General features: G+C 69.8%; 54 protein-coding genes (1 of these 54 cut by a window edge). 24 read left to right on the forward strand and 30 right to left on the reverse strand.

The window, feature by feature from the left end:
• A partial coding sequence (locus tag ACIBB8_RS12605; RefSeq protein WP_398951221.1) for a hypothetical protein occupies positions 1-185 on the forward strand: 185 nt, incomplete at its 5' end.
• A 229-nt stretch (positions 186-414) separates the two neighbouring features.
• Here the strand turns inward: ACIBB8_RS12605 and ACIBB8_RS12610 are convergent.
• The 4 genes from ACIBB8_RS12610 to ACIBB8_RS12625 all read right to left on the reverse strand — a co-directional run bounded on the left by ACIBB8_RS12610 (position 415) and on the right by ACIBB8_RS12625 (position 5,111).
• Positions 415-1,299 (reverse strand): ABC transporter permease, encoded by an 885-nt coding sequence (locus ACIBB8_RS12610; protein ID WP_398951223.1) that lies wholly within the window; start codon positions 1,297-1,299, stop codon positions 415-417.
• On the reverse strand, positions 1,286-2,272 hold the full coding sequence (locus ACIBB8_RS12615; protein WP_398951225.1) for an ATP-binding cassette domain-containing protein: 987 nt from the start codon (positions 2,270-2,272) through the stop codon (positions 1,286-1,288). The genes ACIBB8_RS12610 and ACIBB8_RS12615 overlap by 14 nt, the downstream gene beginning before the upstream one ends.
• Positions 2,273-2,364: 92 nt before the next feature.
• Positions 2,365-3,615 (reverse strand): outer membrane lipoprotein carrier protein LolA, encoded by a 1,251-nt coding sequence (locus ACIBB8_RS12620; protein ID WP_398951227.1) that lies wholly within the window; start codon positions 3,613-3,615, stop codon positions 2,365-2,367.
• A gap of 485 nt (positions 3,616-4,100) precedes the next feature.
• On the reverse strand, positions 4,101-5,111 hold the full coding sequence (locus ACIBB8_RS12625) for a polyprenyl synthetase family protein (RefSeq protein ID WP_398951229.1): 1,011 nt from the start codon (positions 5,109-5,111) through the stop codon (positions 4,101-4,103).
• 434 nt (positions 5,112-5,545) lie between these two features.
• On the opposite strand from ACIBB8_RS12625, the gene ACIBB8_RS12630 reads away from it, so the two are divergent.
• From ACIBB8_RS12630 to ACIBB8_RS12645, 4 genes are all read left to right on the forward strand, one after another.
• Positions 5,546-7,540, forward strand: a complete 1,995-nt coding sequence (locus tag ACIBB8_RS12630; RefSeq protein WP_398951231.1) for a CocE/NonD family hydrolase — start codon at positions 5,546-5,548, stop codon at positions 7,538-7,540.
• A 137-nt stretch (positions 7,541-7,677) separates the two neighbouring features.
• A complete protein-coding gene (gene fahA / locus ACIBB8_RS12635) occupies positions 7,678-8,907 on the forward strand; it encodes a fumarylacetoacetase (protein ID WP_398951233.1) in 1,230 nt (409 codons plus the stop codon).
• Entirely contained in the window at positions 8,904-9,587 is a 684-nt protein-coding gene (locus ACIBB8_RS12640) for a GPP34 family phosphoprotein (protein ID WP_398951235.1), read from the forward strand. The genes fahA and ACIBB8_RS12640 overlap by 4 nt, the downstream gene beginning before the upstream one ends.
• A gap of 147 nt (positions 9,588-9,734) precedes the next feature.
• On the forward strand, positions 9,735-10,343 hold the full coding sequence (locus ACIBB8_RS12645) for a Uma2 family endonuclease (RefSeq protein WP_398951237.1): 609 nt from the start codon (positions 9,735-9,737) through the stop codon (positions 10,341-10,343).
• Between the two features lie 21 nt (positions 10,344-10,364).
• Here the strand turns inward: ACIBB8_RS12645 and recQ are convergent, their stop codons facing one another.
• From recQ to ACIBB8_RS12720, 15 genes are all read right to left on the reverse strand, one after another.
• On the reverse strand, positions 10,365-12,389 hold the full coding sequence (gene recQ / locus ACIBB8_RS12650; RefSeq protein ID WP_398951239.1) for a DNA helicase RecQ: 2,025 nt from the start codon (positions 12,387-12,389) through the stop codon (positions 10,365-10,367).
• A 349-nt stretch (positions 12,390-12,738) separates the two neighbouring features.
• A complete protein-coding gene (gene nuoN, locus ACIBB8_RS12655; protein ID WP_398951241.1) occupies positions 12,739-14,403 on the reverse strand; it encodes an NADH-quinone oxidoreductase subunit NuoN in 1,665 nt (554 codons plus the stop codon).
• Positions 14,400-15,971 (reverse strand): NADH-quinone oxidoreductase subunit M, encoded by a 1,572-nt coding sequence (locus tag ACIBB8_RS12660; protein ID WP_398951243.1) that lies wholly within the window; start codon positions 15,969-15,971, stop codon positions 14,400-14,402. The genes nuoN and ACIBB8_RS12660 overlap by 4 nt, the downstream gene beginning before the upstream one ends.
• 5 nt (positions 15,972-15,976) lie before the next feature.
• Positions 15,977-17,896, reverse strand: coding sequence for an NADH-quinone oxidoreductase subunit L (gene nuoL / locus ACIBB8_RS12665; RefSeq protein WP_398951245.1), 1,920 nt, complete (start codon positions 17,894-17,896; stop codon positions 15,977-15,979).
• Positions 17,897-17,910: 14 nt separating this feature from the next.
• On the reverse strand, positions 17,911-18,210 hold the full coding sequence (gene nuoK / locus ACIBB8_RS12670) for an NADH-quinone oxidoreductase subunit NuoK (RefSeq protein ID WP_037693122.1): 300 nt from the start codon (positions 18,208-18,210) through the stop codon (positions 17,911-17,913).
• Positions 18,207-19,034, reverse strand: coding sequence for an NADH-quinone oxidoreductase subunit J (locus ACIBB8_RS12675; protein ID WP_398951247.1), 828 nt, complete (start codon positions 19,032-19,034; stop codon positions 18,207-18,209). The genes nuoK and ACIBB8_RS12675 overlap by 4 nt, the downstream gene beginning before the upstream one ends.
• Positions 19,031-19,645: an NADH-quinone oxidoreductase subunit NuoI gene (nuoI, locus tag ACIBB8_RS12680; RefSeq protein ID WP_398951248.1), complete on the reverse strand. Its 615-nt coding sequence runs from the start codon at positions 19,643-19,645 to the stop codon at positions 19,031-19,033. Before nuoI ends, ACIBB8_RS12675 begins: the two co-directional genes overlap by 4 nt.
• Complete coding sequence (nuoH, locus tag ACIBB8_RS12685) at positions 19,638-21,074, reverse strand: NADH-quinone oxidoreductase subunit NuoH (RefSeq protein ID WP_398951250.1); 1,437 nt, start codon at positions 21,072-21,074, stop codon at positions 19,638-19,640. The genes nuoI and nuoH overlap by 8 nt, the downstream gene beginning before the upstream one ends.
• A complete protein-coding gene (locus ACIBB8_RS12690; RefSeq protein WP_398951252.1) occupies positions 21,071-23,602 on the reverse strand; it encodes an NADH-quinone oxidoreductase subunit G in 2,532 nt (843 codons plus the stop codon). Before ACIBB8_RS12690 ends, nuoH begins: the two co-directional genes overlap by 4 nt.
• The gene (gene nuoF, locus ACIBB8_RS12695) at positions 23,599-24,975 is read right to left on the reverse strand and encodes an NADH-quinone oxidoreductase subunit NuoF (RefSeq protein ID WP_398951254.1); all 1,377 of its coding nucleotides are present in this window, start codon (positions 24,973-24,975) and stop codon (positions 23,599-23,601) included. The genes ACIBB8_RS12690 and nuoF overlap by 4 nt, the downstream gene beginning before the upstream one ends.
• Positions 24,972-25,733, reverse strand: coding sequence for an NADH-quinone oxidoreductase subunit NuoE (gene nuoE, locus ACIBB8_RS12700; RefSeq protein ID WP_398951578.1), 762 nt, complete (start codon positions 25,731-25,733; stop codon positions 24,972-24,974). The genes nuoF and nuoE overlap by 4 nt, the downstream gene beginning before the upstream one ends.
• A gap of 29 nt (positions 25,734-25,762) precedes the next feature.
• Complete coding sequence (locus tag ACIBB8_RS12705; RefSeq protein ID WP_366690928.1) at positions 25,763-27,085, reverse strand: NADH-quinone oxidoreductase subunit D; 1,323 nt, start codon at positions 27,083-27,085, stop codon at positions 25,763-25,765.
• Positions 27,085-27,795, reverse strand: a complete 711-nt coding sequence (locus ACIBB8_RS12710; protein ID WP_398951256.1) for an NADH-quinone oxidoreductase subunit C — start codon at positions 27,793-27,795, stop codon at positions 27,085-27,087. The genes ACIBB8_RS12705 and ACIBB8_RS12710 overlap by 1 nt, the downstream gene beginning before the upstream one ends.
• On the reverse strand, positions 27,792-28,346 hold the full coding sequence (locus tag ACIBB8_RS12715; protein ID WP_030926341.1) for an NADH-quinone oxidoreductase subunit B family protein: 555 nt from the start codon (positions 28,344-28,346) through the stop codon (positions 27,792-27,794). Before ACIBB8_RS12715 ends, ACIBB8_RS12710 begins: the two co-directional genes overlap by 4 nt.
• Before the next feature lie 18 nt (positions 28,347-28,364).
• A complete protein-coding gene (locus tag ACIBB8_RS12720; protein WP_003992243.1) occupies positions 28,365-28,724 on the reverse strand; it encodes an NADH-quinone oxidoreductase subunit A in 360 nt (119 codons plus the stop codon).
• A 770-nt stretch (positions 28,725-29,494) separates the two neighbouring features.
• Here ACIBB8_RS12720 and ACIBB8_RS12725 point away from each other — a divergent pair.
• From ACIBB8_RS12725 to ACIBB8_RS12740, 4 genes are all read left to right on the forward strand, one after another.
• Positions 29,495-30,313, forward strand: coding sequence for a C40 family peptidase (locus ACIBB8_RS12725; RefSeq protein WP_398951259.1), 819 nt, complete (start codon positions 29,495-29,497; stop codon positions 30,311-30,313).
• A 371-nt stretch (positions 30,314-30,684) separates the two neighbouring features.
• Positions 30,685-30,927, forward strand: a complete 243-nt coding sequence (locus ACIBB8_RS12730) for a hypothetical protein (RefSeq protein ID WP_398951261.1) — start codon at positions 30,685-30,687, stop codon at positions 30,925-30,927.
• Positions 30,924-31,370 carry a DNA-binding protein gene (locus ACIBB8_RS12735; protein ID WP_398951263.1) on the forward strand — a complete coding sequence of 149 codons (447 nt, stop codon included), beginning with the start codon at positions 30,924-30,926 and terminating at the stop codon, positions 31,368-31,370. Before ACIBB8_RS12730 ends, ACIBB8_RS12735 begins: the two co-directional genes overlap by 4 nt.
• A 13-nt stretch (positions 31,371-31,383) precedes the next feature.
• Complete coding sequence (locus tag ACIBB8_RS12740) at positions 31,384-31,860, forward strand: DUF4265 domain-containing protein (protein ID WP_398951264.1); 477 nt, start codon at positions 31,384-31,386, stop codon at positions 31,858-31,860.
• A gap of 117 nt (positions 31,861-31,977) precedes the next feature.
• Here the strand turns inward: ACIBB8_RS12740 and ACIBB8_RS12745 are convergent, their stop codons facing one another.
• Both ACIBB8_RS12745 and ACIBB8_RS12750 read right to left on the reverse strand, forming a co-directional pair.
• Entirely contained in the window at positions 31,978-33,261 is a 1,284-nt protein-coding gene (locus tag ACIBB8_RS12745; RefSeq protein ID WP_398951266.1) for a geranylgeranyl reductase family protein, read from the reverse strand.
• Between the two features lie 97 nt (positions 33,262-33,358).
• Positions 33,359-34,051 carry a demethylmenaquinone methyltransferase gene (locus ACIBB8_RS12750; RefSeq protein ID WP_398951268.1) on the reverse strand — a complete coding sequence of 231 codons (693 nt, stop codon included), beginning with the start codon at positions 34,049-34,051 and terminating at the stop codon, positions 33,359-33,361.
• A gap of 148 nt (positions 34,052-34,199) precedes the next feature.
• On the opposite strand from ACIBB8_RS12750, the gene ACIBB8_RS12755 reads away from it, so the two are divergent.
• The 3 genes from ACIBB8_RS12755 to ACIBB8_RS12765 are packed head-to-tail and all read left to right on the forward strand — an operon-like array spanning position 34,200 to position 36,560.
• Positions 34,200-34,709, forward strand: coding sequence for a SigE family RNA polymerase sigma factor (locus ACIBB8_RS12755; RefSeq protein ID WP_398951271.1), 510 nt, complete (start codon positions 34,200-34,202; stop codon positions 34,707-34,709).
• Positions 34,710-34,720: 11 nt separating this feature from the next.
• Positions 34,721-35,662, forward strand: a complete 942-nt coding sequence (locus ACIBB8_RS12760) for a hypothetical protein (protein ID WP_398951273.1) — start codon at positions 34,721-34,723, stop codon at positions 35,660-35,662.
• Positions 35,652-36,560, forward strand: coding sequence for a DUF3152 domain-containing protein (locus tag ACIBB8_RS12765; RefSeq protein ID WP_398951275.1), 909 nt, complete (start codon positions 35,652-35,654; stop codon positions 36,558-36,560). The genes ACIBB8_RS12760 and ACIBB8_RS12765 overlap by 11 nt, the downstream gene beginning before the upstream one ends.
• 185 nt (positions 36,561-36,745) lie before the next feature.
• Here the strand turns inward: ACIBB8_RS12765 and ACIBB8_RS12770 are convergent, their stop codons facing one another.
• From ACIBB8_RS12770 to ACIBB8_RS12785, 4 genes are all read right to left on the reverse strand, one after another.
• Entirely contained in the window at positions 36,746-37,399 is a 654-nt protein-coding gene (locus tag ACIBB8_RS12770) for an imidazolonepropionase-like domain-containing protein (RefSeq protein ID WP_398951277.1), read from the reverse strand.
• A gap of 168 nt (positions 37,400-37,567) precedes the next feature.
• A complete protein-coding gene (gene mqnC, locus ACIBB8_RS12775) occupies positions 37,568-38,767 on the reverse strand; it encodes a cyclic dehypoxanthinyl futalosine synthase (protein WP_359106458.1) in 1,200 nt (399 codons plus the stop codon).
• A gap of 72 nt (positions 38,768-38,839) precedes the next feature.
• Positions 38,840-40,561, reverse strand: a complete 1,722-nt coding sequence (locus ACIBB8_RS12780; RefSeq protein WP_398951279.1) for a serine/threonine-protein kinase — start codon at positions 40,559-40,561, stop codon at positions 38,840-38,842.
• A gap of 280 nt (positions 40,562-40,841) precedes the next feature.
• A complete protein-coding gene (locus ACIBB8_RS12785) occupies positions 40,842-41,315 on the reverse strand; it encodes a MarR family winged helix-turn-helix transcriptional regulator (protein WP_398951281.1) in 474 nt (157 codons plus the stop codon).
• Between the two features lie 209 nt (positions 41,316-41,524).
• On the opposite strand from ACIBB8_RS12785, the gene ACIBB8_RS12790 reads away from it, so the two are divergent.
• On the forward strand, positions 41,525-42,085 hold the full coding sequence (locus ACIBB8_RS12790) for an NADPH-dependent FMN reductase (protein ID WP_398951283.1): 561 nt from the start codon (positions 41,525-41,527) through the stop codon (positions 42,083-42,085).
• Between the two features lie 37 nt (positions 42,086-42,122).
• Positions 42,123-42,686, forward strand: coding sequence for an ester cyclase (locus ACIBB8_RS12795; protein WP_398951285.1), 564 nt, complete (start codon positions 42,123-42,125; stop codon positions 42,684-42,686).
• A 614-nt stretch (positions 42,687-43,300) separates the two neighbouring features.
• Here the strand turns inward: ACIBB8_RS12795 and ACIBB8_RS12800 are convergent.
• Entirely contained in the window at positions 43,301-44,179 is an 879-nt protein-coding gene (locus ACIBB8_RS12800) for a menaquinone biosynthetic enzyme MqnA/MqnD family protein (protein WP_398951287.1), read from the reverse strand.
• A gap of 402 nt (positions 44,180-44,581) precedes the next feature.
• On the opposite strand from ACIBB8_RS12800, the gene ACIBB8_RS12805 reads away from it, so the two are divergent.
• The gene (locus ACIBB8_RS12805) at positions 44,582-44,785 is read left to right on the forward strand and encodes a cold-shock protein (protein ID WP_037693088.1); all 204 of its coding nucleotides are present in this window, start codon (positions 44,582-44,584) and stop codon (positions 44,783-44,785) included.
• A 162-nt stretch (positions 44,786-44,947) separates the two neighbouring features.
• A complete protein-coding gene (locus ACIBB8_RS12810; protein ID WP_398951290.1) occupies positions 44,948-45,775 on the forward strand; it encodes a MerR family transcriptional regulator in 828 nt (275 codons plus the stop codon).
• Positions 45,776-45,872: 97 nt separating this feature from the next.
• On the opposite strand, the gene ACIBB8_RS12815 is transcribed toward ACIBB8_RS12810, so the two are convergent.
• Complete coding sequence (locus tag ACIBB8_RS12815) at positions 45,873-47,099, reverse strand: amidohydrolase family protein (RefSeq protein ID WP_398951292.1); 1,227 nt, start codon at positions 47,097-47,099, stop codon at positions 45,873-45,875.
• 262 nt (positions 47,100-47,361) lie between these two features.
• On the opposite strand from ACIBB8_RS12815, the gene ACIBB8_RS12820 reads away from it, so the two are divergent.
• The 3 genes from ACIBB8_RS12820 to ACIBB8_RS12830 all read left to right on the forward strand — a co-directional run bounded on the left by ACIBB8_RS12820 (position 47,362) and on the right by ACIBB8_RS12830 (position 51,119).
• Positions 47,362-50,328 carry a BTAD domain-containing putative transcriptional regulator gene (locus ACIBB8_RS12820; RefSeq protein ID WP_398951294.1) on the forward strand — a complete coding sequence of 989 codons (2,967 nt, stop codon included), beginning with the start codon at positions 47,362-47,364 and terminating at the stop codon, positions 50,326-50,328.
• 209 nt (positions 50,329-50,537) lie between these two features.
• Entirely contained in the window at positions 50,538-50,729 is a 192-nt protein-coding gene (locus ACIBB8_RS12825) for a hypothetical protein (RefSeq protein WP_398951296.1), read from the forward strand.
• Between the two features lie 201 nt (positions 50,730-50,930).
• Positions 50,931-51,119 carry a hypothetical protein gene (locus tag ACIBB8_RS12830; RefSeq protein ID WP_398951298.1) on the forward strand — a complete coding sequence of 63 codons (189 nt, stop codon included), beginning with the start codon at positions 50,931-50,933 and terminating at the stop codon, positions 51,117-51,119.
• 71 nt (positions 51,120-51,190) lie between these two features.
• Here ACIBB8_RS12830 and ACIBB8_RS12835 read toward each other — a convergent pair whose 3' ends face one another.
• On the reverse strand, positions 51,191-51,586 hold the full coding sequence (locus ACIBB8_RS12835) for a PIN domain-containing protein (RefSeq protein WP_393306307.1): 396 nt from the start codon (positions 51,584-51,586) through the stop codon (positions 51,191-51,193).
• Entirely contained in the window at positions 51,586-51,861 is a 276-nt protein-coding gene (locus ACIBB8_RS12840; RefSeq protein ID WP_393306305.1) for a hypothetical protein, read from the reverse strand. Before ACIBB8_RS12840 ends, ACIBB8_RS12835 begins: the two co-directional genes overlap by 1 nt.
• A gap of 121 nt (positions 51,862-51,982) precedes the next feature.
• Here ACIBB8_RS12840 and ACIBB8_RS12845 point away from each other — a divergent pair, with 121 nt between their 5' ends.
• The 4 genes from ACIBB8_RS12845 (at position 51,983) to ACIBB8_RS12860 (ending at position 53,534) form a co-directional block, all read left to right on the forward strand.
• Positions 51,983-52,342: a hypothetical protein gene (locus tag ACIBB8_RS12845; protein WP_398951299.1), complete on the forward strand. Its 360-nt coding sequence runs from the start codon at positions 51,983-51,985 to the stop codon at positions 52,340-52,342.
• The gene (locus ACIBB8_RS12850) at positions 52,335-52,607 is read left to right on the forward strand and encodes a hypothetical protein (RefSeq protein ID WP_398951300.1); all 273 of its coding nucleotides are present in this window, start codon (positions 52,335-52,337) and stop codon (positions 52,605-52,607) included. The genes ACIBB8_RS12845 and ACIBB8_RS12850 overlap by 8 nt, the downstream gene beginning before the upstream one ends.
• A gap of 187 nt (positions 52,608-52,794) precedes the next feature.
• Positions 52,795-53,121, forward strand: a complete 327-nt coding sequence (locus ACIBB8_RS12855) for a type II toxin-antitoxin system Phd/YefM family antitoxin (protein ID WP_398951302.1) — start codon at positions 52,795-52,797, stop codon at positions 53,119-53,121.
• The gene (locus tag ACIBB8_RS12860; RefSeq protein ID WP_398951304.1) at positions 53,121-53,534 is read left to right on the forward strand and encodes a type II toxin-antitoxin system VapC family toxin; all 414 of its coding nucleotides are present in this window, start codon (positions 53,121-53,123) and stop codon (positions 53,532-53,534) included. The genes ACIBB8_RS12855 and ACIBB8_RS12860 overlap by 1 nt, the downstream gene beginning before the upstream one ends.
• 4 nt (positions 53,535-53,538) lie before the next feature.
• Here ACIBB8_RS12860 and ACIBB8_RS12865 read toward each other — a convergent pair whose 3' ends face one another.
• Entirely contained in the window at positions 53,539-55,101 is a 1,563-nt protein-coding gene (locus ACIBB8_RS12865; RefSeq protein ID WP_398951306.1) for a FadD3 family acyl-CoA ligase, read from the reverse strand.
• Positions 55,102-55,198: 97 nt separating this feature from the next.
• Here ACIBB8_RS12865 and ACIBB8_RS12870 point away from each other — a divergent pair, with 97 nt between their 5' ends.
• A protein-coding gene (locus tag ACIBB8_RS12870) for a lipid-transfer protein (RefSeq protein ID WP_398951308.1) crosses the window boundary here: on the forward strand, positions 55,199-56,041 show its 5' portion. It continues 306 nt past the right edge of the window; only the first 843 of its 1,149 coding nucleotides appear in the window; its start codon is at positions 55,199-55,201; its stop codon lies off the right edge, out of view.

Genomic DNA, 56,041 nt, shown 5'->3' on the forward strand with positions numbered 1-56,041 from the left:
CACACCACGTGATCATTCCGGGGCCTTCGCCATGCCCGGCACCCACAGGCACCAATCACGCACCGCTTACGATCAGCCACCCGACAGGCTCTCAGACGCGTGCAGTCGATGCGCGCAAAAACCGGCCCGGTGACGTACTGAACGACACGGCCGCCGCCACCCGCGCCAAGACCTTCCTCGGCTGACCCCGGGGAGTCGACGATGTGATCATTCGGTGAGCATGGGCGCGTTTGCCCTGATCCTTGTTGACAGTCCGTCACATGAAGTCGAACAATGTTCAGGCGGAAATGGACCGTGCCATGTCGTGCCGTTCCAGTTGTTCGCACCGTTCGTGCCGTACGTGCCGCGACGAGCCGATCGGGGGACGGCTCGCCCGGCCGACGGCGCGGGCGGATCCGGCGAAGGCCCGCCCGCTCAGGCCGTGATGTCCTTCGCCGTGAAGCGCGCCCAGGCCGCCGAGCCGAACACCGCCGCGTACAGCCCCTGCAGCTCCAGGTTCTTGACGATCTCGTCCCAGTAGACGGGGTCGCGCAGCAGGTCCGCGAAGGACATCCAGTAGTGGGGGAAGAGATACGGATGGATGCCGCTCAACTGCGGGACCGTGTCCAGGATCTGTACGGTGATCAGCACCCCGACCGTCGCGGCCATCGCCGCGATCCCGCTGCCGGCGAGCGTCGAGACGAACAGCCCGAGCGCCGCGAACCCGATGAGTGACGCCGCCACCGTCACCGCGATCAGGCCGGCCCGCAGCAGCCCCGCGCCGACGCCGATCCGGGTCCCGGAGATCGTCGTGACCTCCCCGACCGGGAAGAGCAGCGCCCCGACGGCGAGCGCCGACACCGCCACGACAAGGGTCGCGATCAGGCAGAACGCGAGGGTGGCGGTGTACTTGGTGAGCAGCAGCCGGGTCCGGCCCGCGGGTGCGACCAGCAGATAGCGCAGGGTGCCCGCACCGGCCTCGCCCGCGATCGCGTCGCCCGCGACGACGCCGACGGTCAGCGGCAGGAAGACCGGAAGCGTCACCGCGAGCGCGGCGAACACCAGGAACAGGCCGTTGTTGGTCACCTGGGAGAGGAACGCCGGTCCCCCGCCGTCGCGCGGCCCGGCGGGCGAGCCGTCGCTCGTCTGGATCCTCACCGCGATCCCGATCAGTACGGGGACGGCGGCGAGCACCCCGAGCAGCGCCAGCGTGCGCCCGCGGCGCAGGGTCGTGGCCAGTTCGGAGCGGAGGATCCCGAACGTCCACAGGGGGTTGCGGGAGCGGCCCGCCCGTACGGGTGCGACTTCAGCCTGCGACATCGAAACTCTCTCCGGTGAGTGCGACGAAGGCGTCCTCCAGCGAGGCCCGCTCGACGCCGAAGGACCGTACGCGTACACCGCCGTGGACCAGTGCCCCGCTCAGGTCGGCGAGCTCGACCTCGCGCGGCGGGGGTTCGGCGGTGACCCGGTCGCCCTCGACGGTGACGCCGGTGACGCCGTGTTCCTTGAGGATGCGGGCGGCGTCGGCGGGGTCGGGGGTGGTGACGGCGAGCCGGCCTCGGGCGCCGGCCGCGAGGTCGGCGACCGGCCCCTGGGTGATCAGCCGCCCCCGGGCCATGACCGCGGCGTGCGTGCAGACCTGTTCGATCTCGTCGAGGAGGTGGGAGGAGAGGAAGACGGTGGTGCCGTCGGCCGCCAGTTCCCGGACCAGGGTGCGGATCTCGCGCATGCCCTGCGGGTCGAGTCCGTTGGTCGGCTCGTCCAGGACGAGGAGGCGGCGCGGCTGCAGCAGGGCGGCGGCGAGCCCGAGGCGCTGCTTCATGCCCAGCGAGTACGCCTTCGCCTTCTTGCCCGCGGCGGCGGCGAGCCCCACCCGGTCCAGGGCGGCGGCGACCCGGGCGCGACGGGTGCGCGGATCAGCGGCCGGGTCGGCGGAGTCGTACCGTACGAGGTTGTCCCGGCCGGTCAGGAACGCGTACAGCGCGGGCCCTTCGATCAGCGTGCCGACCTGCGGGAGTACGGTGCGGGCGGCGCCCGGCATGGGGTCGCCGAGGACCCGGGCGCTGCCGGACGTCGGGGCGATCAGCCCCATCAGTATCCGGATCGTGGTGGTCTTCCCGGAACCGTTGGGCCCGAGGAAACCGAAGACGCTGCCTTCGGGGACGCTGAGGTCGAGTCCGTCGACGGCGAGTTGGCCGCCGCGATACCGCTTGGTGAGACCCCGGGTCTCGATCACGGCCGTTCCGGTCCAGGGCATCACCGACGAATCGGTCACGGCACCGGGCTCTGTCATGCGCAACTCTCCCCCATGGTCCGGGTAACGGAACGCCCCGCCGTACGGAGGATACGGCGGGGCGGTGGTGCGATGCGGGAAGGACGGGAACGTCAGTGGGCGGCGCTGTCAGCTGCCTTGACGAGCGCGTCCTTGGTGACCGCACCGACGTAGACCTTGCCGTCGTCCGTCATCAGGGCGTTGACCAAGCGGGTCTTGAAGACCGTGCCGGAGCCGAACTTTCCGGTGACCTTGTCGCCGAACGAGTCCAGGAACTGCTGGGCCGCGGGCGGAACATCCGCGTTCTTCTCCGCAGCGGGGAGTCCCTTGGCGCCGGGTGACTCGATCACGTGGATCGTGCCCCAGCCCTCGCCGATGACCTTCGCGCCTCCGCCGCCGGCGAACCCGTCCAGACCGGTCAGGCCCTCCGGCCCCTGCCCGACGTTCTTCTCCGCCTGCTTCCCCGCCTTCGCCTCGTCCGCCTCGGTCACCTTGGTGCCCTTGGGCGGGGTGAACGTGAACGAGGACGCCGCGGGCCTCGCGAAGTCGACGCTGGTGAACCCGGCGTCGATCACCGCCTTGCCGCCGCCGCTCGGGGAGAGGGTGAACTTCAGCGGCACGCCGTTCTTCGCATCGACCGCGACGGTGATCGCGCCGATCGTCGAGCCACCCTGCTTGGGCTTGATGACCAGCTTGTACGCATCACGCCCGGCGACCTGCGCCGTGCCGTCGACGGTGACGGAGGTGGTGGAATCCGCCGCCTTCAGCGCCTGCTCGGCCAGTGCCTTCGGTGTGGTCGGCACGCCCTCCGGGGTGGTGCGCCCCTCGTGCTTCTCGGCGTCCGGGGCCTTGTCGGTGGTCGCGTGGTACGCCTCGTCGGAGCTGCTGTCGTACGCCCAGAGCTGGTCCCCGTTGCGGATCACGCTGTACTCGGCGGCGCTGTCCAGAATGGAGATGCGCTGCTTGTCGGGGCCGTCGGCGGCCACCCGCAGCGTGTGCGTGCCGGAGGCGAGTTCCGTCAGCCTGTCCTTCGGAGCGGCGCTCGAACCGCCCTGCTCGCCGCCGTCGCTCCGGGCGAACGACTCGGCCAGGCCGCCCAGCGACGGGATGCCGAGGTCAGTGCTGACCCGCACCGTGCCGGAGAGCTGCTGGGTGTCCGAGGCCGCGATCTTCTCGATGAGCTGCTGTGCGCTGATCTTCGGCAGTTGCGGGTCACCGGAGTCCGCGAGCGCCGGGACCAGACCGATCGTCGCGGCCGCCACCCCCGCCACCGCGACCGGGACAATGTAGCGGGCCGCCTTTCTGCGGGCGGCCGTGGTGCTCGTGGCGCTGCCGGTGGTCTCTGCGCTGTCGTTCGGTGCCATGTGTGCCCTACCTCCGTGGTCGGCGGCTTCCGTCCGGATGCACTCGTCCACTCCGTGCCGCCGTTCTCACTCGATGTGGTCAGGAGTGGTTGTTCTCCATCTGACCAAATTCACCGGGCGGAATCATCAACCCGCGGACGCAACCGCGCATACCTCTTCGGTATGACACGACACGGTCGCCCCTCCCCCGACCCGTAGGGGTAGGGCCGGCGAACGACGGGGCAGTGCTTGCCGGGAGGGGCACCGGGGCGTATTCCGGAAGGAGCCTCCTCCGCCCGTAGGGCGGGCCAGGCGGGATTTCGAACGCCCTAGGGCCTGTTCTGAGTTCCCCGCCTGCGCCCCGACGCCCGGCACGCACGCTCGCCGCACCGCGCCGCAGGACAGGTGGCTCCGCCACATGACCTGCGACACCGCACGCCGATCGCACGCACCGACCACCGCTGCGCCCGCGCTTCGCGCGGACGACGGGGAACTCAGAACAGGCCTTAGCCGGCGCGGTGCACCACGGCGTCGCACAGCTCTTCCAGTGCGGCCTTCGCGTAGCACTCGGGAAGCGGCTTCAGGGCCGCCCGCGCCTCCTCCGCGTACCGGACCGTGTCGTGCCGGGCCTGCTCCAGCGCCGGGTGCGCCCGCAGCCGGCAGAGCGCCTCGGCCAGCCGGTCGTCGTCGCTCAGGTCGCCGTCCAGCAGCTCAAGGATCTCCAGGTCGTCCGGCTTGCCGCCGGCCGCCGCCTGCGCCCGCAGGTGCAGGACGGGAAGCGTCGGGATTCCTTCCCGCAGATCGGTGCCGGGGGTCTTGCCGGACTCGTGGCTGTCGGAGGCGATGTCGAGCAGGTCGTCGGCGAGTTGGAACGCGACGCCGAGCCGTTCCCCGTACTGGGTGAGGATGTCCACGGCGGACTCGTCGGCGCCGGCCATCATCGCGCCGAACCGGCAGGCCACGGCGATCAGCGAGCCGGTCTTGCCGCGCATCACGTCGAGGTAGTGCTCGACCGGGTCGCGGCCGTCGCGCGGGCCCGCGGTCTCCAGGATCTGTCCGGTGACCAGGCGTTCGAACGCCTCGGCCTGGACACGTACGGCCTCCGGGCCGAGGTCGGCCAGGATGTGCGAGGCGCGCGCGAAGAGGAAGTCGCCGGTCAGCACGGCCACCGAGTTGCCCCAGCGGGTGTTGGCGCTGTCGACGCCGCGGCGTACCTCCGCCTCGTCCATCACGTCGTCGTGGTAGAGCGTCGCGAGATGCGTCAGCTCGACGACCACGGCGGACGGCACGACACCCGGCGCGTCCGCGTCACCGAACTGGGACGCCAGCATCGTCAGCAGCGGCCGGAAACGCTTGCCCCCGGCCCGTACGAGATGCTGCGCGGCCTCTGTGATGAACGGGACTTCGCTCTTGGTGGCATCCAGCAGCCCCGCCTCGACAGCGGCCAAACCGGTCTGGACATCGGCCTCAAGAGCCTGGTCCCGCACGCTCAGTCCGAACGGCCCGACGACGGTCACGAGGGGATCTCCTGTCTGCTGACGATCACACGGAATGTCGATGTGTCGCTGTCATCACTCAAGTCAGCGTATCCGGTCCCGTTTGGATCACCGTGGGCGCCTTCCCGCCACCGCCGGTATGTTCGTGATCAGCTCATACGATCAGGAGTAGCCCCTTTGTCCCACAGCACTGCCGCCCGCGACCTGACAGAGCCGCCATCCGCCGATGACCACGCCTTTTCCGGCCGGCCACGGGGCTGACCCCCCTGTCCGGCCCGGAGGTCCGGAGCGGTTCTCGTTCCTCGGCACACAGACCGTCCCGGTCCTCCATTTCGCCGAAACGGCGGCGAACCGACACCGTGGCGAACGGCGCCGCGACGCCGGCCGGTGCGGCCGGTATCGCGGCCGGCCCCTGGCCGAGGCGTACCACGCACCCCTCCCACCGAGGTACCGCCATGCACATCCGGACCAGGTTCCCGTACGACACCACCCATGAGGACGTCCGCATCCCGCTGCCGGACGGCACACGGCTGTACGCGCGGATCTGGAGGCCGGTCACCGACGACCCCGTGCCGGCGCTCCTGGAGTACCTGCCGTACCGGCTGAGCGACTGGACGGCGCCGCGCGACTGGCAGCGCCACCCCTGGTATGCGGGCCACGGCTACGCCTCCGTACGCGTGGACGTCCGCGGGCACGGCAACAGCGAGGGGATGCCGGGCGACGCGTACGACGCGACCGAGCTCGCCGACGGGGTCGCCGTCATCCACTGGCTGGCCGAGCAGGAGTGGTGCTCCGGCCGGGTCGGCATGTTCGGCATCTCCTGGGGCGGCTTCAACTCCCTCCAGATCGCCGCGCTCGCCCCGGAGCCGCTGAAGGCGATCGTCACCGTCTGCTCGACCGACGACCGCTACGACAACGACGTGCACTACATGGGCGGCTCGGTCCTCGCCGTCGACATGCACGCCTGGGCGGCCACCATGCTCGCCTTCGTCTGCCGCCCGCCGGACCCGGCGCAGGTCGGCGAGGAGTGGAAGGACATGTGGCGCAACCGGCTCGAAGCGGTCGAGCCGTTCATCCACACCTGGCTGACGCACCAGACCCGCGACGACTACTGGAAGCACGGCAGCGTCCGCGAGAACTACTCCGCCATCCGGGCGAACGTGCTCGCGGTCGGCGGCTGGCACGACCCGTACCGCGACACCGTGCTGCGGCTCGTCGAGCACCTCGACCCGGCGAAGGTGCGCGGGCTGATCGGCCCGTGGTCGCACCAGTACCCGGACCGCGGCCTGCCGCCCGGCCCTTCGATCGGCTTCCTCCAGGAGACGCTGCGCTGGTGGGACCAGCACCTGAAGGACCGGGACACCGGCGTCATGTCCGAGCCGCTGCTGCGGTCCTGGATCAGCGAGTCGCACCGGCCCGCGACGGTGTACGAGACGCTGCCCGGACGGTGGGTCGGTGACACCGGCTGGCCTTCGGAGAACGTCGCGCCGCTCACCTACGCCCTCCAGGGCGGGCCGCAGACCGTCGATTCGCCGCAGTACACCGGGCTGGACGCCGGACGGTTCCTCCCGTTCGGCAACGACGCCGATCTGCCGCCCGACCAGCGCGACGAGGACGCCAAGTCCGTCTCCTTCGAATTCCCGGTCGAGGACTCCCCCGTCGAGATCCTGGGCCACCCCAGGGTGAAGCTCCGGATCCGGATGGACGTGCCGCGCGGCCAGGCGATCGCCCGGCTCTGCGACGTCGCCCCGGACGGCTCGTCCACGCTCGTCACCCGCGGCGTCCTCAACCTGTCGGCCCGGCACGGTCGCGACCGGTCCGACGACTGGCCGGCCGGTGCGACCGAGGACGTCGCCTTCGAGCTGAACGGCATCGGGCACATCTTCCCGCCCGGCCACCGGATCAGGCTCGCCGTCTCCTCCTCCTACTGGCCGTGGATCTGGCCGCAGGCCGGTTCGGCGGGCTTCACGCTGGACGCGGACGGCAGCTTCGTCGAACTGCCGGTGCGCCGCCACACCGAGGATCCCTCGATCAGGTTCGAGCAGGCGGAGCAGTCGGAGCCGCTCGGCGTCGTCCTCCCGGTGACGCTCGACGAGCCCCGCCCCGAGCGGCTGGTGGTCCGCGATGTCGCCAAGGGCGAATGGCGGCTGGAGGTCGACCCGCGCCACGGCGGTACCCGCGTCCACCCGGACGGCCTCGAATTCACCGAGGACGCAGTGGAGACGTACACGATCCAGGAGAACGACCCGCTGTCGGCGCGCACCCGCTCCGACTGGACGATCCGGCTGCACCGGCCTGAGATGGCCTGGGACACGCGGATCGAGACGCGGTCCGAGATCAGTGCGGACGAGACCGGCTTCATCATGTCCGACGAGGTGGTGTGCAAGGACGGCGACGAGATCGTCTTCCACCGGACCTGGGAGAAGCGGATCCCGCGCACAGCGGGCTGAAAGGACCGCCGTACCCCTCCTCACGTGGGGATATGACGGAACTTTCCGGTCATTGCGCGTAGTTGCGACACTGCCGCGGGGTAACGACACCGACGTAACGTGTCCCCCAAGCGACCTGGAAAGCGAGGCAGCAACAGATGCCCGAGCAGAGCAGCCCGCTCGATCTGGCCGAGGGCGACCCCTTCGGTCCGCACAACCTTCCGTACGGGGTGTTCTCCACCCACGACCACCCCGAGAACCGCCGGGTCGGCGTCCGCATCGGCAACCACGTGCTGGACGCCGGAGCCGCGGCGCACGCGCTCGGCTCGCCCTACACCCAGCTTCTCGCCCAGCCGGATCTGACCGCGCTGCTGTCGGCGGGCCGCACGGCGTGGCGGGACGTCCGGCGGGCGTTGACCGCGTGGGTGACGGTCCCGGCACACCGCCCGGACATCGAGCCACTGCTGCACCCGGTCGGGTCGGTGACGCTCCATATGCCGTACGCGGTCGCGGACTACGTCGACTTCTACGCCAGCGAGAACCACGCCACCAACGTCGGAAAGATCTTCCGGCCGGACGGCGCCGCGCTGACGCCGAACTGGAAGCACCTCCCGATCGGCTACCACGGCCGGTCCGGCACCGTCGTCGTCTCCGGCACTGATGTGGTGCGCCCCTGCGGCCAGCGCAAGGCGCCGTCCGACGCCGCCCCGGTCTTCGGCCCCTCGGTCAAGCTGGACATCGAGGCCGAGGTCGGCTTCGTGGTGGGCGTCCCCTCGGGGCACGGACGGCCGGTCCCGCTCGGCAGGTTCCGCGACCATGTCTTCGGACTCTCGCTGCTCAACGACTGGTCGGCGCGGGACATCCAGGCGTGGGAGTACGTCCCGCTGGGCCCGTTCCTCGGCAAGTCCTTCGCCACGTCCGTATCGGCGTGGGTGACGCCGCTCGAAGCCCTGGAGGCGGCCCGGATCGCGCCGCCCGCCCGGGACTTCCCGCTGCTTCCGTACCTCGACGACACGGGCGAGGAGGAGCCCGGCGGCCTCGACCTGCGGATCTCGGTCGCGATCAACGGACATCTGGTCGCCGAGCCGCCGTTCGCCACCATGTACTGGACGGCCGCCCAGATGCTGGCCCACATGACGGTGAACGGCGCCTCGCTGCGCACCGGCGACCTGTACGGATCCGGCACGGTCAGCGGCGCCGAGCCCGGTCAGCGCGGCTCGCTCCTGGAGCTCACCTGGAACGGCAGCGAACCCCTGGAACTCCCCGAGGGCAAGCGGACCTTCCTGGAGGACGGCGACACGGTGACGATGACCGCCTGGGCGCCGGGACCGCACGGCACGAGGGTCGGCCTCGGCGAAGTCACGGGACGGATCGTGCCCGCGTCGTGACCACGGACTCACCGGGGCTCACGCTCCCCGAGGAACTGCTGCTGCTCGCGCTGGACCCGCAGCGCGGCAAGCCGTACTGCCGCACCCGTTTCCTGGAGTACGGGATGGCGGGTGCGGTCCTCGCGGAGCTGGAGCTCCAGGGCCGGATCGCCGAACGGCTCGGCCGGGTACGGGTGATCAGCCCGCTGGCTCCCCAGGACCCGCTGCTCGCGCAGGTCCTCGGGAGCCTGCCTGCCCCGGACGAGGGCAGGCTCGCGGGCGGCGTCAGCGCGAAGCCCTGGATACGGCGGACCGGCCGGTACGTCGAGGAGCTGTGCCTGGACCACCTGGTCGGCCGCTCGGTCCTGCGCAGGGAGACCCACCGGTTCCTCGGCCTGTTGCCGTACCACCGCCACCCAGTGGCTGACCCGGCTCTGTCGGCCGGCGTCCGGGAGCGTTTCGCGGCCGCCGAGACGGCGGGGTTCCCCGGCCCGCGCGGCCGGGTCCTGGCTGCGCTGGTCTCGGCGATCGGTCTCTCGCACGAGGTGGCGCGGGGCGGCCTGCGGAGCCGTTGGGCGATGCGCGATCTGGTACACGACGAGTGGACCGCCCATGCGGTGCACCGGAACGTACGCCAGGACAAGTCGAACAGGATCGGCGGGAACATCGGCGGCACTGGCGGCGGGAGCAACGGGGACTGACGGGGGACGGGGCTGACCGGGGCCGGCCGAGAAAGAGGCTGAGGCGGTCAGCCGTGCGTGGGTCGTTCACACATTTGGGGGAGCCGTGCCCCGTTCCCGGCCGATACGCTGGAATCTCCCGCGAGACTCTGCGTCATGGGAGCACTGATGAGCGTCGAACCCGAGGCCCCCGAGCCGCGGTGGGCGGTTCCGCCCGTCGGCGGCTGGACCGCCGATGACCTGGACACACTCCCGAATCTGCCTCCGCACACGGAGCTGATCGACGGGAGCCTTGTTTTCGTGAGTCCGCAGACCCTGTTCCATTCACGGGCGGTCGACTTCTTCAACTGGCAGCTGCAGTCGCTGGCGCCGGCCGACTTGGAGGTCGTGCGCGAGTTCACCATCGACATCGACCGCTACAACCGGCCCGAACCCGATGTGATCGTCGTGGACGGCGACATCGTCCAGGACCCGAACCAGACCCGCTTCCCTGCCGAGTCCGTACAGCTGGCCATCGAGGTCGTCTCCCCGGAATCACGGTCGCGAGACCGGGAGACCAAGCCCGTGAAGTACGCCCGGGTCAAGATCCCGCACTTCTGGCGGGTGGAGAACCAGGACGGCCGCGCCGTGGTCTACGTCTTCGAGCTGGAGCCGGCCACCGGCGCCTACACCTCCACCGGCATCTTCCACGACCGGATGAAGGTCTCCGTTCCCTTCCCCGTCGATCTGGATCTCACCGCGATCACCGCCCGTCGCCGGGCGACCGACCCGGAGTAGTCGGGCCCCGGCGCCCGGCACTCACTCGTACTCGGGCGGTTCCTCGTCCCAGCCGAACTCCGGGTCTGCGTCCGGGGCCACCGGCGGTCCCGGAACCGGGGCCGGGTTCGGGTTCGGGGCCGGAACGTGGTGCGGGGCCGGTGCGGGTTCCGCGTCCGGCGCCTCGGGCCCTGCGTCCCCGAACGACGCCAGCACGTCCAGCACCCCCTCCCCGTAGGTCGCCAGCTTCTTCTCGCCCAGGCCGCCGACGCCACTCAGCTCGGCCAGGGAAGCCGGCCGCACCGTCGCGATCTCGCGCAGCGTCGCGTCGTGGAAGATGACGTACGCCGGGACGCCCTGCTCCTTCGCCCGGGCGCCGCGCCAGGCCCGCAGCGCCTCGAAGACCGGTACGGCCTCCGGGGCCAGTTCGGCGACAGCCGCCGAGGTCTTCGCCTTGCGTTCGCCCTTCGAGGAGCGCGAAGCGGGCTTCGCCGCCTCCTTGCGCAGCCGTACCTCGCGCTCGCGGCCGAGCACCGAGCCGCTGTCCTGCGTCAGCACCAGCGTGCCGTACTCGCCCTCGACCTCCAGCAGGCCCTGGGCCAGCAACTGCCTGACCACGCCCCGCCATTCCGCCTCGGACAGCTCCTCGCCGATGCCGAAGACCGACAGCTGGTCGTGGTCGAACTGGATGACCTTCGCGGTCTTGCGCCCCAGCAGGATGTCGACGATCTGGCCGGCGCCGAACTTCTGGCCGCGCTCCCGCTTCAGCCGGACCACGGTGGACAGCAGTTTCTGCGCGGCCACCGTGCCGTCCCAGGTCTCGGGCGGGGTGAGGCAGGTGTCGCAGTTGCCGCAGGCCGCGGTCTGCGGCTCCTGGCCGAAGTATGTGAGCAGCCGGGCGCGGCGGCAGTCGGCGGTCTCGCACAGGGCGAGCATCGCGTCGAGGTGGGTGGCCGCGCGGCGGCGGAACGCCTCGTCGCCCTCGCCGCCCTGGATCAGCTTGCGCTGCTGGACGACGTCCTGGAGGCCGTACGCCATCCACGCCGTGGACGGCAGCCCGTCGCGGCCCGCGCGGCCGGTCTCCTGGTAGTAGCCCTCGACCGACTTGGGCAGGTCGAGGTGGGCGACGAATCGCACGTCCGGCTTGTCGATGCCCATGCCGAACGCGATCGTCGCCACGACGACCAGACCGTCCTCGCGCAGGAACCGCGCCTGGTGGCGCGCACGCGTCCCGGCGTCCAGACCCGCGTGGTACGGAACCGCCTCGATGCCGTTGCGGCAGAGATACTCGGCGGTCTTCTCCGTCGAGTTGCGCGACAGGCAGTAGACGATGCCGACGTCCCCGGCGTGCTCCTCCTTCAGGAAGGAGAGCAGCTGCTTCTTCGGGTCGGACTTCGGCACGATCCGGTACTGGATGTTGGGCCGGTCGAAGCTGGCGACGAAGTGCTTCGCGTCGGGCATGCCCAGACGCTGGGTGATCTCCTGGTGCGTGGCGTTCGTCGCCGTGGCCGTCAGGGCGATCCGGGGCACGTCGGGCCAGCGCTCGCCGAGCACCGACAGCGCCAGGTAGTCCGGCCGGAAGTCGTGGCCCCACTGGGCGACGCAGTGCGCCTCGTCGATGGCGAAGACGGAGATCTTTCCGCGGGCGAGCAGCTGGAGGGTGGAGTCCAGGCGGAGCCGCTCCGGCGCCAGGTACAGCAGGTCGAGCTCACCGGCGAGGAATTCCGCCTCCATGACCCGGCGCTCGTCGAAGTCCTGCGTGGAGTTGATGAACCCGGCACGCACACCGAGCGCCCGCAGCGCGTCGACCTGGTCCTGCATGAGCGCGATCAGTGGTGAGACGACAACGCCCGTACCAGGTCTGACCAGGGCCGGGATCTGGTAGCAGAGGGACTTTCCGCCACCGGTGGGCATGAGGACGACGGCGTCACCGCCCGCCACCACGTGGTCGACGACCGCTTCCTGTTCGCCGCGGAACGTCTCGTACCCGAACACCCGGTGCAGCGTCTGCTGCGCTTCGCTCTCGGCGCTCTCGGTCACATCCATGGTCCCGCCCGTCCCGCTCATCACTCTGTCCCCCGGGGTCCGTCCCGTTCTGTCCTGCGCCGTCCCCTGCCACGATAAGCGCCGCCGGTGACAACGCCCGCCACGGCGGGCAGACCACACTGCCCGCCGGTCCCGGAAAGCCGGTCGCCGGGGGGGGGGGGGGGCGGCCCCCCCCCCCCCCCCCGGGCGCGGCCCCCCCCCCCCCCCCCCCCCGCCACCCAACCGCCCCCCGGTTACAACCCCCCCCCCGCGGGGACACCCCACCCTCCCCCCCGGCCCCCCACCGGGGGGGGGGGGGGGGCCACCCCCCCCCCCCCCCCCCGCGACCGGGAGCAGAACGGCAACCGGGACACCGGTCGGCCGCTCCGCGTCACCTCACGAACACTCCCGCCTGGCTCGCCAGGTCGAGGAAGTACTGCGGGGCCAGGCCCAGCACCAGCGTGACGGCGACGCCGACCGCGATCGTCGTCATCGTCAGCGGGGACGGGACGGCGACTGCCGGGCCGTCCGCCTTCGGCTCGCTGAAGAACATGAGCACGATGACCCGGATGTAGAAGAACGCGGCAATGGCGGACGAAATCACACCGACCACGACCAGGCCGCCCGCGCCGCCCTCCGCCGCCGCCTTGAAGACCGCGAACTTTCCGGCGAAGCCGGAGGTCAGCGGGATACCGGCGAAGGCGAGCAGATACACCGCGAAGACCGCGGCGACCAGCGGCGAGCGCCGGCCCAGCCCGGCCCACTTCGACAGGTGGGTCGCCTCGCCGCCCGCGTCGCGCACCAGCGTGACGACGGCGAACGCGCCGACCGTCACGAAGGAGTACGCACCCAGGTAGAAGAGCACCGAGGAGATGCCGCTCGGGGTCGTCGCGATGACACCGGCGAGGATGAAGCCGGCGTGCGCGATGGACGAGTAGGCCAGCAGCCGCTTGATGTCGGTCTGGGTGATGGCGACGATCGCACCGCCCAGCATCGTGACGATCGCGACGGCCCACAAGACCGGCCGCCAGTCCCAGGTGAGGCCCGGCAGCACCACGTACAGCAGGCGCAGCAGCGCACCGAACGCGGCGACCTTCGTGGCCGCGGCCATGAAGCCGGTGACCGGGGTCGGGGCGCCCTGGTAGACGTCCGGGGTCCACATGTGGAACGGGACGGCGCCGACCTTGAAGAGCAGCCCGGTCAGGATCATCGCGCCGCCGATCAGCAGCAGCACGTCGTTGCCCATGGTGGCGGCGAGCGCCGGGTCGATCTGGGTGACGGAGCCGTCGACCACGTTGGCGATGGCCGCGTAGGAGACGGAGCCCGCGTACCCGTACAGCAGGGCGATCCCGAAGAGGAGGAACGCCGACGAGAAGGCGCCGAGCAGGAAGTACTTCACCGCCGCCTCCTGCGACATCAGCCGCTTGCGGCGGGCGACGGCGCACAGCAGGTAGAGCGGGAGGGAGAAGACTTCCAGGGCCACGAAGAGCGTCAGCAGATCGTTGGCCGCCGGGAAGACCAGCATGCCCGCCACCGAGAAGAGGACCAGCGGGAAGACCTCGGTGGTGGTGAAGCCCGCCTTGACCGCGGCCTGCTCGCTCTCGCTGCCGGGCACCGAAGCGGCCTGTGCGGCGAACGAGTCGACGCGGTTGCCGTGCGACTCGGGGTCGAGCCGCCGCTCGGCGAAGGTGAAGACGGCGACCAGCGACGTCAGCAGGATGGTGCCCTGCAGAAACAGGGCGGGTCCGTCGACGGCGATGGCGCCCATCGCGGCGATGTGCGCCTTCGTCGTGCCGTACCCCCCGGCCGCGAGACCGATGACCGCGGCGAACGCGGCGGCGAGGGCGACGACGGTCAGGAAGACCTGTGTGTAGTAGCGGGCCCGGCGCGGTACGAAGGCCTCGACGAGTACGCCGACGACCGCGACACCGATCACAATGAGGACCGGGGCCAGCTGGGCGTACTCGATGACCGGCGCCTTGAACTTCTCGTGCGGGGCGGCCGATGTCACCCCGCCCGCCATTGTCCACAGGCTGTGGACAGCTGTTGCGCTCACTTGGCGGCCTCCACCTCAGGCTGGGGGTCCTTCTTGTGTACGTCCGACATGGTGTGCTGCACCGCCGGGTTGACGATCTCGGTGAGCGGCTTCGGATAGACGCCCAGGAAGACCAGCAGCGCGACGAGCGGGAGGACCACCACCAACTCCCGGACCTTCAGGTCGGGCATGCCCCGGACCTCGGCCTTCACCGGGCCCGTCATCGTCCGCTGGTAGAGGACGAGGACATAGAGCGCGGCGAGCACGATGCCGGTGGTGGCGATGATGCCGGCCGCCGGGTATGCGCTGAACGTGCCGACCAGGACCAGGAATTCGCTGACGAACGGGGAGAGGCCGGGGAGCGACAGGGTGGCGAGCCCGCCGATCAGGAACGTGCCGGCCAGGACCGGCGCCACCTTCTGCACCCCGCCGTAGTCGGCGATGAGCCGCGAACCGCGCCGGGTGATCAGGAAGCCGGCCACCAGCATCAGCGCCGCCGTCGAGATGCCGTGGTTGACCATGTAGAGCGTGGCACCCGACTGACCCTGGCTGGTCATCGCGAAGATGCCCAGGATGATGAAGCCGAAGTGGGAGATCGACGCGTAGGCGATCAGGCGCTTGATGTCGCGCTGGCCGACAGCGAGCAGCGCCCCGTACACGATGCTGATCAGCGCGAGGACCAGGATCACCGGCGTCGCCCACTTGCTGGCCTCCGGGAACAGCTGGAGGCAGAAGCGGAGCATCGCGAAGGTGCCGACCTTGTCGACAACCGCGGTGATCAGGACGGCGACCGGGGAGGTCGCCTCCCCCATGGCGTTGGGCAGCCAGGTGTGCAGCGGCCAGAGCGGGGCCTTCACCGCGAAGGCGAAGAAGAACCCGAGGAACAGCCAGCGTTCGGTGCTGGTCGCCATGGAGAGCGAGCCGCCCGCGCGGGCCTCCGCGATCTCGGAGAGCGAGAAGGTGCCCGCGACGACGTACAGGCCGATGACGGCTGCCAGCATGATGAGCCCGCCGGCCAGGTTGTAGAGGAGGAACTTGACCGCGGCGTACGAGCGTTGCGCCGCGGCGTTCTCGTCACTGCCGGAGTGTGCCCGGTCCCCGAAGCCGCCGATGAGGAAGTACATCGGGATGAGCATGGCTTCGAAGAGGATGTAGAAGAGGAAGACGTCGGTGGCCTCGAAAGAGAGGATCACCATCGCTTCGACCATCAGGATCAGGGCGAAGAAGCCCTGGGTGGGACGCCAGCGCGAGGACTTCGTCTCCAGGGGATCGGCGTCGTGCCAGCCGGCCAGCATGACGAACGGGATCAGCAGGGCGGTGAGCGCCAGAAGCGCCACCCCGATGCCGTCCACACCCAGTTCGTACCGGACGCCGAAGTCCTTGATCCAGGCATGTGATTCGGTGAGCTGGTAGCGGGCGCCTCCGGGCTCGAAGCGGGCAAGCACGATGCCCGCCAGCACGAGGGTGGCCAGCGAGAAGAGCAGCGCCAGCCATTTGGCGGCGGTGCGCCGGGCGGCCGGAACGGCGGCGGTGGCGATCGCGCCGATCGCCGGGAGCGCCGCCGTCGCTGTCAGGAGGGGAAAGGACATGGTGATCAGACCGCCCTCATCAGCAGGGTCGCGGCGATGACGATCGCCGTACCGCCGAACATCGAGACCGCGTAGGAGCGGGCGTAGCCGTTCTGCAGCTTGCGCAGCCGGCCGGAGAGACCGCCCATCGATGCGGCCGTGCCGTTGACCACGCCGTCGACCAGAGTGTGGTCGACGTACACCAGGGAGCGGGTGAGGTGCTCGCCGCCGCGGACCAGGACCACGTGGTTGAAGTCGTCCTGGAGGAGATCGCGGCGGGCGGCCCGGGTGAGCAGCGAGCCGCGCGGGGCGACGACCGGGACCGGACCGCGCCCGTACATCGCCCAGGCGATGGCGACGCCGATGACGAGCACCACCATGGTGGCGGCGGTGACCGTCATGGCGCTGACGGGCGAGTCGCCATGGCTGTGCCCGGTGACCGGCTCCAGCCAGTTCAGGAAGCGGTCACCGATGGAGAAGAAGCCTCCGGCGAAGACCGAACCGAACGCCAGGACGATCATGGGGATGGTCATCGACTTCGGGGACTCGTGCGGGTGCGGAAGGTGGCCCTCGCCCGCGGCGGAGCCGTTGTCAGACGCTGTGGGCTGCCAGCGCTTCTCGCCGAAGAACGTCAGCAGCATCACGCGCGTCATGTAGAACGCGGTGATCGCGGCGCCGAGCAGCGTGACAGCGCCGAGGATCCAGCCCTCGGTGCCGCCCTTGGCGAACGCCGCCTCGATGATCTTGTCCTTGGAGAAGAAGCCGGAAAGACCGGGGAAGCCGATGATCGCCAGATAGCCGAGGCCGAAGGTGACGAAGGTGACCGGCATGTACGTCCGCAGGCCGCCGAACTTCCGCATGTCGACCTCGTCGTTCATGCCGTGCATGACCGAACCGGCGCCGAGGAAGAGCCCGGCCTTGAAGAAGCCGTGCGTCACCAGGTGCATGATCGCGAAGACATAGCCGATCGGGCCGAGCCCGGCGGCCAGGATCATGTAGCCGATCTGCGACATCGTCGACCCGGCGAGGGCCTTCTTGATGTCGTCCTTCGCGCAACCGACGATCGCACCGAACAGCAGCGTGACCCCACCGACGACCACGACGACCAGCTGCGCGTCCGGGGCGGCGTTGAAGATCGCGCCGGAGCGGACGATCAGGTAGACGCCCGCGGTCACCATGGTGGCGGCGTGGATGAGGGCCGAGACCGGGGTCGGACCCTCCATCGCGTCACCGAGCCAGGACTGCAGCGGCACCTGGGCCGACTTGCCGCAGGCGGCGAGCAGCAGCATCAGACCGATCGCCGTCAGCTTGCCCTCGCCGGTCTCCCCGGTCGAGGCCAGTACGCGGCCGAAGGCGAACGTGCCGAACGTGGTGAACATCAGCATGATCGCGATCGACAGGCCCATGTCGCCGACCCGGTTGACCAGGAACGCCTTCTTGGCGGCGGTGGCCGCGCTGGGCTTGTGCTGCCAGAAGCCGATCAGCAGGTACGACGCCAGACCGACGCCCTCCCACCCGACATACAGCAACAGGTAGTTGTCGGCGAGGACCAGCAGGAGCATCGCCGCGAGGAACAGGTTCAGGTACCCGAAGAAGCGGCGCCGGCGCTCGTCGTGCTCCATGTAGCCGATCGAGTAGAGGTGGATCAGGGTGCCCACACCGGTGATCAGCAGCACGAACGTCATCGACAACTGGTCGAGCTGGAAGGCCACGTCGGCCCGGAAGCTCTCGACCGGGATCCAGCTGAACAGGTGCTGGTGCAGCGTCCGGTGATCAGCGCCCTTCCCCAGCATGTCGGTGAAGAGCACCGCCCCGATGACGAACGAGGCGGCGGCGAGCAGGGTGCCGAGCCAGTGGCCGGAGCGGTCCAGCCGTCGGCCGCCGCAGAGCAGCACGGCCGCTCCGAGCAGGGGCGCCGCGATGAGCAGCGCAATGAGGTTGTCCACGATTCAGCGTCCCCTTACAGCTTCATCAGGCTGGCGTCGTCGACCGAGGCCGAGTGGCGGGAACGGAACAGCGACACGATGATCGCGAGCCCGACCACGACCTCGGCGGCGGCGACGACCATCGTGAAGAAGGCGATGATCTGGCCGTCGAGGTTGCCGTGCATCCGGGAGAAGGTGACGAACGCGAGGTTGCAGGCGTTGAGCATCAGCTCCACGCACATGAACACCACGATCGCGTTCCGCCTGATCAGCACCCCGGACGCGCCAATGGTGAACAACAGGGCGGAGAGATAGAGGTAGTTGACCGGATTCACTTGGTGACCTCCTCTTCGTCCTGGTCACGGCCGAGCCGCTCCTCGGAGCGCTGCTCCAGCGCCTTGAGGTCGGCCAGCGACTCGTTCGACACGTCACGGATCTGGCCGCGCCGCCGCAGCGTCTGCATGACGGTGAGCTCGGACGCGGTGCCGTCCGGGAGCAGACCGGCGATGTCCACGGCGTTGTGCCGGGCGTAGACACCGGGGGCGGGCAGCGGCGGCAGGTGCTTGCCGCGTACCCGCTCCTCCGACATCTCCCGCTGGGTCCTGGCCCGTTCGGTGCGCTCCCGGTGGGTGAGCACCATCGCGCCGACCGTCGCCGTGATCAGCAGGGCGCCGGTGATCTCGAAGGCGAAGACGTACTTCGTGAAGATGAGGCTGGCCAGCCCCTCGACGTTTCCGCCGTGCGCGGCGTTCGCCGTGCCGAGGCCGTTGAAGCTGTTCAGCGAGGCGTGGCCGATGCCTGCGATCAGCAAAACGCCGAAGCCGATCCCGCATCCCGCGGCCAGCCAGCGCTGGCCCTTGAGGGTCTCCTTCAACGAGTCCGCCGCCGTGACACCGACGAGCATGACCACGAAGAGGAACAGCATCATGATCGCGCCGGTGTAGACGACGATCTGGACGACGCCGAGGAAGTAGGCGCCGTTGGCCAGGTAGAACACCGCCAGGACGATCATGGTCCCGGCGAGGCTCAGCGCGCTGTGCACGGCTTTCTTCATCAGTACGGTGGACAGCGCGCCGATCACGGCGACCGTGCCGAGCACCCAGAACTGGACGGCCTCGCCGATGGATGTGGTGGAGGCCGCTGCGGCCAGGCCGGTCATGCGTCCACCTCCTCGTCCTTGGCCGGCTGCTCCTTGGACTCGCCCTTGGAGAGCGCGACCTGACGCTCCGTGCCGGGCGCCGCCTCGGTGACCAGCCCCCGGTAGTAGTCCTGCTCGTCCATGCCCGGGAAGATCGCGTGCGGAGTGTCGACCATGCCCTCCTCCAAGCCCGCGAGCAGCTCGTCCTTGGTGTAGATGAGGCTTTCGCGGGTGGTGTTGGCGAGCTCGAACTCATTGGTCATCGTGAGCGCCCGGGTCGGGCACGCCTCGATGCACAGTCCGCAGAGAATGCAGCGCGCGTAGTTGATCTGGTAGACGCGCCCGTAGCGCTCACCCGGGGAGTAGCGCTCCTCGTCGGTGTTGTCCGCGCCCTCCACATAGATGGCATCGGCGGGACAGGCCCAGGCGCACAGCTCGCAGCCGACGCATTTCTCCAGGCCGTCCGGGTGACGGTTGAGCTGGTGCCTGCCGTGGAAGCGCGGCGCCGTCACCTTCTGCTGTTCGGGGTACTGCTCGGTCAGCCGCTTCTTGAACATGGCCTTGAAGGTCACGCCGAAGCCGGCCACAGGATTCTGGAACTTGTCCCCAGTGGACTCCGATGGCTCAGACACCGTCAGCCTCCTTTCCGTCACTCGGACTTTCACCAATCTGACTGCCGTCACTCCGAGTGTCCGGCCCGCCACTGACAACGAGCTTCCGCTCGTGCCGTGGCCTGCGGCGCGGTACCGGCGGCAGGGTCTGTCCGGGCAGCGGCGGCACCGGGAATCCGCCCGCCATCGGGTCGAACTCCGGCCCGGGTCCGGCTTCCGCCCCGGTCTCCCCGGCCGTCTTTGCAGCCTTGGCCGAGCGGTCCCGGAAGATGTCGGCGACGAAGGAGATGAGCAGGATCGCGATCACGGCCCCGGCCACGTACAGCACGATCTTCGAGAAGTCGTAGCCCTCGTTGCGCAGCGCCCGCACCGTCGCGACCAGCATCAGCCAAACCACGGAGACCGGGATCAGGACCTTCCAGCCGAGCTTCATCAGCTGGTCGTAGCGGACGCGGGGCAGCGTGCCGCGCAGCCAGATGAAGAAGAACAGCAGCAGCTGGACCTTGAGGACGAACCAGAGCATCGGCCACCAGCCGTGGTTCGCGCCCTCCCAGAAGGTGCTGATCGGCCACGGGGCTCGCCAGCCGCCCAGGAACAGGGTCGTGGAGACGGCGGAGACGGTGACCATGTTGACGTACTCGGCGAGCATGAACATCGCGAACTTGATCGACGAGTACTCGGTGTTGAAGCCGCCGACGAGGTCGCCCTCGGACTCCGGCATGTCGAACGGGGCGCGGTTGGTCTCACCGACCATCGTGACGATGTAGATGATGAACGAGACCGGCAGCAGGATGATGAACCAGCGGTCCTGCTGCGCCTCCACGATCTTCGAGGTCGACATCGACCCGGAGTAGAGGAAGACGGAGGCGAACGCGGCGCCCATCGCGATCTCGTACGAGATCATCTGCGCGCAGGAACGCAATCCGCCGAGCAGCGGGTACGTCGATCCGGAGGACCAGCCGGCCAGCACGATGCCGTAGATCCCGACCGATGCGACCGCGAGGACGTAGAGCATCGCGATCGGCAGGTCGGTGAGCTGCATCGCCGTACGGTGGCCGAAGATCGAGACCTCGTTGCCGGACGGCCCGAACGGGATCACGGCGATCGCCATGAACGCCGGTACGGCGGCGACGATCGGCGCGAGGACGTAGACGACCTTGTCCGCCCGCCTGACGACGACGTCTTCCTTCAGCATCAGCTTGATGCCGTCGGCGAGCGACTGGAGCATGCCCCAGGGGCCGTGCCGGTTGGGGCCGATGCGCAGCTGCATCCAGGCGACGACCTTGCGCTCCCACACGATGGAGAAGAGCACGGTCACCATCAGGAACGCGAAGCAGAACACCGCTTTGATGACGACGAGCCACCAGGGGTCGGTGCCGAACATCGACAGATCCTCGGCGGCGAGTACGGCACGGTCGGGTGCCGCGGCCAGTTGAGCGAGGGCAGTCACGCTCGCACCTCCGGTGTGACGTCGGGAGTACCCGGTGCGGCGGGGCCGATCCGGACCAGACCGCCGGGTTGGGCGCCGGTGTCGGCCGGTACGCCCCGCCCGACGGAGTTCAGCGGCACCCAGACCACCCGGTCCGGCATGTCGGTGACCTGCAGCGGGAGTTCGACGCTGCCGGACGGTCCGGTGACGGCCAGCAGATCGCCGTCCTTCACACCCGTCTCGGCGGCGGTGACGGCGGAGAGCCGGGCGACCGCGGCGTGCCGGGTGCCGGCCAGCGCCGCGTCGCCCTCCTGGAGCCGCCCCTGGTCGAGCAGCAGCCGGTGGCCCGCGAGGACTGCCTCGCCGTCGCCGGGCCTGGGCAGCGGCTGCGCCGACTCGTGCGGGTCGGCGGCGTGCGTACCGGTCCAGCCGCCGAGCCGGTCCAGCTCACGGCGTACGGACTTCAGATCCGGCAGCGCGAAGCGACTGGGTTCATCAGCGCCTCCGGCGCGGGCCACCGCGTCGGCGAGCATGTGCAGCACCCGGGCATCGGTCGGCGCGAGGGTCCGCGTCATCTGCTCGGGCTTCAGCGCCGCCTCGAACATCCGGGCCCTGCCCTCCCAGTTGAGGAAGGTGCCGGACTTCTCGGCCACCGCGGCGACCGGGAGGACGACGTCGGCCCGCTCGGTGATCTCGCTGGGCCGCAGCTCCAGCGAGACGAGGAAGCCGACCTGGTCCAGCGCCTCCAGGGCGCGGGCCGGGTCCGGCAGGTCGGCGGTCTCCACCCCGGCGACGAGCAGCGCGCCCAGTTCGCCGGTGGCGGCGGCCTCGACGATCTGGCCGGTGTCGCGGCCGAACCGGGAGGGGAGTTCGGCGACGCCCCACACGGCCGCCACCTCGTCCCTGGCACGCGGGTCGGTGGCCGGGCGGCCGCCGGGCAGCAGCGACGGGAGCGCGCCCGCCTCCACCGCACCGCGCTCGCCGGCCCGGCGCGGGATCCACACCAGCCGGGACCCGGTCGCGGTGGCCGCCCGTACCGCGGCGGTCAGCCCGCCCGGCACTCCGGCCAGCCGCTCGCCCACCACGATCACGGCGCCCTCGCCGCGCAGCGCCTCGGCCGCCTCGGCTCCGTCGCCGTCGAGTCCGACGCCGCCCGCGATCGCGTCCAGCCACTCGGTCTCGGTGCCGGGCGCGGCGGGCAGCAGCGTGCCGCCGGCCTTCTCCAGTCCGCGGGTGGCGTGCGAGGCGACGGCGAAGGTGCGCTGGCCGTGGTTGCGGTGGGCCTTGCGCAGCCGCAGGAAGACGCCGGGCGCCTCCTCCTCGGACTCGAAGCCGACCAGCAGGACGGTCGACGCCTTCTCCAGCGAGGTGTACGTGATCCCGCTGCCGTCCAGGTCGCGTCCGCGCCCGGCGACGCGGGCGGCCAGGAAGTCGGCCTCCTCGCTGCTGTGCACCCGGGCCCGGAAGTCGATGTCGTTCGTGTCGAGGGCGATCCGGGCGAACTTGCTGTACGCGTAAGCGTCCTCGACGGTCAGCCGGCCGCCGGTGAGGACGCCGGTCCTGCCGCGTGCGGCGACGAGCCCGGCGGCCGCGGCAGCCAGGGCCTCGGGCCAGCTCGCCGGTTCGAGGACACCGTCCGCGTTCCGTACCAGCGGCGTGGTGAGCCGGTCCCGCTGCTGCGCGTAACGGAAGCCGAAGCGGCCCTTGTCGCAGACCCACTCCTCGTTGACCTCGGGGTCGTTGGCGGCGAGCCGCCGCATGACCTTGCCGCGCCGGTGATCGGTGCGGGTCGCGCAGCCGCCCGCGCAGTGCTCGCACACCGACGGCGACGACACCAGGTCGAAGGGGCGGGAGCGGAACCGGTACGCCGCCGAGGTGAGCGCGCCGACCGGGCAGATCTGGATGGTGTTGCCGGAGAAGTACGACTCGAAGGGGTCGCCCTCGCCCGTGCCGACCTGCTGGAGCGCGCCGCGCTCGATCAGCTCGATCATCGGGTCGCCCGCCACCTGGTTGGAGAACCGGGTGCAGCGCGCGCAGAGCACACACCGCTCACGGTCCAGCAGCACCTGGGTGGAGATCGGGACGGGCTTCTCGTACGTCCGCTTCTTTCCGTCGAACCGGGAGTCCGGGTCGCCGTGCGACATCGCCTGGTTCTGCAGCGGGCACTCGCCGCCCTTGTCGCAGACCGGGCAGTCCAGCGGGTGGTTGATGAGCAGCAGCTCCATCACCCCGCGCTGCGCCTTGTCGGCGACCGGCGAGGTGAGCTGCGACTTGACCACCATGCCGTCGGTGCACGTGATGGTGCAGGACGCCATCGGCTTGCGCTGGCCCTCGACCTCGACGATGCACTGGCGGCAGGCGCCGGCCGGGTCGAGGAGCGGGTGGTCGCAGAAGCGCGGGATCTCGATGCCGAGGAGTTCGGCGGCGCGGATGACCAGGGTGCCCTTGGGCACGCTGATCTCGATGCCGTCGATCGTCAGCGTGACAAGGTCCTCGGGCGGGACCGCCGCCTCGCCGCCCCCGGAGGGCGCACTCGTGGTGACTGTCATGCGTTCACCCCCTGGTGAGCGTTCTTGTCGTCGGCCCAGGCGGTCGACTTGGCGGGATCGAAGGGGCAGCCCCGGCCGGTGATGTGCCGCTCGTACTCCTCGCGGAAGTACTTCAGCGAGGAGAAGATCGGCGAGGCGGCGCCGTCGCCGAGGGCGCAGAAGGACTTGCCGTTGATGTTGTCGGCGATGTCGTTCAGCTTGTCGAGGTCGGCCATCTGTCCCTTGCCGTCCTCAATGTCACGGAGCAACTGGACGAGCCAGTAGGTGCCTTCACGGCATGGCGTGCACTTGCCGCAGGACTCATGCGCGTAGAACTCGGTCCATCGGGTGACGGCCCGCACGACGCAGGTCGTCTCGTCGAAGCACTGGAGCGCCTTGGTGCCGAGCATGGAACCGGCGGCGCCGACGCCCTCGTAGTCGAGGGGCACGTCGAGGTGCTCGTCGGTGAACATCGGGGTGGAGGAGCCGCCCGGGGTCCAGAACTTCAGCCGGTGGCCGGCGCGCATGCCGCCGCTCATGTCGAGCAGCTGGCGCAGGGTGATGCCGAGCGGGGCCTCGTACTGTCCCGGGGTGGCGACGTGGCCGCTGAGCGAGTACAGCGTGAAGCCCGGGGACTTCTCGCTGCCCATCGACTTGAACCAGTCCTTGCCGTTGTTCAGGATCGCGGGAACCGAGGCGATGGACTCGACGTTGTTCACCACAGTGGGGCAGGCGTACAGACCGGCGACCGCAGGGAAGGGAGGCCGCAGCCGAGGCTGGCCGCGTCGCCCTTCGAGCGAGTCGAGCAGTGCGGTCTCCTCACCACAGATGTACGCGCCGGCGCCCGCGTGCACGGTGAGCTCCAGGTCGAGCCCCGAGCCCAGGATGCTCGTCCCGAGGTAGCCCGCCTCGTACGCCTCGCGCACGGCCTCGTGCAGCCGACGCAGTACGGGGACGACTTCACCGCGCAGATAGATGAAGGCATGCGAGGAGCGGATCGCGTAGCAGGCGATCACGATGCCTTCGATGAGGCTGTGCGGGTTGGCGAAGAGGAGCGGGATGTCCTTGCAGGTCCCGGGCTCCGATTCGTCGGCGTTGACCACCAGGTAGTGCGGCTTGCCGTCGCCCTGCGGGATGAACTGCCACTTCATGCCGGTGGGGAAGCCCGCGCCGCCGCGGCCGCGCAGGCCGGAGTCCTTGACGTACGCGATGAGGTCGTCCGGAGACATGGCGAGCGCCTTGCGCAGCCCCTCGTAGCCGCCGTGCCGCTTGTAGGTGTCCAGGGTCCATGACCCGGGCTCGTCCCAGAAGGCGGAGAGGACGGGCGAGAGCAGCTTCTCGGGGCCGGCCCCGTTGCCGCCTCCGTCGTTGATTTCGGCTGCCAACGTCATCACTCTCCCTCCTCTGCTGCGGTGCCGGCCGAGTGGTCCGGGTCCTGCGGGGCGTCGGTGCCGGCCGGCTCGCCCCGCGGGGCGACGACCTTCGGGTGCAGCTCCTCGCCCTTCGCCAGCCGGAGGCCGACGAGCGAGGCGGGGCCCGCTCCACCGGTCGCCTCGACGGCGCCGGGGCGCTGGTCGGGGAAGCCGGCCAGGATCCGCGCGGTCTCCTTGTACGAGCAGAGCGGAGCGCCGCGGGTGGGTTCGACGGTGCGCCCGGCGATCAGGTCGTCGACGAGCTGCGTCGCGCTCTGGGGCGTCTGGTTGTCGAAGAACTCCCAGTTGACCATCACCACGGGTGCGAAGTCGCAGGCCGCGTTGCACTCGATGTGTTCGAGGGTGACCTTGCCGTCCTCGGTCGTCTCGTTGTTGCCGACGCCGAGATGCTGCTTGAGTCGGTCGAAGATGGCGTCGCCGCCCATCACCGCACACAGCGTGTTGGTGCAGACACCCACCTGGTAGTCGCCGCTCGGCTTGCGCCGGTACATCGTGTAGAAGGTGGCGACCGCGGTGACCTCGGCGGTGGTGAGGCCGAGCAGTTCGGCACAGAGTGCCATGCCGGTACGGGAGACGTACCCCTCCTCGGACTGCACCAGGTGCAGCAGCGGCAGCAGCGCGGAGCGGCTGTCGGGGTAGCGGGCGATCACCTCCTTCGCGTCCGCTTCGAGCCTGGCGCGCACCTCGGCCGGGTAGGCGGGGGCGGGGAGCTGCGGCATCCCCAGACTGACTTCCTGACGTGCTTCGGTCACCGGTCGACGCCTCCCATCACGGGGTCGATGGACGCGACGGCGACGATGACATCGGCGACCTGGCCGCCCTCGCACATCGCCGCCATGGCCTGCAGATTGGTGAAGGACGGGTCGCGGAAGTGGACCCGGTAGGGGCGGGTTCCGCCGTCCGAGACGATGTGCACACCGAGCTCGCCCTTGGGCGATTCGACGGCGGTGTACGCCTGTCCGGCCGGAACCCGGAAGCCCTCGGTCACCAGCTTGAAATGGTGGATCAGGGCCTCCATGGAGGTCCCCATGATCTTCTTGATGTGGTCGAGCGAGTTGCCGAGCCCGTCGGGTCCCAGCGCGAGCTGAGCGGGCCAGGCGATCTTCTTGTCGGCGACCATGACCGGTCCGGGGGCGAGCCGGTCGATGCACTGCTCGATGATCCGCAGCGACTGCCGCATCTCTTCCAGACGGATGAGGAAGCGGCCGTAGGCGTCACAGCTGTCGGCGGTGGGGACGTCGAATTCGTAGGTCTCGTAGCCGCAGTAGGGATCGGTCTTGCGCAGGTCGTGCGGGAGTCCGGCGGAGCGCAGGATCGGGCCGGTGGCGCCGAGCGCCATGCAGCCGGTCAGGTTGAGATAGCCGACGTCCTGCATGCGGGCCTTGAAGATGGGGTTGCCGGTGGCGAGCTTGTCGTACTCCGGCAGGTTCTTCTTCATGGTTTTCACGAACTCGCGCAGCTGGTCGACCGCGCCCGGCGGCAGGTCCTGGGCGAGTCCGCCGGGCCGGACGAACGCGTGGTTCATCCGGAGCCCGGTGATCAGCTCGAAGAGGTCGAGAACGAGTTCACGATCGCGGAACCCGTAGATCATGATCGTGGTCGCACCGAGCTCCATGCCGCCCGTGGCGATGCACACCAGGTGCGAGGAGATCCGGTTGAGCTCCATCAGGAGCACGCGCAGGACACTCGCCCGGTCGGGGATCCGGTCCTCGATGCCGAGAAGCTTCTCGACGCCCAGGCAGTACGCCGTCTCGTTGAAGAACGGCGTCAGGTAGTCCATGCGCGTGACGAACGTGGTGCCCTGCGTCCAGTTCCGGAATTCGAGGTTCTTCTCGATGCCGGTGTGGAGGTAGCCGATGCCGCAGCGGGCCTCGGTGACGGTCTCGCCGTCGATCTCCAGGATCAGCCGCAGCACGCCATGCGTGGACGGGTGCTGGGGACCCATGTTGACGATGATGCGCTCGTCGTCGGACTTGACCGCGGACTCGACGACCTCGTCCCAGTCGCCGCCGGTGACTGTATACACAGTCCCCTCGGTCGTGGCGCGAGGCGTTGCATGGGGAGTAGTCATCAGGAGTACGACCTCCGCTGGTCCGGAGCCGGGATCTGGGCGCCCTTGTACTCGATGGCGATACCACCGAGCGGGTAGTCCTTGCGCTGCGGGAAGCCCTGCCAGTCGTCCGGCATCATGATCCGGGTGAGGGCCGGGTGCCCGTCGAAGACGAGCCCGAAGAAGTCGTAGGTCTCGCGCTCGTGCCAGTCGTTGGTCGGATAGACCGCGACGAGCGACGGGATGTGCGGGTCGCTGTCCGGGGCGGAGACCTCCAGCCGGATCAGCCGGCCGTGGGTGATCGACCGCAGATGGTAGACGGCGTGCAGCTCGCGGCCCTTGTCGCCGAGGAAGTGGACACCGCTCACCCCGGTACAGAGCTCGAAGCGCAGAGCCGGGTCGTCGCGCAGGGTTCGAGCCACGGTGGGCAGGTGCTCGCGGGCGATGTGGAAGGTGAGCTCACCGCGGTCGACGACGGTCTTCTCGATGGCGTTCCCGGGAAGCAGGTCCTGCTCCTCCAGGGCACCTTCGAGCTCGTCGGCCACCTCGTCGAACCAGCCGCCGTACGGCCGGGACGTGGCTCCCGGCAGCGTCACCGTGCGGACGAGCCCGCCGTAGCCGGAGGTGTCGCCGCCGTTGTTGGCGCCGAACATGCCCTTGCGTACGCCGATGACCTCGCCGGTCTCGTCACGCGGCGCGGGTACGCCGTTGTTGTTCTGTTCGCCGGTCACCGCAGCAGCCCCTTCATCTCGATCAGGGGAAGCGCCTTGAGTGCCGCGTCCTCCGCCTCGCGGGCGGCCTCCTCCGCGTTGACCCCGAGCTTGGAGCCCTGGATCTTCTGGTGGAGCTTGAGAATGGCGTCCATCAGCATCTCGGGGCGCGGCGGGCAGCCCGGCAAATAGATGTCGACAGGGACAATATGATCAACACCCTGCACAATGGCGTAATTGTTGAACATCCCACCCGAGGATGCACAAACCCCCATGGAGATAACCCACTTGGGGTTCGGCATCTGGTCGTAGACCTGCCGCAGGACGGGCGCCATCTTCTGGCTGACCCGACCCGCCACGATCATCAGATCCGCCTGCCGCGGCGATCCGCGGAAGACCTCCATCCCGAATCGGGCCAGGTCGTAGCGCCCGGCTCCGGTCGTCATCATCTCGATGGCGCAGCAGGCAAGTCCGAACGTGGCAGGGAAGACGGAGGATTTCCGCACCCAGCCGGCGGCCTGCTCGACAGTGGTCAGCACGAAGCCGCTGGGCAGCTTCTCTTCGAGTCCCATGGTGTGCCCCTCAGCCCCTCAGTCCCATTCCAGGCCGCCGCGACGCCATACATACGCATAGGCGACGAAGACGGTGAGCACGAAGAGCAGCATCTCGACGAGCCCGAAGATCCCCAGGGCGTCGAAGGTGACCGCCCAGGGATAGAGGAAGACGATCTCGATGTCGAAGACGATGAAGAGCATCGCCGTCAGGTAGTACTTGATGGGGAAGCGGCCGCCTCCGGCTGGAGTGGGGGTGGGTTCGATACCGCACTCGTACGCTTCGAGCTTTGCTCGGTTGTACCGCTTTGGGCCGATAAGCGTGGCCATGACCACGGAGAAGATCGCAAACCCTGCCCCGAGGGCGCCGAGCACGAGGATGGGCGCGTAGGCATTCACGCTCCTCGCTCCTTCCAGTCGTCCTTGACCGTTGGACCGCATCGGGCGACCGGCTCGCCACCTCACCAAGATCGTGCACATGTGAGGCAGTTCACAAGCCCGACTGCCCCGCATCCTATGCCTGCCGTCCTGTGATCTGCGACACGGGGTACTACACCGACTTTGTGATCTCCACCACCTGGCGAAGGATCATGAAGCCGGATGAGGGGTGATCTTCGTACGCAAAGCGGCCGCGCGATCACGAGACGTGACATCTGGCGTTGTTGTTGCTGGTCAAGGCGATGCTCCTCTAACAATCAGACGCCTCGCCCAGCAAATTGGCAATGGACGGCAGAGGGGTGATAAGGGGATCCGCCCCACTTCGGGTCACCCGCGCGAGGGGCTCACGAGGAGCGATGTGGACGCGTGCCCACATTTACGACCTTCCGAACGAAACACCCCCACCGCGCCGACCGCCCCGCCATCGACGCCGCCGCGCACGCCGGCCGCTCGTATGCCCACCTCGCCACGGGCGTGCTGTGACCTGCGTCACCTCGCCAGGCCTTCAATAAAACCGGGCTTGGCCATCGGTGTGAACGGATGGTAGGCGGCGGGCAATTCGGGCGAATTACTGAAAGCCCGTGATCACAGCGCTGATCACGCGTGACCGATTTGCCCGTTACGGCGTCAATAAGGGTCATCCGAAAGCGGATTCACAGATTCCGAACGTAACTGTGTCGCAACACACGTTTCTTGAAGGAAACCCAGGTGCCCTGATAGCGCTAGTACTCATGTCCCTCACCGCTCACATACCCAGCCACCGGAAGCCCCGCCGAAGCGCCCCGAAATCGGCACTGCGGGCCGGAGTTGCCGGTGGCGTCCTCAGCACCATCGCGGTCGCAGGCGCTGCCGGTCCTGCCCAGGCCGAGCCGGTGACCCAGACCATCGAGATGCCCACCCTCACCTCCGGGCTCTCCACCGCCGTCGCCGCGTCCGCCGAGGCCACGCAGCAGGTCGCCCTGGACCTGGAGACGCAGGCCCAGGAGGACGCCGCGGCCACCAGCGCGGCCAAGGCCGCCACGAAGGCCAAGGCCGAGGCGGTCCGCAAGGCTGAGGCCAAGAAGAAGGCGGAGGCGGCCGCCAAGGCCAAGGCGGAGGCCGCCCTGCGCGCCTCCCGCTCCGAGGCCCGTACGACGCTCAGCACGTCCAGCACGTCCGGCTCCACCGCCGTGGCGTCCTCCTCGTCGAGCGCCACCGGCTCCGCCGCCTCCGTCGTCGCGTTCGTCCAGGCCCAGGTCGGCGACGCGTACGTGTCCGGCGGTACCGGCCCCAACTCCTGGGACTGCTCCGGCCTGGTCCAGGCCGCGTTCCGCACGGTGGGCGTCGACCTGCCGCGCGTCTCGCAGGCCCAGTCGACCGCCGGCACCCAGGTCTCGCTGAGCAACCTCCAGCCGGGCGACATCCTGTACTGGGGCGGCGCGGGCTCCGCCTACCACGTCGGCGTCTACGTGGGCGGCGGCCAGTTCGTCGGTGCGCAGAACCCGAGCACCGGCGTGGTGCTGCGCCCGCTCAGCTACGACCCGCCGTCGGGCGCGGTCCGCGTTCTCTGATTCACAAGCGCGCGAACACCACGAAGGGCCGTCACTCCCCCGCTCGGGAGCGACGGCCCTTCGTCGTGGAACGGCGGGCCGGGTGCTGTCGCCGGCGCCCCGGTACCTTTTCCGTTCCCGGATCCGCCTGCGCGCGGTCCCGGGCGGGGTAGCTTCGCTGGTCTCCCTGCCTCACACGCCTCACCGAGATCGCCGGCGCCTCGCCCGTGCACCGGGCGAGAACACGAAAAGAAGTGGTGGTCAGACCTTCGGGGCCACCTTGGTTCCGCCGAGACAGGGATGCGTCGGGAACGGCCCTCTACAGCGATGCCCAGGCAGCGTATGTGCATGCACAGGGAGATTTTTCCTACCACCGGTGTTACGTTTTAGATATGAGTAGCGACGTAGCCCACCAGGCACCCGAGCGGGCCGGTAAGAGATCCGTCTCGCTGGCGCAGTCGTTGATCAAGGAAGTCGAGGAGCGGACCGGGAAGAACGGCTTCTCCTCCGTCGTGGCCGAAGCCCTGGAGGAGTGGCTCGCCGCGGCCAAGCTCCGCGAGGTCGTGGCAGCTGACCGCAAGGCATTCGGCTCCGTCTCCGCCGAAGCGCGGCGGCAGGCGGAACAAGAGTGGTGAGCAAGCGCCTCAAGATCAAGGCCAAGAGTGAGGGCACGCTCGTCCTGGATGCCCAAGGCCTCTCTCTGCACGTCGACGGCGACGAGGGCATGCGTGCGCGAATCGAAGTCGCCCAGCAGAGCGGCCGACGTGTGGCACTGTCCGCCCTGACGCCCTTGGAAGTGCGCCGAAGCGGGGAGGCCGCCAAGCGGCTTCAGTTCCTCCTGTCCCGGTTCGACGTGAAACCGGTCAGCGACGCGGTGATAGACGCCGCGGAGAGACTTCTCGACACCTCGGGCCTCGACGGACACGAATGCCTGGTCGACGCACTCGTGGTCGCCACGGCCGTGCTCTGCACGCCCCCGGTACTGCTCGTGACGTCCGACAAGTCGCACATCCCGGCCCTGTGCAAGGCCGCCGAGAAGCTCCCCGGCTCGCCAAGGGTGAAGATCGTCAATGTCTGAGGGTCAAGCCGTCGTGAACGTGGTCGAGCAACGACTCAAGGTCTGGTTCAGGTTCGTGCCCCGGGAGGGTTGGCTCCCCCAAGACACCGAGGGTTTGTGGGCTGACCGACTCAGTGCCGACACCGCCCGGGTACAGAACGTCGCCTTTCTGCAGGACGGCGTCGCCACGGGTGACATAGTGCGGTTCCGGACGGACGCCAAGGGGATGCATTGGGCCGTGGGCCGGGTCAGCGCGTCCGGCAACTGCACGATCCGGGTGGTACCCATCCCCTCCGGGCCACTGGGCCGCAGTGCTCGGGCAGTACACGAGCGCCTCTCGGTGTTCGGGCTCGGCGGCGAGGTGTTCAGCGAGGACTTCCCGATGGTGGCCTTCAACGTGCCGGCCGACGCCGACCACGCGGGGATCAAGGCCCTCTTGGCCCGCGGCGAGGCGGAAGCGTGGTGGCACTTCGAGGTGGGCTGCGGCACTGACGCCTGGCGGGACGCCTGACCGTCACAAGAGCCCCCGGTTCGCCTGCCTCAGATCTGCGGCAGGCGAACCAGTGACGTCAAACGCGACGGCGTTGATGTCAAACGCAACGGCGTTGATGTCAAACGGTTTGAATGATCAAGCTTTGGGGGCCACCTTCGAGAGGCCGTTGATGATGCGGTCCATCGCGTCGCCGCCGGTCGGGTCGGTGAGGTTGGCGAGCATCTTCAGCGTGAACTTCATCAGCAGCGGGTGCGTCAGACCGCGCTGGGTGGCGATCTTCATGACCTTCGGGTTGCCGATGAGCTTCACGAAGGCGCGGCCCATCGTGTAGTAGCCGCCGTAGGTCTCCTTCAGGATCTTCGGGTAGCTGTGCAACGCCAGTTCGCGCTGGGCGGAGGTCGCGCGGGCGTGCGCCTGGACGATGACGTCCGCGGCGATCTGGCCCGACTCCATGGCGTACGCGATGCCTTCGCCGTTGAACGGGTTGACCATGCCGCCCGCGTCACCGACGAGCAGCAGCCCCTTGGTGTAGTGCGGCTGGCGGTTGAACGCCATGGGGAGCGCGGCGCCGCGGATCGGCATCGTCATGTTCTCCGGGGTGTAGCCCCAGTCCTCCGGCATGGACGCGCACCACGCCTTGAGGACCTCCCGCCAGTCCAGCTCCTTGAAGGCGGACGACGAGTTGAGGATGCCGAGGCCGACGTTGGACGTGCCGTCGCCCATACCGAAGATCCAGCCGTAGCCGGGCAGCAGCCGGTCCTGGGGGCCGCGCCGGTCCCACAGCTCCAGCCAGGACTCCAGGTAGTCGTCGTCATGGCGCGGGGAGGTGAAATACGTACGGACCGCGACACCCATCGGGCGGTCCTCGCGGCGGTGCAGGCCCATGGCGAGCGACAGCCGGGTGGAGTTGCCGTCGGCGGCGACGACGAGCGGGGCATGGAAGGTGACCGGGGTCTTCTCCTCGCCGAGCTTCGCGTTCACACCGATGATGCGGCCGGTGCGCTCGTCGGTGATCGGGGCGCCGACATTGCACCGCTCGTAGAGCCGGGCGCCCGCCTTCTGCGCCTGGCGTGCCAGCTGCTCGTCAAAGTCGTCGCGCTTGCGAACCAGTCCGTAGTCCGGATATGAGGCGAGATCCGGCCAGTCCAGCTGCAGCCGGACGCCGCCGCCGATGATGCGCAGCCCCTTGTTGCGCAGCCAGCCGGCCTCTTCGGAGATGTCGATGCCCATGGCGACGAGCTGCTTGGTGGCGCGCGGGGTGAGACCGTCGCCGCAGACCTTCTCGCGCGGGAAGGCGGTCTTCTCCAGCAGGAGAACGTCGAGTCCGGCCTTGGCGAGGTAGTACGCGGTCGTGGAGCCGGCTGGGCCTGCCCCGACGACGATCACATCCGCGCTGTGTTCGGACAGGGGCTCGGTCACGGTCGGATCTCCCGAAGACTCGAAATCGCGTGCCGCGCGGCACATGTCCCGTGCAGTCTATGGGTGCCTGCTGGCCAACTTTCCGAAGGGCTCCGTGTCAGGGGCGTACGCCCCTGTGCAGTGCCACGACACCGCCCGTCAGATCGCGCCAGGCCACCTTCGACCAGCCCGCCTTCTGCAGCAGCTGCGCGAGCCCGGCCTGATCGGGCCAGGCGCGGATCGACTCGGCGAGATAGACGTACGCGTCGGGGTTGGACGACACCGCGCGCGCGACCGGCGGCAGTGCCCGCATCAGGTACTCGGTGTAGACCGTGCGGAACGGCGCCCAGGTCGGCTGCGAGAACTCGCAGATGACCACGCGGCCGCCCGGCTTCGTCACGCGGTACAGCTCGCGCAGTGCCCCATCCGTGTCCTGGACGTTGCGCAGCCCGAAGGAAATCGTCACCGCGTCGAACGTCTCGTCGCGGAACGGCAGCTTCGTGGCGTCGCCCGCCGTGAACGGCATCCACGGGTGACGCTTCTTGCCGACCTGCAGCATGCCGACGGAGAAGTCACACGGCACGACGTACGCGCCGGTCGCGGCGAACGGCAGCGAGGACGTAGCCGTGCCCGCAGCCAGGTCGAGGACCTTTTCCGCGGGGCGGGCGTGCACCGCCTTCGCGACTTCCTTGCGCCACAGCCGGGCCTGGCCGAGCGACAGCACATCGTTGGTGAGGTCGTAGTTCGCCGCCACGTCGTCGAACATCGAAGCGACTTCGTGCGGCTGCTTGTCCAGGGATGCTCGGGTCACCCACCCATTCAAGCAGCCCGGCCGCGGACACCTCGCGCCGGTCGTGCGTCGGCCCCCGGAGCCGCTCGAAAGCCGGCTTCAACCTTTTGGGCGCGAGGCGACTCAGTACAGGGGTGAGAGACCACCGAGGAACCGGAGAGGGGGACAGATGACCGCAGACCGCAGTCGGGACTCCACCGGCTTCGAGGAGTTCGCCCGGGCGAACCAACGGCGTCTGTACCGGACCGCATATCTGCTGTGCGGTGATGCGGAGAGCGCCCGCGATCTGACGCAGACGACGCTCGCCAAGCTGTTCCAGCACTGGCACCGGGCGAGCGCCGCCGACCATCCCGCCGCCTATGCGCGCACCGTCCTCACCCGGACGTATCTCGCCGAACGCCGACGGCGGCTCCGCGACTTCCTGGCCCACAGCCGGGTCGACACCCCGCCGCCCGTGGTGGGTCCCGAGTTGACGGTGACGCTGCTGTCCGCCCTGGCCGAACTGCCGCCCCGCGCCCGGGCGATGGTCGTCCTGCGCTACTGGGAGGACCTGGGTGTGCAGACGGTCGCCGAGCTGCTGCGCTGCAGCGAATCCACCGTCAAGAGCCAGTGCTCGCGCTCGCTCGCCACGCTGCGTACGCGGCTGGGCGACCCGCACCTCTACACCACCCGCAGCTGAGGAGAACCGTCATGGACATGCTTTCGGAAGGCGCGCCGGAGGAGACCGGGACGCAGCGGATCAGGGAGGCGATGACGGAGGCGGCCGAGGGGGCGCCACCGCTGCCGGACCTGGTGCCGATCGCGCTCGCCGAGGGGCGCAGGCGTCGCACCAGGGCGCGGGCGGCCATCGGCGCGGGGGTGGCCGGGGTGGTGGCGCTCGGGGTGTTCGGTGCGACGCTGCCGTCCTGGGGCACGGGCAACGGCGCCGGCAGTGGTACGGGCAACGGCACCGCACAGGTCGGGGCGCCCGCCCCGGGCCGCAGCGACGGGACTGCCTCGCCCGCCCCCACCGGGCCCGCGAGCGACTTCGTCAAGCCGACCCCCGTTCCCACCGAGCCGCTGCGCACGCCGGTGCACGTCGAGCCCACCCCGGGCGAGTCGTCCATGGCGGACCTGCCCCCCGCCGAGCGCAGGCGGATGGAACAGTTCCAGCAGGTCGCGGCGGCGTTGTTCGACACGATGCTGCCGGCGGCGTTCGGTACCGTCCGCCCGGTCGATCTGGCGGTCAGCCGGTACCAGGGCGCGTCCCAGGGCAGCGTCTTCCCCGTCGTCTTCTCCGTACGCCCCACCGGTGACTCGTCCGGCGGCCCGGAGGTCCCCTGCCAGTACGACCCGATGAAGAAGTACCGGTGCGAGAAGGCACAGCTGCCCGGCGGCATCGTGGCCCGCACCGTCACCGCGACCGGGAACTCGAAGGGCGGGAAGGACATCGTCGGTGTGAGTGTCCGCTTCGAGTTCGGCCACAGCACCGTCCTCCTCTCGGCGGACGGCGACGACTCCTCCATGGTCTCGGCGCCGGTCACCATGGACCAGTTGCTCCACATCGCACGGGACTCCCGCTTCCTGAACCTGGTGCGATACGCGGACGCGAACCCGATGGAGCCGAAGCAGGAGTCCGTCCGTGGCGGGTGAGGCACGGGGCCGCAGGGCGCGTGGCCGCGGCCGCGGCGCGACCCGGCGCGCCCGCCGCCGACGGACCCGGATACGGGTGCTGGGCGCCGTGCTGGTGCCGGGCGCGCTGCTCTGCGGGGCGCTGGTGTGGGGGCCGTGGGGCGGTGGGGACGGGGCGTCGGCGGCGTCGAACACCCCGTCGGTCCGGCCGTCTGTGACCCGGTCGGCCACGGCCGTCGAACCCGACTCCCGTTCCGTGCCCCGCAGTCCGGAACCCGCCGGCTCGACGGCCGGCTCCCACGACGGCAAGAAGGAGCGGTCGGCCGGGACGCGGAACCCGTCCGGGTCCGTGCCCGGCCACGGCTCCGGCACGTTCGTCACCGCCGCCCCGGCGTCCGCAGCCGCTCATGGCACGGGCACGGTCCACGACTACCGCGTCGAGGTGGAGCGGGGCAGCGGTCTGACCGCCGGTCCGGCCGCCGCCGCGGTCTCCGGGGTGCTCGCCGACCCCCGCGGCTGGACCCGCACCGGGCATGACGCGTTCCGGCAGGTCGGCTCGGGCCCGGCCGGTCTGGTGATCCGTATCGCGACGCCGGACACCGTCGACCGGCTCTGCGGGGCGTACGGGCTGCACACGCGGGGCGAGGTCAACTGCCGCGTCGGCAGCACGGTCGTGGTGAACCTGAAGCGGTGGACGCAGGGCTCGCCGCAGTTCGGCGGGCCGCTCGCCGAGTACCGGGCGCTGATCATCAACCACGAGGTCGGCCACTGGCTGGGCCACGGCCACGAGACCTGTCCGGGGCCGGGACGCCCCGCGCCCGCGATGATGCAGCAGATCGACGGGTTACGGGGGTGCGTCGCCAACGCCTGGCCGTACACGGCCACGGGCAGGTACATAAGTGGCCCGTCCGTTCCCTGACGGGCGCCCTAGGGCGTGTTTCGAAAGTCCCGCCTGCCTGGCGACGCCTGGCCCGCGCGCTCGCTGCGTTGTCGGGCTCGCCCCGATACGACCGGTATCGGGGCACCCCTCCGTCTTGCGATCGCACGCACCAGACGCCGCCTGGCCCGCCCTACGGGCGGACGACGCTCCTTTCGAAACACGCCCTAGCGCCGCCGGTACACCAGCCGCCCGCCCAGCACCGTGGCGATGCACGCCCCGGCGCCCACCGCACAGAGCGCGTCCTCGTCCGGTACGTCGAAGACGGCGAGGTCGGCGCGGCCGCCGACGGTGAGCGGGCCGTGCACGGAGCCGGGCAGGCCGTGGCCCTCCGCGAACGGGTCCAGGCTCGGTGCGCCGACCAGGATGCCGGGGGCGGCGACGGCCGAAACCTCGGTCAGCCCCGAGCGGTCCACGGCGGTGCGGACGACCGGGTCGTGGAACCGGCCCGCGAGGTGTGTGGTGCCGTGCCGCAGCATCTGCTGCAACCCGCGCCGTACGCTGCCCGCCCACCGCGCCGCGTCCATCTCGCCGGCCAGCCGTTCGAACGCCTCGCCCCACAGCGGCCGGTCACCGAGCTCGTCCGCCTCGCGCGGGTCGGGGTGGTAGCAGCGGGTCAGCAGCCAGACTGCGTGCCACTGCCGCAGACCGGGCGTCAGGACGCCCGGCCACTGGCGGACCCGGGCAGCAGGGTGGGCGGCGACGACCTCGTCGTACGGTCCGAGGGCGACGATCCGGTCGCCGTCCACGGCGACCGCGCCCTGCGCGACGGCAGCCGCGCCGACCGGAAGAACCAGCGGCGCGGCGTGAACGGTCAGCACGACAGCCCCAGGCCGACCGGTACATGGGGGGCGGCGGCGCGGGGCTGGGTGCGCACATCTGCCGCGTTGTCGTCAATCACCACGGCTCCGCCATGCCTCAATCCTCCGTCTTGCAGCTGCACGCACCCAGCCCCGCTCCTTCTCCCACCGCCCATGTGCCGGTCGGCCTCAGTTGGCGCTGAGGAGCTTGAGCTCCGGGTGTGCGGTGCCGCCCTCGATCGCGGTGGACGAGATGTGCGAAACGACGCGCTCGTCGACCGGGTCGTTCGCCGGGTCGTCGTGGACGACGAGGTGCTCGTACGTCGTGGCGCGCTGCGCCGGGACCCGGCCCGCCTTGCGGATCAGGTCGATGATCTCCAGTCGGTTGGAGCGGTGCTTGGCACCGGCGGAGGAGACGACGTTCTCCTCCAGCATGATCGAGCCGAGGTCGTCGGCGCCGTAGTGCAGCGACAGCTGACCGACCTCCTTGCCGGTCGTCAGCCAGGAGCCCTGGATGTGGGCGACGTTGTCGAGGAAGAGCCGGGCGATGGCGATCATCCGCAGGTACTCGAAGAGCGTGGCCTGCGTCCGGCCCTTCAGGTGGTTGTTCTCCGGCTGGTACGTGTACGGGATGAACGCGCGGAAGCCACCGGTCCGGTCCTGTACGTCGCGGATCATCCGCAGGTGCTCGATGCGCTCGGCGTTGGTCTCGCCGGTGCCCATCAGCATCGTGGAGGTGGACTCGACACCGAGCCGGTGCGCCGCCTCCATGATCTCCAGCCAGCGCTCGCCGGACTCCTTGAGCGGGGCGATCGCCTTGCGCGGCCGGGCCGGCAGCAGCTCGGCGCCGGCGCCGGCGAAGGAGTCAAGACCGGCGGCGTGGATCCGCTGGATGGCCTCCTCCACGGAGACCTTGGAGATCCGGGCCATGTGCTCGACCTCGGAGGCGCCCAGCGAGTGGATGACCAGCTGCGGGAACGCCTTCTTGATCGCGGAGAAGTGCTCCTCGTAGTACTCGACGCCGTAGTCCGGGTGGTGTCCTCCCTGGAACATGATCTGCGTGCCGCCGAGCTCGACGGTCTCCGCGCAGCGGCGCAGGATGTCGTCGAGGTCGCGGGACCAGCCCTTGGCGGTGTCCTTCGGTGCGGCGTAGAAGGCGCAGAACTTGCAGGCCGTGACGCACACGTTGGTGTAGTTGATGTTGCGCTCGATGATGTACGTCGCGATGTGCTCCGTACCGGCGTAGCGGCGTCGGCGCACGGCGTCGGCGGCCGCGCCCAGCGCGTGCAGGGGTGCCGACCGGTAGAGGTCGAGGGCCTCCTCCGGAGTGATCCGGCCGCCTTCGGCGGCTCGGTCGAGGATGGGCTGGAGGTCGGCCTTCTCGGTCACCGGGCTGTCACCTTTCGGCGGTTTTTCAACGGATCCATGGACCGGTTCAGCCTACGCCAGCCCCTCCCGGGGTCAGTTGCCGGACCGGGCGAGTGTGCCGTACGGAAGCCCCGCGCCCCGCTCCTCGGACCGGAAGCGGAGTGTGCCGTCCCCGGTGAGGGTGAAGGTGACGTCGGTCGTGGTCTGCGTGCAGAGCCCGGCGGTTCCGGGCCGGTCCGGGTCGGCGCGCTCCCGCAGCGTCAGTTCCTCGGCGGTGCCGGAGGAGAGCTTCGCGATGCTGTTGCAGCTGACGGTCACTCCGAGGGCAGAGAAGGTGGTGTTCATACGGACGACGTCCGTGCCCTTCTTCCCCTCGGTGAACACCGCGGTGAGGGTGCCGTGCGGCTGCCCGGTCGTCTTCTCGGTCAGCGGCCCCGTCCAGGTACCGACGAACGTCTTGGGCAGCGCGGTGACCTGGCCCGCACCGTCGTATCCCTCGTCCGCCGGGTTCGGCGACGCGCCGGAGGACGCGGCAGGGGGCTGGGCGACCCCGCCGTGCTCGGCGTCGCTGCCACCGACGCCCGGCAGCAGGTCGAGGAGGAGGGCGCCGCCGACGGTCACGGCGGCGAGCGCGCCCGCCACGGCGAGGGCGACGGTGCAGCTGAGCCTGCGGCCGCGGTTCCGGCCGGTGGGGCCGGGTCCGGAGCCGGCGCCGACGGTGACGGAGAACCGTGAATCGGGGGTACGGAGGCCGGGGAGCCCGCCCGGGTCGTGGTCCCCGGCCTCGGACGGCGGGAACGTCCGGGCCGGCTCGATCGGCGGCCCGAACACTCCGGGCGCGCCGTTGCTGTCGGCGGAGCCGTAGGCGGTGAGGGAGGCTTTGCTGAACGGCACCGGTCCCGACTGCACAGGCCCGTCCTGCGGCTCCAGGTCCAGCAGCGCCACTGCCGAGCGGCTGACCTCGCGCACCAGCGGTCCGGGCAGCCAGCCCGCCGCCACCGCAGCCGCCGCCCCGCCGGGTGCCAGCTGCCGGGCGAGCTCCGTCGGGGTGGGCCGACACGCCGGGTCCTTCGCCAGGCACGTGGCGATCACGTCCCGCAGTTCGCCCTCGATCTCACCCAGCTCCGGCTCCTCGTGCACCACCTTGTAGAGGAGTACCGCCGAGGAGTCGCCGAGGAAGGGGGCGTCGCCCGTCGCCGCGTACGCGAGCACCGCACCGAGTGAGAAGACATCGGCGGCCCCCGAGATCTCCAGACCCCGGATCTGCTCCGGGGCCATGTAGCCGGGCGAGCCGACCGAGACCCCGGTGGAGGTGAGCGAGGCGGTGGCGTCGATCGCCCGGGCGATGCCGAAGTCGATGAGGCGGGGGCCGTCGAGGGCGAGCAGGACGTTGGACGGCTTCACGTCGCGGTGGATGAGCCCCTGCCCGTGCACGGCGGCCAGGGCCTCCGCGAGTCCGGCGCCCAGGGTCCGTACCGCCTGCTCGGGCAGTGGCCCGTGCTCGGTGACCGCGGCCGACAGCGGCGGCCCGGCGACATAGCCGGTGGCGACCCACGGCACGGGTGCGTCCGGATCGGCGTCCAGGACGGGCGCCGTCCACTGGGCGCCGATCCGCCGCGCCGCGTCGACCTCGCGCCGGAACCGGGCACGGAACTGTTCGTCGAGTGCGAAGTGCGGATGGACGACCTTGACCGCGACGGTGCGTCCGCCCGCACTGCGTCCCAGATACACCCGGCCCATGCCGCCCGCACCCAGTCTGCCGAGTAACCGGTAGGCACCGATGGTGAGCGGTTCGCCGGCTTCCAGCGGCTGCATACGGACTCCCCCTGTGGACCGGCCGGACCTCCGAGCGAAGCCTAGTGCCCCTCCCGGCACCAGGGCCTGTTCTGAGTTCCCCGTTGTTCGCGCGAAGCGCGGGCGCAGCGGTGGTCGGTGCGTGCGATCGGCGTGCGGTGTCGCAGGTCATGTGGCGGAGCCACCTGTCCTGCGGGGCCGTGCGGCGAGTGTGCGTGCCGGGCGCCGGGGCGCAGGCAGGGAACTCAGAACCGGCCCTAATGCCGTGACTGGCGATGTTTGCGCTGGTGAGGGTGTGACATCAGCTCGGCCCGTCCTCGGAGGTCGCGACGTGTTGGAGCGTGGCGGTGAGGTCGGTGAGGTCCTGGCCCCTGAAGTGGTCGACGAGGTGTCGTCGCACGCTGACCAGAAACGCCGGCCAGGCCTGTTCGAGGCGGGCGAGGCCGGTGTCGGTCAGAGCGGCGTTCCATCCACGCCCGTCCTGGGCGCACTTGGTGCGCTCGACCCAGCCCTGCTTCTCCAGCCGGGTGACGACGCGGGTCATGCCGCTGAGGGAAATGCTGCAGGCGGCGGCGAGCTCGCTCATCCGCATCGCTTTCCCGGGCGTCTCGGACAGGTGCATCAGGGGCGTGTACTCGGAGAGCGGAAGCCCGGCTTCGCGCACGATGTCGGCGTCGACCGCGCGTGGCAGTGCCAGCATGACGCGGCTCAGCTCACGCACGAACGCCTCCTCGCTCGGGGTGAGGGGCTGCAAGGGCTGCTGGTCGGAGGGCATTTCCTCACCTTAACTCCTTGACGAGTCAAGGAGCCATGGGGAGTGCGAAACGGCCCTGCCCCTACACCCCCACCGACGCGCCTCCATCGACACGCCCCATCAAGTACTTGACGCGGCAAGCGGTTCGCTATGTACTTCACCCGTCAAGCATTTGCTTGACGGGGCAAGCACCTGCCGGGCTGCGCGGCAAGAGAACAGAGAGGGTCACCATGACCAAGATCGGCATCATCCTCGGAAGCACCCGCCCCGGACGGAACGGCGAGGCCGTCGCCCGCTGGGTGCACGAGAGCGCAGCCCGGCGCACCGACGCCGAGTTCGAACTCGTCGACCTGGCGGACCACAAGCTCCCGCTGCTCGACGAGGCCTACCCCCCGTCGATGGGCCAGTACGCCCAGCCGCACACCCAGGCCTGGGCGGAGAAGATCGCGTCCTTCGACGGCTACGTGATCGTCACCCCCGAGTACAACCGCTCGGTGCCCGGCGCGCTGAAGAACGCCATCGATTTCCTCTACGCCGAGTGGACCAACAAGGCCGTCGGCTTCGTCAGCTACGGCGCGACCGGCGGCACCCGCGCCGTGGAGCACCTGCGCCTCATCGCCGGCGAACTCCAGATGGCCGACGTGCGCTCCCAGGTCGCCCTCTCCCTCTTCAACGACTTCGAGAACTTCAGCGCCTTCAAGCCCATCGACGCCCAGCACGACGCCCTCACCACCACCCTCGACCAGGTCATCACGTGGACCAACGCCCTCGCCCCACTGCGCTCCCGCTGACCCCACGCCCCCGACAACTCACCCACCAGGAGTTCGCATGGCCGCCAAGAAGCCCATCGAGGCCGCATCCGACCCCACCCCGAGCCGGCGCAGGATGATCGGCACCATCACCGGTCTCGGCGCCGCCGCGGCCCTCGCCACCGTCGCCACTCCGGCCGAGGCCCAGAGCCAGGAATCGTACGGAGCCCCGTCCGGCTCGCGCCTCTCGCCGCGGCAGGTCGCCGCGGCGTTCTACGCCAGCTACAACGGGGACCTGGCCGCCGGCTTCGAGCGGTACATCTCGAAGGACCTCGTGCTCCACGGGTTCGACGGCCCCAACGAGCGCTCGGCCTGGGTCGCGGGCGACCTCGAACTGAAGGCGTCGCTCACCGGCTACCGCCTGGACGTGTTCGACCAGATCACGGAGGGCACCAAGGTGGTCACCCGCTGGAGCCTCGGCGGCGTCCACACGGGGACGATCCTGGGAATCCCCCCGTCCGGCCGCGAGGTCCACCTCAGCGGCATCTCGATCGACCGCGTCGTGGGCGGCCAGTCAGTCGAGCACTGGTCGGAGGGGAACTTCGGCAGGTTCCTGCAGATACTCCGCGGCGAGAACACCTGACGCAACGTCACCGGCACAGCCCCGCGCGGGGAAAGTGCGGGACATCCTCGCCCGTGGCGTTCATTCCAGGTTCCCGGGTGCGGTGTCCGGGCGGCAGTGGTGCATGCCCGAACACCGGCGACGAGGGCCTGGAGCCGCCTGGCCCGGGTGACGGGCGCGGGTGACGGGCGCGGGTGTTTCTCGCCGCGTAACATCCGCCGCCGTGGACCTCGACGGGCGGGGCGCTCCGGCCGATGCCCCGCTCGACGACCCGGTCCGGAGTGGGCGGGACATCGGACTCATTCATCCAGGGGGCGGAAGTCGTGCGATCGCAGAGAAACCACCGGCCGATTTCACCCCTATGGGAACGAACCGCGGTTTTCGACACAGCAAAAGACGCGAATGAGTCGTTCACTCGATCGAATCCGGGACTCGACCTGGACTCACCCCGTACACCGTCCGCTATTCGGGGCAGGACGTGCGAGCTGTCCGACCGCGGCATTCGTGGCATTCGCCGTAAAGGAATCCACAGGGCAGTGCGATAAACAGCACGGGAGGGAACGGGGAAGCCAGAAGAAGGTGCAGTATTCACCTGTCGCCCGGGCCCATTCCCCCGCGCAGTGGCCGGTGCCGGATCAGTTGTCGAGCAGCTCGACGTTCACGTCCACCGGGAAACCGGTCGTCGCCCCGGTCCGGCGGGCGAACTCACGTACGCCCGACAGCTGGTCCGGACCGAAGCGGAAGTCCAGCGTCGTGAAGTACCGCTCCAGCAGCTCCGCGTCGAAGACCTCCCACCGCGCCGCCGTCTCGGCGACCTTGGCGACCTCTTCCAGCGACAGGTCCCGCGAGGCGAGGAACGCCCGGTGCACCTCCTCCACCACGGCCGGGTGCGCGGCCAGATAGTCCTTGCGCGCCGCCCAGACCGCGAAGACGAACGGCAGCCCCGTCCACTCCTTCCACATCTGCCCCAGGTCATGGACCTGCAGACCGAGGCGCGGCGCGTCGTGCAGCGAGGCGCGCAGCGCGGCATCGCCGATCAGCACGGCGGCGTCCGCCTCCTGCATCATCAGGCCGAGGTCGGGCGGGCAGGTGTAGTAGTCGGGCGTCACCTCGTACCGCTCGGCGAGCAGCAGCTGAGCGAGTCGTACGGAGGTGCGCGAGGTCGAACCGAGTGCCACCCGGGCCCCGTCGAGCTGCTCCAGGGGCAGCTGCGACACGATCACGCACGACATGACGGGCCCGTCGCAGCCGACCGCGATATCGGGGAAGGCGACGAGCTGATCGGCGTTGCGCAGGTACTCGACGAGGGTGATGGGGCCGATGTCGAGGTCACCGCGTACCAGTTGCTCGCTGAGCTTCTCCGGGGTGTCCTTCGACAGCTCCAGGTCGAGCAGGGTTCCGGTCCGCGCCAGGCCCCAGTAGAGGGGGAGGCAGTTCAGGAACTGGATGTGGCCGACGCGCGGCCTGCTGCGACGGTCGTCGCCTGCTGCGGGAGAGACGGTTGAATTGTCCACGTCGCGAGGCTAGACCCGTGCGGGCATCCCGCCACCACCGGGGCGCGGAGGGGCCCGCCCGGTCCCGCGCCTCCGCGCCTGCCGGTCCCGCGCCTCCGCGCCTGCCGGTCCTGCGCCCCGGCGTGTCCCCCGCGGCCACCTCCGCGCCACCCGAACGACATCCCCAAGCCCCCTTCTGACCGCTATCTCCGTCAGTCTCTCGGCAGGGCAATCAAACATCCGGGTGAAGTGATCTTTCCCTCTACCGTTCCGCACACGCTGCGTGCTAGGCTCAACGCAAGTTGCAGTTTGGTTTCCCTTGCAGTACAGAGCCTGCGGAGCATGTAACCCGCAGGCTTTTGTAGTTTTCAGACTTCTTTGCAGGTTCTGGAGCAGGGCAACCCTTTGGCCCAAGGAGGGCTTATGGCTACCGGAACCGTCAAGTGGTTCAACGCTGAAAAGGGCTTCGGCTTCATCGCCCAGGACGGCGGCGGCCCGGATGTCTTCGTCCACTACTCCGCGATCAACGCGTCCGGGTTCCGCTCCCTCGAGGAGAACCAGGTCGTGAACTTCGACGTCACTCAGGGGCCGAAGGGCCCGCAGGCTGAGAACGTCAGCCCGGCCTAGTTGCCCGGGTCGGCCGATCGCGGCCGGCATGCAGTACCCAAGGAGCCCCGCTCCCCCGCCTCGGCGGGGAGCGGGGCTCCTGCCTTGTGATGGCCCGCTCGGTGCCGCCGCGGACGGGCGCTTGACCTTGACACCGTGTGAGGGCGTGCACTGGGAGACATCATGTTCACCATCGGAGATTTCGCCAGGTACGGACGGGTGTCGGCCCGGATGCTGCGTCACTACGACGCCATCGGACTCCTGCTTCCCGACCGCACCGACCCCGCGACCGGCTACCGCTACTACGGTGCCGCTCAGCTCGCCCGCCTCAACCGCATCATCGCTCTCAAGGATCTCGGCTTCACGCTCCAGCAGGTGCAGGCCGTCCTCGACGAGCAGGTCGGACCCGAGGAGCTCCGCGGAATGCTGCGACTGCGGCAGGCGGAGCTGGAGGCGGCCATGGCCGCAGCGGCGGCGCGGCTGGCGCAGGTCGAGGCGAGACTCCGGTCGATCGAGAGCGAGGGGCACATGCCCATGGACGACGTTGTGATCAAGAACGTTCCCGCGGTACGGGTGGCGGAGCTGACGGGGACCGCGTCCGGCTACGAGCCGCAGGCCATCACTGCGGTGATCGGACCGCTGTACGACCGGCTGTTCCCGCTGCTGGAGGCGGCCGGAATCAGCCCCACCGGCCCGGGCATCGCGCGCTACGAGGACGCCCCGGCGGGCGACGGCGCGATCACAGTGCACGCAGGGGTGACGGTCTCCGCCCCGGTCGGCCCGGTCGGCGACACCGGCGTCACGGTGGTCGACCTGCCCGCGTTCGAGGCGGCGACCATCGTCCACCGCGGTTCGATGGACGGGGTTCTCACCACCGAGCAGACGCTGGCCCGCTGGCTGGACACCAACGGGTACCGGTCACTGGGGTACACCCGGGAGATCAACCTGGAGTGCCCGGAGGACAAGGACACGTGGGTGACGGAGCTCCAGGAACCGGTGACCAGGGCCTGACGACGGCCCGTGGGGCCCGCCGGAGACGGTGGGCCCCACGCCGTACCCACCCGCCGGTGGCGCCCGTGCCGTACCACCCGCGGGCGGGCCTACGGCCTCACGCCCCCGGCCCCGCCCACAGTCCCTCGTCCGTGAGCCCCAGCAGATCGATGGCGTTGCGGCGCACGATCCGGTCCACCACGTCCGGGTCCAGGTGCCCCATCTGTGCCTCTCCGACCTCGCGCGACTTGGGCCAGGTCGAGTCCGAGTGCGGGTAGTCGGTCTCGTACAGGACGTTTCCGACGCCGATCGCGTCCAGGTTCTTCAGCCCGAACGCGTCATCGAAGAAGCACCCGTACACGTGCTCGGCGAAGAGCTCCGACGGCGGCCGGTGCACCTTGTCGGCGACACCGCCCCAGGCCCGGTTCTCCTCCCAGACCACGTCGGCCCGTTCCAGGATGTACGGGATCCAGCCGATCTGGCCCTCCGCGTACATGATCCGGAGGTTCGGGAACCGTTCGAACTTGCCGCTCATCAGCCAGTCGACCATCGAGAAGCAGCAGTTGGCGAAGGTGATGGTGGAGCCGACCGCCGGCGGGGCGTCGGCCGAGGTGGACGGCATCTTCGAGGACGAGCCGATGTGCATCGCGATCACGGTGCCCGTCTCGTCGCAGGCCCGCAGGAACGGATCCCACTCGTCCGTATGTATCGACGGAAGTCCCAGATGTGGGGGTATCTCGGAGAACGCGACGGCACGCACCCCGCGCGCGGCGTTCCGCCGGACCTCGTCGGCGGCGAGCTGTGCGTCCCAGAGCGGGACCAGGGTCAGCGGGATCAGCCGGCCCTGCGCGTCGGGGCCGCACCACTCCTCGACCATCCAGTCGTTGTACGCGCGCACGCCGAGCAGTCCGAGTTCACGATCCTTCGCCTCTGTGAACGTCTGGCCGCAGAACCGGGGGAAGGTCGGGAAACAGAGCGCGGACTGGACGTGGTTGATGTCCATGTCGGCGAGCCGGTCCGGGACCGCGTACGAACCGGGGCGCATCTGCTCGTACGTGATGACTTCGAGCTTGATCTCGTCCCGGTCGTAGCCGACGGAGGTGTCGAGCCGGGTGAGCGGTCGGTGCAGATCCTCGTACACCCACCAGTCGCCGATCGGCCCTTCGTCGCCCTTTGCGCCCATCACTGGTGCGAACCTGCCGCCCATGAAGGTCATTTCCTTCAGGGGGGCGCGGACGATGCGCGGGCCCCGGTCGAGGTACTTGGACGGGAGCCGGTCCCGCCAGACATGAGCGGGCTCCACCGTGTGATCGTCCACCGAGATGATCTTCGGGAAGGTCTCCATGTGCACCACGGTAGCGTCGATCTGACGTACCGTCAGCTACCTGGACCGGGGCCTAGGCTTCAAATCGTTGTCGAGGGCTTGCGCAGAGCGTCACCCACTGCTGACGTGTCCACCCATAACAAGGCAGACTGTTGACCGCGATACCAGCGGTAGGTCGTAATCCGGATCCACCCGGACCGCATCGGTGCAGCGGCGGTCATTCCGGGCAGAGACACCAGCGCGACCGACAGGACTGGCGGGGCGAGCAGGACAGGGGGCATCAATGGACCGTGACCACGGGCCACGTGTGCGCGTTCCGGAGCAGCGCGCTGCTCAGCAACAGACGACCGGGACCGGCCTGCGGTTCGCCGTGCTCGGCCCCGTACGCGCCTGGCGTGACGACGAACCGCTGGCGTCCGGCTCGCCGCAGCAGCGGGCCCTGCTGGTCGCGCTGCTGCTGCGCGACGGACGCACGGCCACCGCCGCCGAACTCATCGACGCCATCTGGGGCGACGAGCCCCCGTCCCAGGCGCTCGCCGCCGTACGGACGTACGCGTCCCGGCTGCGCAAGATCCTCGACCCGTCCACCCTGATCAGCGACGCCGGCGGGTACGCGATCCGGACCAGCCCCGACGCGCTCGACCTCACGGTGGCCCAGGAGTTGGCCGCCGGCGCGGAGAAGGCGCGGGCGGGCGGGGACCGGTACCGGGCCCGGACCCTGCTCAACGAGGCACTGGCGCTGTGGGACGGCGAAACACTGGCCTCCGTCCCGGGCCCCTACGCCGAGAACCAGCGCACCAGGCTCGCCGAGTGGCGACTCCAGCTCACCGAGACCCGGCTCGACCTGGATCTGGAGGTCGGCTGCCACGCGGAGGCGGTCTCCGAACTCACCGCACTCACCGCGGCGCACCCGCTGCGGGAGCGGCTGCGCGAACTGCTGATGATCGCCCTGTACCGCAGCGGCCGTCAGGCGGAAGCGCTCGCGGTGTACGCCGACACGCGCCGGCTGCTCGCCGACGAGCTGGGCGTCAACCCGCGCCCCGAGCTCTCGCAGCTCCAGCAGCGGATCCTGCAGGCCGACGAGGACCTGGCCCACCCGGCCGACGAGGCGGCGCCCGCGCCCGCCGCCGTCCGCCCGGCCCAACTCCCGGCGACGGTCGCGGACTTCACCGGCCGCGCCTCCTTCGTACGCGAACTGGGCGACCGGCTGGCGACGGCGGAGGGTTCGGTCATGGCCGTGTCGGCGCTCGCGGGCATCGGCGGCGTCGGCAAGACGACCCTCGCCGTGCACGTCGCCCACCAGGCGCGCCCGCACTTCCCGGACGGCCAGCTCTACGTCGACCTGCAGGGTGCCGGCGCACGGGCGGCGGAGCCGGAGACGGTGCTCGGCGCGTTCCTGCGTGCCCTCGGCACCGCCGACTCGGCGATCCCTGACTCCCTGGAGGAGCGCGCCGCCCTCTACCGCTCCACGCTCGACGGCCGCCGCATCCTGGTCCTCCTGGACAACGCGCACGACGCGGCGCAGATCCGCCCCCTGCTGCCCGGCACGGCCGGCTGCGCGGCCCTGGTGACCAGCCGCGTCCGCATGGTCGACCTGGCGGGCGCGCACCTGGTGGACCTGGACGTGATGTCCCCGGAGGAGGCGCTCCAGCTCTTCACCCGGATCGTCGGCGAGGAACGGGTCGGCTCGGAGCGCGAGGCGGCCCTGGACGTGGTCGCCGCGTGCGGCTTCCTCCCCCTGGCGATCCGCATCGCCGCCTCCCGCCTGGCCTCCCGCCGCACGTGGACGGTCTCGGTCCTCGCGGCGAAGCTCGCGGACGAGCGGCGCCGCCTGGACGAGCTCCAGGCGGGCGACCTGGCGGTGAAGGCCACCTTCGAACTCGGCTACGGCCAGCTGGAACCGGCCCAGGCCCGCGCGTTCCGCCTGCTGGGCCTGGCGGACGGCCCGGACATCTCCCTGCCGGCAGCGGCGGCGCTGCTGAACCTGGAGGTGCATGCGGCGGAGGACCTGCTGGAGTCCCTGGTCGACACGTCGCTCCTGGAGTCGGCGGCGCCGGGCAGGTACCGCTACCACGACCTGGTACGTCTCTACGCGCGTGCGTGCGCGGAGCGGGACGAACAGCCTCCGGAGGAGCGGGAGTTCGCGCTGTCGCGGCTGCTGGACTTCTATCTGGCGACGGCGGCGGGGGTGTATGCGCTGGAGCGGCCGGGGGATCGACTGGTGGACCACCTGGAGCCGACGGAGCACGAGGGCCTGTCGTTCGCGGACCGGCACTCGGCGCTGGACTGGCTCTATACGGAGGCCGGCACGCTTCTCGCCTGCGTACGCCAATCGTCCGGCCCCGGCACCTTGCGCCGGGCCGTGGACCTTCTCTGGGCATCGCTGGATCTGGGCGAGTCCGGCGCCAACTCGAAACAGTACGAGACCGTCGCCTTTGCCGTAAGGGACGCTGCCCGCGCCTGCGACGACCAGCGCACTGAGGTGCGTGCTCTGGTCACACTGGCCGATGTGCACCACACATCGGGGCGCTTCGACCAGGCCGAGCAGGAGGCGGAGGAGATCATGCGGCTCGTCGAAGCCGACCTCGACCCGTTGCCCGGGTGCTGGGCTCCGAACGCTCGCGGCATCATGGCGCTCTACCAGAGTCGATACGACGACGGCGAGAGATATCTGACCCAGGCCATCGACAGCTTCCGTCGGATCCAGGACCGGCCGGGCGAGGCGAGCGCGCTGTGCAACTTGTCGCGCATTCACCTGGCCACGGGCCGCACCGGCAGTGCGGTGTCTCTGGCCCGGCAGGGCATAGACATATACGACAGCCTGGGTCATGCCCTTCGGAGTGCCAACGGCCGCTATGCGCTCGGCATGGCCCTCACACAGAGCGGCCATTTCACGGATGCGACGGAAAGACTTCTGGAAGCACTGGCCGTCTTCCGGGACAGCCGCCAACGCCTGTGGGAAGGGATGACTCTCTTCAGGCTCGCCGAGGTCGACCTCGCTGCCGGATGCTCGGCCGATGCCGCGACCAAGGCCGAACAGGCCCTGACCGCGCTGCGAGGCATCGGTGGCGAATGGCGGAGGGGCAACGTGCTCACCGTGCTCGGGCGCGCCCTTGGGGAGATCGGGCAGTTCGGGCGCGCTCAGGTCTGCTGGCACGAGGCCCTGGCCATCTACGAGGAACTGGGTTCGCACGAGGCGGCCGATGTGCGCGGCATGCTGTCCGCCGTTGCCTCCGTGACGACTGCGTAGGACGCCTACCGGGGACGTTCATCGTTCGTTTATCGCGACCCGGCATTCTTCTCTTAGTCGATCCGTCGCGTCGGGGGGCAGACGGGACGACAGGCGGCCGTGGCACTAATGTGAGCGGCCCTGAAAGGCCCGTCCGGCGGTCCACGGGGGAACAGCCGGGCGGGCCTTGACCACCCATCACGAAGAAACGCCAAGGGGAGCAGATCATCATGGCTGACGCGACGAAGAAGAACCCGGAGATCAAGCCGCAGGACATGCACGCCACCGGTGGTGACGCCGACCAGATCACCACTCTGGACATGCACGCGACCGGCGGACCGATCAAGCCGCTGGACATGCACGCCACGGGCGGCACGGCCACGACCGACGACATGCACGCGACGTCGGAGCCCACGAACTAGTTCTTCTTTTCGGCGGGGGCACGGGGGGACGGCCGCGGCGGCGCGGAGGGGGAGCCGTCGCGGCCGCTGCACGTTCGCACACCGGCTCACGTATTCGCGCCAACGTTCGACCGCTTCCCGCCAACGGGGTTCCACCACCGCCCCCCCCTGTCACTACTGTCACTTCACGTCCGGAAGCTCGCTCCACACGCAGGAGTTGGAATGACCCGCACGAAGAAGACGCTCGTCGCCGGCGCGTTCGCCGTGGCCCTCGGTCTCGGCGCGGCCAGCCCGGCGCTGGCTGACCAGCACGCCACCGTGGTGACCCCGCAGGACGCCCACGCCACCGTGGTGACCCCGCAGAACACCCACGCCACCGTGGTGACCCCGCAGGACAGCCACGCCAGCTGAGCCACACGCGCAGGAAAGAGGTGCCCGAGCCGTCGGCTCGGGCACCTCGCGTTGCGTGCTCCCGGTCGCCCCTAAAGCCGCCGCACCAGCACCCTCGCCTCGCACAACTTCCCCATGTCGTCATCGTCCGACGTGAAGACCACCACTCGCCCCGGCTGACGCCCCGCGATCACCGCCAGGGCCGCATCGATGGCGTACTTATGGCCGTGCAGCCCGGTCTTCCCCAATAGTTCAATCGCCTCGTCGGCGATTTCCTTGGTCACGGGCTCGACCACCACCCGCGCCATCGCCCAGTTCCAGACGGGTCGCCGAATCTTGCTGTGATACGCCTCAATGAGTGTCATGGAGCTGGTCACCACGCGGACACCGGACTGATGAGCCTTCGTGAGGATGGCGGTCATGGCCCTGTCGCGGAGTACGGCCCTGGACAGTGCCTCGCTGTCCAGCACAAAGCAGGTGTCTCCCATCAGGCAGCTGCCGCCCCGCCCTGCGCCCCGGATTCCCGCTCCTCGAACCACCGCTCGATGTCGCGGAACTCCGCCGCAGCCGCGGCCTGCTCCTCCTCTGTGAGCGGCCCGCCCTCTTCCTGCATCCAGGCGACCAGCTCCCCCAACCGGTCGTGCTCGCGCTGGCGCTCTATGGCGCGCGTGACATACGCGCTGAACGCACCGGGGCCGACCTCGCTGCGGATCTCCTCCGCCAGCTCCTCCGGCAGGGTGACCGTGTATTTCTTAGTTGCCATACCAATCACCATACTGCCGCGATCGTGCCCGCATCACCCCATTCACCCCATCCGGTGAAGCACATGCGCCGCCGCATGCCTCTCCCGTACCGTGGCTGCGAAGACGCGCGAAGGGACCGGAATGACCGCACAGCACATCGACCCCGCGGGGCCCCTCATCCCCCGCCCGCAGCGGACCCCGGCGGCGCTCCGAATCGCCCTCGCGCGGGTGGCTCCGCACCGGCTGGGCGAGATGGAGCAGCAGAAGGACGCAGCCATCGCGCTGGCCGCGGAGACCGGCAGCCTGGGGCCGATCATGCAGTTCCTGGAGACGTGGGCCGTCGCGGTGGAGATCGCCCGGCTACCCGTTGCCGCCGCCCGCCTGCACTCTGCCGAGTACGCGGCGCAGAACCTCGACAGGGATGCCCCTGCCTGGCGGGCAGCCATGGACGAGATCCGAATCGTGCACGCGACCGCACGGGAATCGCTCGCCGGTGAGTGACTGGCGGTGGGAGTACGACCCGGACGAGACCCACGTCACCGGAGGCGCCACTCCGCCCCCGCCCGTCTTTGTCGCCGAGGTCGAGAAGCGCGCCGACGAGCTCGTGCGGGCCGCGTCCGCGCTGCACCTCGACGGCACATCGTTCCAAGGGGTGGGTGACGGCGTACAGACCACACTCGTGCCGGGCGGGATGTTCCTCTACCTCACCGTCATCCGGCACCAGTGCGTGTACGTGCTCCAGGTGACAACCTGGCCCTCGAGCTGAGCCCGCCTACCCCGGCCCCGCAGCTCCCTCCAATCGGTCTTGCACATGTACTTCTTGGTCGCCATACCCCTCACCAAACCGCCGCGATCGGCGCACGCACCCCGATCCACTCGCAACAGGTGACCTGACCCAGCCCCGTTGACGCACCTGATGGCGATGTGTCGCACACGCTCGTACCCTGTACGACATGGACAGCGAGGAGCACCACGACACCAGGATCACGGTCCGCGATCTTCAGCGGAACGCCGCCGCCGTCCTCGTACGCCTGGAGCACGGGGAGACATTCACCGTGACCCGGCACGGTCGGACCGTTGCCCGGATCGTCCCCCCGGATCCCGCCGAAGAGGCGGTCAATCAGGCTGTGGCCGACGGACTGATCGACCTTCCGGATCTCGCGCGCGCTCGGACCGCCGCGCAGACGGCACGCATCCGGACAGCGCCCACCGCGCCCGGTGACACCCCCCTCAGCCAGGTTCTGGACGAACTCCGGGACGATGAGGGAGAAGGTCGCTGATGCGTTTCATCTACCTCGACACCTCTGCGGCTCTCAAGCTCTTCAAGGCGGAGGCCGAGACCGACGCGCTCAAGGCATGGCTGTCCGCCCAAGGCTCCGCCATCGCCCTAACCTGCGACCTCACACGGACCGAGGTACGGCGCGCGCTGCATGCTGTCGGCGTGGACCCCGATGTAGCCGCGGAGGCCGAAAGCTGGCTTGAAGAAAGCGCCCTCATCCGCATGCCGCCCCTGCTCTTCGACCGCGCCGGCAACCTGTCCCCCGGCCACCGGCTCCGTTCCCTGGACGCTCAGCATCTGGCCGCAGCGGCGGGGCTGGGACAGGCGCTCACTGCGTTCGTGGCGTACGACAAACGGCTCGTCGAATCCGCACAGTCCCTGGGGCTGCCGGTCCGGAGCCCCGGCTCACCGTGAGCCGTCAGGGCGCCGCCCGCCCCCGCAGCTCCCCCTTCACCACCTTCCCGCTCGCGTTCCGCGGCAGCTCCCCCACGAACTCCACCGCTCTCGGCACCTTGTAGTTCGCCATCTCGCGCCTCGACCAGGCGATCAGGTCGTCCGCCGTGAGCGTGGCGCCCGCCCGGCGGACCGCGTACGCCTTGCCGACCTCGCCGAGCCTCGGGTCCGGGATGCCGATCACCGCCACGTCTGTGATGTCCGGGTGGAGGCCCAGGAGTTGTTCGATCTCGGCCGGGTACGCGTTGAAGCCGCCGACGATGAACATGTCCTTGATCCGGTCCGTGATGCGCAGGTTGCCCGCCTCGTCGAGGACGCCGATGTCGCCGGTGCGGAGCCAGCCGTCCTCGGTGATCGTGGCCGCCGTGGTGTCCGGGTCCTCGAAGTAGCCCTGCATCACGTGGAAGCCGCGGACCAGGACCTCGCCGGGGGTGCCGGGGGCCGCCAGGACGCGGATCTCCGTACCGGGGATCGCGCGGCCCGAGGTGGCGGAGATCGTCTCGGGCGGGTCGCCCGGTCGGCACATCGTGACGATGCCGCTCGCCTCGGAGAGGCCGTAGGCCGTGAGGACCGTCTCGATGCCCAGCTCCGTGCGCAGGCGTGCCACCAGCCTCAGGGGGACCACCGCCGCGCCCGTGACGACCAGGCGCAGGGCGGAGAGGTCGTGCGTCGCCCGCGCCGGGTGGTCGAGGAGCGACTGGTGGAGGGTGGGCGGGCCGGGGAGGACCGAGATGCGTTCGGCGGCGATGTTCGCGAGGACCGTGTCCACGTTGAACACCGGCTGCGGGATCATCGTCGCGCCCCGCATCAGACACGCGATGATGCCCGCCTTGTATCCGAACGTGTGGAAGAACGGATTCACGATCAGATAGCGGTCGCCCTCGCGCAGGCCGGCCAGCTCGCTCCAGATCGCGTAGCAGCGCAGGGTCTGGGCGTGGGTGATGACGGCGCCCTTGGGGCGGCCCGTGGTGCCGGAGGTGTAGATGATGTCGGACGGGGACGAGGAGGCGACCGCGTCGGCCCGTTCCCGGACCGCGGCAGGCGGTATCCGCTCCCCGGCCGCCAGGAAGTCCTTCCAGGTGAGGTAGGACTCGGGGGCCGTGTCCGCGAGCACCACCACCCTTTCCAGGTGCGGGAGTTCCGCCTCCGACCTGTGCAGCGACGCCAGGTACGACGTACCCAGGAAGGTGCCGGTGATGAAGAGCAGCTTCGCCCGGCTGCGTTCCAGGATGTACGCCGCCTCCGCGCCCTTGAAGCGCGTGTTGAGGGGGACCAGGACCGCGCCCGCCGTGACCGCCCCGAGCGCGGAGACGATCCAGTCCAGGGTGTTCGGTGCCCAGACGGCGACCCGGTCGCCGGGCTCCACACCCGAGGCCATGCACGCGGCGGCGGCACGTTCGACGCGGTCACCGATTTCGGCGTACGAGATGCGGGTGCGGCCCTCGACGACCGCCTCACGGTCTCCGTACCGCCGTGCTGCCGCCCGTACCAGCCTCGGGATGCTGCCCCACTCCTCGTCGCCGCGCATCGCATGCCCTCCCACCGAACCGTAATAGCTGACTATCCGTCAGATTAGCTGTAGCCTCTGCCGCTGTCAGCAGTCATGACGATCGCGGAGGTGGCGGGTGGCGGCGCTCAAGGACGTGACGGCGATAGCCGGGATCGGACAGACGGCCTTCGCTAAACAACTCCCTGAATCCGAGAAGACCTTGGCCTGCCGGGCCATCGTCGCGGCGCTCGACGACGCGGGCATCGCCGCGTCGGAGGTCGACGCGTTCGCCTCGTACACGATGGAGGAGACCGACGAGGTCGAGGTCGCCAAGGCGATCGGGGCCGGTGATGTCACCTTCTTCTCCAAGGTGGGCTACGGGGGCGGTGGTTCGTGCGCGACGATCGCGCATCTCGCCGCCGCCGTCGCCACCGGACAGGCGAGCGTCGGGGTCGCCTGGCGCTCGCGGAAGCGTGGCTCGGGGCCGAGGCCCTGGAAGAACACCACCGTCCAGCTGCCCACTCCCGCCCAGTGGACCCGCCCGTACGGTCTGCTGCGGCCCGCCGACGAGATCGGGATGCTCGCGCGGCGGTACATGCACGAGTACGGGGCCACCCGCGACCATCTCTTCAATGTCGCGCTCGCCTGCCGCAACCGCGCCAACCAGAACCCGGACGCGGTGATGTACGAACGGCCGCTGACCCGCGACATGTATATGACCTCGCGCTGGATCAGTGAGCCGCTCTGTCTCTTCGACAACTGTCTGGAGACGGACGGGGCACTGGCCTGCGTCGTCGTGTCCGCCGAGCGGGCCCGGGACTGCCGCCAGAAGCCCGTCTACGTCCACTCCGTCGCCCAGGGGCTGCCCGCCCAGCACCACGGGATGGTCAACTACTGGAAGGACGACCCGCTCACCGGCCCCGCCTGGACGGCCGCCCGGCAGCTGTGGAAGCACGCGGACTTCGGGCCGGACGATGTC

Origin of the sequence: Streptomyces sp. NPDC051286 (assembly GCF_044455345.1) — a bacterium.
Taxonomy (GTDB): Bacteria; Actinomycetota; Actinomycetes; order Streptomycetales; family Streptomycetaceae; genus Streptomyces.

Coding starts and splice junctions, on each gene's coding strand:
- ACIBB8_RS12780 (WP_398951279.1), bottom strand. CDS start 40,561: ATGCAGCCGCTGGAAGCCGGCGAACCGCTCACCATCGGTGCCTACCGG.
- ACIBB8_RS12830 (WP_398951298.1), top strand. CDS start 50,931: ATGACCCGCACGAAGAAGACGCTCGTCGCCGGCGCGTTCGCCGTGGCC.
- nuoE (WP_398951578.1), bottom strand. CDS start 25,733: ATGCCGCAGCTCCCCGCCCCCGCCTACCCGGCCGAGGTGCGCGCCAGG.
- ACIBB8_RS12755 (WP_398951271.1), top strand. CDS start 34,200: ATGACCGCAGACCGCAGTCGGGACTCCACCGGCTTCGAGGAGTTCGCC.
- ACIBB8_RS12715 (WP_030926341.1), bottom strand. CDS start 28,346: ATGGGACTCGAAGAGAAGCTGCCCAGCGGCTTCGTGCTGACCACTGTC.
- ACIBB8_RS12645 (WP_398951237.1), top strand. CDS start 9,735: ATGAGCGTCGAACCCGAGGCCCCCGAGCCGCGGTGGGCGGTTCCGCCC.
- ACIBB8_RS12785 (WP_398951281.1), bottom strand. CDS start 41,315: ATGCCCTCCGACCAGCAGCCCTTGCAGCCCCTCACCCCGAGCGAGGAG.
- fahA (WP_398951233.1), top strand. CDS start 7,678: ATGCCCGAGCAGAGCAGCCCGCTCGATCTGGCCGAGGGCGACCCCTTC.
- ACIBB8_RS12865 (WP_398951306.1), bottom strand. CDS start 55,101: ATGCGCGGCGACGAGGAGTGGGGCAGCATCCCGAGGCTGGTACGGGCG.
- ACIBB8_RS12660 (WP_398951243.1), bottom strand. CDS start 15,971: ATGTCCTTTCCCCTCCTGACAGCGACGGCGGCGCTCCCGGCGATCGGC.
- ACIBB8_RS12630 (WP_398951231.1), top strand. CDS start 5,546: ATGCACATCCGGACCAGGTTCCCGTACGACACCACCCATGAGGACGTC.
- ACIBB8_RS12805 (WP_037693088.1), top strand. CDS start 44,582: ATGGCTACCGGAACCGTCAAGTGGTTCAACGCTGAAAAGGGCTTCGGC.
- ACIBB8_RS12815 (WP_398951292.1), bottom strand. CDS start 47,099: ATGGAGACCTTCCCGAAGATCATCTCGGTGGACGATCACACGGTGGAG.
- ACIBB8_RS12840 (WP_393306305.1), bottom strand. CDS start 51,861: ATGGCAACTAAGAAATACACGGTCACCCTGCCGGAGGAGCTGGCGGAG.
- ACIBB8_RS12690 (WP_398951252.1), bottom strand. CDS start 23,602: ATGACAGTCACCACGAGTGCGCCCTCCGGGGGCGGCGAGGCGGCGGTC.
- ACIBB8_RS12725 (WP_398951259.1), top strand. CDS start 29,495: ATGTCCCTCACCGCTCACATACCCAGCCACCGGAAGCCCCGCCGAAGC.
- ACIBB8_RS12620 (WP_398951227.1), bottom strand. CDS start 3,615: ATGGCACCGAACGACAGCGCAGAGACCACCGGCAGCGCCACGAGCACC.
- ACIBB8_RS12615 (WP_398951225.1), bottom strand. CDS start 2,272: ATGACAGAGCCCGGTGCCGTGACCGATTCGTCGGTGATGCCCTGGACC.
- ACIBB8_RS12820 (WP_398951294.1), top strand. CDS start 47,362: ATGGACCGTGACCACGGGCCACGTGTGCGCGTTCCGGAGCAGCGCGCT.
- ACIBB8_RS12810 (WP_398951290.1), top strand. CDS start 44,948: ATGTTCACCATCGGAGATTTCGCCAGGTACGGACGGGTGTCGGCCCGG.
- ACIBB8_RS12795 (WP_398951285.1), top strand. CDS start 42,123: ATGGCCGCCAAGAAGCCCATCGAGGCCGCATCCGACCCCACCCCGAGC.
- recQ (WP_398951239.1), bottom strand. CDS start 12,389: ATGAGCGGGACGGGCGGGACCATGGATGTGACCGAGAGCGCCGAGAGC.
- ACIBB8_RS12845 (WP_398951299.1), top strand. CDS start 51,983: ATGACCGCACAGCACATCGACCCCGCGGGGCCCCTCATCCCCCGCCCG.
- ACIBB8_RS12860 (WP_398951304.1), top strand. CDS start 53,121: ATGCGTTTCATCTACCTCGACACCTCTGCGGCTCTCAAGCTCTTCAAG.
- ACIBB8_RS12610 (WP_398951223.1), bottom strand. CDS start 1,299: ATGTCGCAGGCTGAAGTCGCACCCGTACGGGCGGGCCGCTCCCGCAAC.
- ACIBB8_RS12855 (WP_398951302.1), top strand. CDS start 52,795: ATGGACAGCGAGGAGCACCACGACACCAGGATCACGGTCCGCGATCTT.
- ACIBB8_RS12790 (WP_398951283.1), top strand. CDS start 41,525: ATGACCAAGATCGGCATCATCCTCGGAAGCACCCGCCCCGGACGGAAC.
- ACIBB8_RS12825 (WP_398951296.1), top strand. CDS start 50,538: ATGGCTGACGCGACGAAGAAGAACCCGGAGATCAAGCCGCAGGACATG.
- ACIBB8_RS12760 (WP_398951273.1), top strand. CDS start 34,721: ATGGACATGCTTTCGGAAGGCGCGCCGGAGGAGACCGGGACGCAGCGG.
- ACIBB8_RS12705 (WP_366690928.1), bottom strand. CDS start 27,085: ATGACTACTCCCCATGCAACGCCTCGCGCCACGACCGAGGGGACTGTG.
- ACIBB8_RS12730 (WP_398951261.1), top strand. CDS start 30,685: ATGAGTAGCGACGTAGCCCACCAGGCACCCGAGCGGGCCGGTAAGAGA.
- ACIBB8_RS12835 (WP_393306307.1), bottom strand. CDS start 51,586: ATGGGAGACACCTGCTTTGTGCTGGACAGCGAGGCACTGTCCAGGGCC.
- ACIBB8_RS12675 (WP_398951247.1), bottom strand. CDS start 19,034: ATGACCGGCCTGGCCGCAGCGGCCTCCACCACATCCATCGGCGAGGCC.